Raw genomic sequence first — 44,823 nt, forward strand, 5'->3', positions numbered from 1 at the left:
ACGTTTTAGAGAAACTCAGGTTGGCACCTCCTGTGAATTTATCCGAAAAGTTGTGGCTCACGTTTATTCGTGAAGTGAGTCTTTCCAGTTCATTGCCCCTTATAATACCCTTTGTACCGTTGTAAGCTCCCGAAAGAAAATACGTGGTTTTATCATTTCCACCGGACATCGAAAGGTCAGCATCGGTGAGATACCCATCCTGAAAAGCCAAATCCTGCCAATCAGTATCCACTTCACCATTCCGCCAGTCCGTACCCGCTGAATAGTTGTCCATAAACGATTCAAACCTTTGCGTACCACTTTCTGTCCCGTAGCGGTTTATCAACGATTCCTGCAGCAATTCCTTATACTCGGCAGCGTTCAACCATTCTCGCTTATTCGCCGGGCCACTCCAACCATGGGACACATTTGCGGAAATGGAACTCCGGCCGCTTTGTCCTTTCTTAGTCGTGATCACGACCACACCATTCGCTCCGCGCGAACCATAGATCGCTGTCGCCGATGCGTCTTTTAAAATGTCTATCGACGCTATTTCATTTGGACTTAAGGTAAGTAACGGGTTTTGTGGTGCCGAATTGTTCGATTCATTTTGATTAATTAACGGCATACCATCCAATACATAAAGAGGTTGGGATCCCGCACCAATACTCGCAACTCCACGGATACGCATGCTGATACCAGCTTCAACCTTACCGTTCGTTTGCATTACCTGTACTCCTGCAGCCTTCCCTGACAACAAACTTTGAAACCCAGGCGACGGAATCTGAGAAATATCGGAAGACGTCAGCTTCGCGACGTTGTCTGTGAGTTTACGCTTGCTTTGCGTGCCATACCCCACAACGATCACCTCGTCTAAATCGGAGGCAGCATTCAACAAATTGACATTAATGAAGTTATTGTTCGCCACCGGCACTTCTTGCGTTTGAAATCCGACATATGAAATCACCAACGTCTGATCTAACTCCGCCACAATCGTATAACGGCCATATTCGTCGGTCAATGTACTTATGTTTGTCCCTTTGACAACAATACTTGCTCCGGAAAGCGGTTGCCCACCCTCACTATTAACCGTCCCTGCAATTGTTTTTTGCTGAGCATAACCAAAAATAGTTACACACACAAACAAAATAATCAAAAAATAATGTATTTTTAATTTCATACCGTGTGTTTGTTATTTTTTTATTAAAAAATTTCAAACAAATATAAAATATATTGCAAACAAACGAAGATCATACTTATTTTTTATACAAAAAAATAAAAAACAATAACATTTATACACACAAAACAACTTAAATCACATATACAAAACAAAAAAATCCGGTATTCCTACCGGATTTAACCAAAAATCACCAACTAAATTCAAAAAACACAACATTAATTACGTTCCATAACCAGGATTTTGCTCCAACAATGGATTAGCGTCAATTTCCCGTTGTGGTATCGGGTATGTCAAGCGGTTGTCGTTGTATGGTATCGGCACTTCGGTGGATTCACCGCCTACGCTTTCGACAATGACAATCGTTTCCCGCGTGCGTTTAACATCGTGTATCAAAAACCCTTCGAAAGCAAGCTCCAATTGCCGTTCCAAGAGCACATCCTCCAACGTTACCGCTGGCTTCAGTGCGGCGTTGGCACGGGCTCGCAGCACATTGATGTCATCGGCAGGAGTCGCCCCCACGGCAGTACCCAGCCGTAGATTCGCCTCTGCACGGATAAGATACATTTCAGCCAACCGAATCATCGCAATATTCCCGAATTGATTGGTATACTTGGAAGAGAGCAATCCACGACTGCTTTCATAAAAAAACATGCTCCTATCATCGGTGTCCGAATCAAAAAGCGCCAGGTACGCCGGCTGAACAACGATGTCACCACCCCGTCCGCCCAAATCCTGCGTGGCGTAGTGTACAACCAGTTGGTTGGTACCGCTTTGATTGGTCACCTGAAAGGCAAACAAATCTTCAACCGAATTCGCTTCGTTGTTGAATGCCTCCTGATATGTGGGCGTAAGTACCCGGCCGCTGTTTTGGATCACGTCATTTGCTGCATCTCGCGCCGCTGTGTAATTTCCCTGTTGGAGGTATACCCGTGCCAGAAGCGCCTGCGCCGAATAGCGGTCGGCATAGTATCCATTCGACTCGGGTAGCAGGGAATACGCATCATTCAAGTCGGCCAGCACTTGGGTATACACTTCGTCCACCGTATTACGTGGCACGGCCAAGTCTCCATCATAATCCAGTATTCCGGTCAAGCTGAGCGGCACCCCAGGTTGATTGTTAGCTTCCCCTGACACATATGGCCTCCCAAACGATCGCACAAGATCAAAGTATACCAACGCCCGTAGAAATTTCGCTTCGCCCGCTACCCGGTCTCGCTCAGCTTCGTCTACCACGTGCAAGTGGTCCACAATCAAGTTTGTAGCGTTGACAACCTGATAAGCGTTTATCCAATGATCACGCACAAACGAGTTGTCTACCCGTATCCGTTTGTTAAACACCTCACGGGGCTGAGTAAACGTACCTACCCATGACGCCTGTCCAGAAAAACCATATAAATCGGCCAGCATTTGCAAGAATCCCCCATAAAGGTCGTCCGTGCCAGCTTGATCATAAGTACCGATAAGGAGACTTTGGATGTTTTGCGAGGTAGACAAGGCTTGCTCCGCTGGAATAGACTGCTCGGGGTCGATATCCAATTTTCGCTCACAGGCCGAAAGCCCTACCAAGAGCGCTAATATGCTATAGCGATAAACTATTTTTTTCATTTGTTAAAAATTAAAATTGACCCCCAATGAATATGTCATTGCTGCCGGTGCAGAGTAAAAATCTATTCCCCTACTTGCCTCTGTCGAGCTTGCATCGCTCCGTGCTTCAGGGTCATACCCCTTATAATTCGTGATGGTTAACAAGTTGAACGCCGCAAAGTATACACGTAGTCGATTAATTCCCACCTGCTGGGTGATTCGGCTGGGTAGCGTATACCCAACGTTCAAATTGCGGAGCCTTACGAAACTCGCGCCGTCGAGATAGCGCGAAGACTGTGCCGTGCCGTTGGCCCCATATAGGCGGGCCTGCGGCACATCGGTGATGTCCCCCGGTTGCCGCCATCGCCGCAGTTGGTCCCGGGTCTGGTTGTCGTAGTAATCGCCATTAGCCGACTGATATGTACCACCTAAGTTGTAAATACTTGCGCCCCACTCACCTTGGAACGTAAAGCTGAAGTCAAAATCGCGGTAAACCAGGTTACTGGTAAACCCTCCAATCCAGTTGGGCAGCGGAGCGCCCAAAACCACACGGTTTGCCGCATTGGGGTCATTGGTTGTCTCCCGGTTGAGTGTACCGTCCGGATTGCGGCTGTTTACATAGTAGAGCGCATCACCATTGTCGACGTCCACACCAGCATACTCCAGCAGGTAGAAAGCATTAATAGGCTCCCCCTCACGGAGGATATTCTGCCCAATGACGACATCCTGCCCATTCGGCAATTCCTTCACCGTATTTTTATTATAGGCAATGTTCAGCGACGTGTTCCATGTGAAGCGATCCTTTTGGACATTCTGGGTATTGAGTACGAATTCGACGCCCCTATTCTCCAGTAGCCCGACATTCCGCAGTACGGTCGGGAATCCCGAAGTTGCCGGTAGCGGCACGTCAAACAGCAGCCCATCGGAGCGTTTGACGTAATAGTCCAGTTCACCCGAAATCCGATTGTCAAGAAAACCGTAGTCGATACCAATATCGGTCTGCTCGACACTCTCCCACGTCAGGAACGGGTTAGCCGCCTGTGTTGGAAATATTCCCGCTCGCTGCCGGTAGCTTACCGCGCCAAACAAGCCGAGCGAAGCAAAATCGCCTATCTCAGCATTTCCGGATTGCCCCCAACTGCCCCGTATCTTCAAGAACGACAGCACGTCGGAGTCACTCAGGAAATCCTCTTCAGACAGCACCCAACCCGCAGACACGGCAGCAAAAGTGCCGTAGCGGTTGTCCCGGCCAAATCGCGACGAGCCATCACGCCGGATACTCGCCTTGAAGAGATACCGATCCATCAATGAATAATTCGCCCGAGCGAAGTAAGAAAGAAATGCATACGAAGTAAAGGTGCTGCTACCCGCTGTAATCTGTGCAGCGCTCCCTATCGACTGGAAATCATCCGACGGAAATTCAATGCCCGTGACGCTTTGAAACCGTCGCCGCGCATGATTGTATTCCATACCAACCACTACGTCTACATCATGGATATCATTAAGCGCTTGTTCATAGGTAAAATAATTGCTCGTGATGTAGGATTCTGTACCTACACTGGTTGCAAACCCCTCCCCGTTGGTCGATTGGAACGGCGCTAACCTTCCCGTATAACTATCTTCCGTTTGATAATACAAGTCATACCCAAAATCGGTATTGAATTTCAGGTTAGGTAAAAAACGGTATTCAGCAAATGCCTTACCACTTACCCGGCGCACAATGGTATTAAAGAACGCATGCCTGTCCTGCAGCAGGAAGTTAGCATATAGCGTATTGGGATTGGGCTCTCCGTTATCCAGAAAGGCCGCACTCAACGCAGGCTGGGCAATCGCCTGCAGGGGCGTCACAAAAGCATTGTCGTTTGAGATGCGATCGATGGTGGTCCGGGAGAAGCTCAGGTTTGCGCCCGCCGAAAACCGGTCGTTAAACTCGTGGGTCACGTTCACCCGTGAATTGATCCGCTCCATGGCATTGCCCCTTACAATCCCATCTGTATTGTTATACGCGCCCGAGAAGAAGTATGTTGTATTTTCATTTCCACCTGATATCGAGAGATCCGCATCACTCACATGCCCCCTCACCAGCGCCAGCCCCTGCCAGTCCGTATTATGGTACTGTCCGTTGCGCCAGTCTGCGCCATCAGACAGAAAACCAAACAACCATTCCGCTTCGGCTCGGCCATCTTCTTCTCCGTAGCTATTGATGGCCGCCTCAGTGAGCAACTCCATATATTCCTCCGCACTAAGCCATTCGCGCAACCGGGTAGGTTCGCTGATGCCATGCGATACGTTGGCAGAGATACTGGCCCGCCCCCGTTTGCCGCGCTTCGTGGTAATGATCACCACACCGTTAGCGCCTCTCGAGCCGTAGATAGCTGACGCAGACGCATCCTTCAGGATGTCGATAGACTCAATTTCATTCGGGCTAATTGTCAGCAAGGGATTTTGCGGCGCATCGCTGGATTCATCGCGGTTAATCAGAGGCATCCCATCCAGCACATACAACGGATCCGAGCCAGCTCCTACACTCGCTACGCCGCGCACGCGGATACTGATCCCCCCTTCTACCTTACCGTTTGTCTGCATTACCTGCACCCCCGCCGCTTTACCCGCCAACGTATTCTGGAATCCCGGAGACGGGATTTCAGCAATATCCGATGATGTCAGCTTCGCTACGTTATCCGTAAGCAACCGCTTACTTTGTGTACCATAGCCCACAATGACCACCTCATCCAAACTGGAGGTCGATGTGACCATATTTACGTCAATCACTGCACGCTGTCCCACCTCCCGTTCCTCGGTCTGCAAACCGATATACGTAAAAACCAAGGTTTGGCCCACTTGTGCATTGATCGTATATTGGCCCTCAGCATTGGTCAAGGTGCTTACATTAGTTCCCCGCACAGCGACACTCACACCCGGAAGCCTATTGCCTTCCGCGTCATAAACACTACCGGTAATGGTCGTTTGCTGTGCAAAACCCAATGCCATCCAACATACGAACAGCAAGGTCAGCATGTGTTGTATCTTTGCTTTCATTTAAGTCCGTTTTTTAAACTGTTCCATAGGTCTGCACACCGAAGCGAATGCGCATTCGAAAGAAAAACAATAACCTAAAAGGAAAGTTTTGGGAAAAGTAAATCGGACCGCGACAGGACTTTACATTTCCTCAAGGCGATAAAGCGATATTTTCCGATGTAAAAATGCCCCCGGGGTATGTCACTAGCATGGCGACCATCCTCAGTGCGTCCCGGCGTGGTTAATCTGTAACTTATTCTTCCGAAAGCGGTTAACACAAAGTGGTATTTTTTCGCCTTTAACGTTCTCAGTGGCAGCGGGGAGACCGACGAAGTGCTTTTATATATAATGCGATGATATTGCATATAAAAAGCAATTTATCTAAGTTTACACCGCGAAACAAGCAACAGGTTTAAATGAGCGACGAAACGAATCCGACACCCGAAGAAAACCAAGGAAGTACTTCTGAAGACAATCAACCAGGTGGCAGCCAGACCATACCGTTATCGGGCTTGTATGAAAACTGGTTTCTCGATTACGCATCGTACGTCATTCTCGATCGCGCTGTACCGCACATCAACGATGGTTTTAAGCCCGTACAACGCCGTATTCTGCATTCGTTGAAGGAGATGGACGACGGGCGGTTCAACAAGGCCGCCAATGTGATTGGCAATACCATGAAATACCATCCACATGGGGATGCCTCTATTGGCGATGCCATGGTGCAACTGGGCCAGAAAAACCTGCTTATTGATTGCCAGGGCAACTGGGGTGACCCCGTCACGGGCGATTCAGCCGCGGCGCCCCGTTATATCGAAGGTCGCCTGTCCAAGTTTGCCAACGAAGTGGTCTTCAATCCGGACACTACGGAATGGCAACTCAGCTACGACGGCCGCAACCGCGAGCCCGTTACACTGCCAGTCAAGTTTCCGCTGCTTTTGGCGCAAGGGGCCGAAGGTATCGCCGTAGGCCTCGCCACCAAGATTATGCCGCACAACTTCATCGAACTTATCGACAGTTCCATCGAAGTATTGCGAGGCGGACGGCCAAATCTATTGCCAGATTTTCCCACCGGCGGGTTAGCGGACTGCTCGGCATACAACGAAGGGCAACGGGGCGGCAAAATACGCGTGCGCGCCAAGATTGAGGAGCGCGACAAAAAAACACTCGCTATCACTGAAATCCCCTATGGCACCACCACTGGCGGCCTCATCGACAGTGTAGTTGCAGCCAATGAAAAAGGCAAGATCAAAATCAAGAAAATCGAAGACAATACAGCGCAAAACGTCGAAATCATTATCCACCTGGCCCCTGGCATTTCGCCCGATGTTACCATTGATGCGCTTTATGCCTTTACTGCCTGCGAAGTATCCATTTCACCCAATACGTGTGTCATCCGGGACGACAAGCCCCATTTCATGAGCGTCAACGATGTGCTCATCGAAAACACTCAGCAAACCAAGCGTCTGCTCAAGCAGGAACTTGAAATCCGCCTCAGCGAGTTGCAGGAAAAGATTTTTTTCAGCAGCCTGCTCAAGATTTTTATCCAAGAAGGGATGTACAAACACCCTGACTACGAAAACGCCGGAGACTTCGACACCGTCGTACAGGTGCTTACCCATCTTTTTACGCCCTTTTTCGACCAATTTTACCGCGAGATACTGCCTGAAGATTACAAAAAGCTAATCGAAAAACCAATGAGCAGTATTACCCGCTTTGACGTTAAGAAGGCGGATGAACAGATGGCTGCCCTTGAAGAAGAAATCAAAAAGGTGCGCCATCACCTGCGCCACCTCACTGATTATGCGATTGCCTGGTTTGAACGGCTTAAAGAAAAATATGGCAAAGGCCGGGAGCGCCGCACCGAGCTTCGGGCGTTTGATCGTGTAGAGGCCGCGCAAGTAGCGTTGGCGAATGCCAAGCTTTATGTCAACCGCACTGAAGGCTTTATCGGCACGGGGATGCGTAAAGATGAATATGTCACGGATTGTTCTGATTTAGACGACATTATCATCTTCCGATCCGATGGAAAATGTTTAGTGACCAAAATACAGGACAAGGTGTTCGTCGGGAAGGACATCATCCACGTAGCCGTATTTAAAAAGGGGGATGACCGTACCGTATACAACCTCATCTACCGTGACGGCAAGTCCGGGATATCCTACGTCAAGCGCTTTTCGGTCGTAGGCGTCACGCGCGATAAGGAATACGATCTTACCAAGGGCGAGAAAGGCTCCAAGGTATTGTATTTTACAGCTAATCCAAATGGGGAGGCGGAGGTGGTCAATATCCAACTCAAGCCACATTCCAAGCTTCGCAAGCTCCAGTTTGACTTGGATTTTGCCGAGGTAGCTATCAAGGGTCGCGGCTCACAGGGTAACATCGTCACCAAGTATCCCATCAAGAAGGTTAACCTCAAAAGCAAAGGAGTATCTACGCTTTCCGGCCGCAAAATTTGGTTTGATGATGTACTCAAACGACTCAATGCCGACGGTCGCGGCACCTACCTGGGAGAATTTGATGGCGATGATAAAATCCTAACGGTCATGGCCGATGGCACCTATGAACTGACCAGCTTCGACCTTAGCAACCATTTTGACGACAAGCTGGTCCGCATCGAAAAATACAACCCGCAGCAGGTGTACAGCGTTGTTCACCGCGATGGCAAATCGGGCGTATGCTACGTCAAGCGTTTTCTGTTTGAAGACACGCCGATCGGCAAACGTACATCCATTATCAATGATGAACCGGGCTCCAAGCTTGTGCTTATCACCGCCGCCGCTGCACCCGTTGTGCGGGTGGATGTACTTAAAGGCAAATCGCAAACTGCCGACACCATTGAGCAAGACCTCACTGCCATCATCGACGTCAAGGGCATGAAAGCACAGGGCAACCGCCTTACACCCCATGACGTCCAGCACGTCACCTTACTCACGGAAGAGATACCGGAGGCCCCATCACCATCCATGGAGGCACCGCCACATACTGCATCCATAGCTGCCGCTGCTACCACCACCCCATCTCCGGCAAATCCGGAAACAACGGCAAGTCCAGCGACAGCAGACACGCCACAGGACGCAAAACCACCTGTAGATTTTGAGATCACCAATCCGGATGACATCCAAATTGATGATAACGGCCAAATGGGGCTATTTTAAAGGGAATCCACCGTCAGGAAGGCGCATATCTCGATAAAGGTGTTTTTGAACATGGGTCCCGGATTGGTATCCATTGTTTCAAAAAAATATGTACCTTTGCCCCCGTGCAAGAAGATTACGGTGACACGTTAGTTGGAATTAACTAATTTAGCGTAATTATTACATCAACTTATGAACCATTATTATCATCCGCAGCCCCAATGCACTTGTTTTGCCTATGACGGCATGATCTCGTGTACAGTTCCCGGCTCCTCACCGCAGCCCGCCAACTCGCTTTGTTTCTCGAAATCAAAAGGTTCAAATTTTTCAAACAAATCACCCTTTTAGGGGTAAATGTAAGTGTAGTTCTGCCTGAATCTATCGATTCATGCCTTATCGACCGCGAAAGCAATGGAGAACCCATGAAAATAACAAATAAAAAAACCAACATACCTTAACTCATCTTTCCATTTAATGCTGACCTATGAAAAAAAAGATTACGTTGCTCATTGCAGGCCTGATAGGCCTGCTATCAGCCCATGCCCAAGACCAGAACCCTTTCAATGTCATCCGTGAAAATCCAGCCTACCAATGGTCGTTTGGCCCTTTGTTGAGCAGTGCAGGCTTGGGGCTTGCTATCTATCGTCCCCTCGGCAATCCATTTGGCGTACAGCTCGGTGTCAATCTCATGCCGTTTGACACCCAGATCATCGCGCATTACGGCGATCATGAGACGCGTTCAAAAGCCAGGGCCCGGCTGCATAATGCCCATCTGCTATTTGGCTGGGCACCCTTTTACCGCGCGCAAAACGGCTTCCGCCACTTCACTATCCAGCTTGGTGGCGGCTATTTCTTTCAGGCCAAGGGCACCATCCATACTGAGTTGAATGAAAACTACTCCTATGGCGATATTATCGTACGTCCAGTGGATGTAGGGTTGATGACCACCACGGTCAGCTGGGCAAAGACCGTCGCGCCATACGCCGGCATCGCCTTCGGCAATATCCGCATTGACGATCGGTTTTCGTTCAACCTCACAGCGGGCGCCTATCGGCTTTCCAGCCCGCGGGTTGACATCGTGGCTACCGAACTATTGCAGGGCAACGAGGCCAACGGTCCCATCATCGAACGCAACGTGCGTAACTACCGTTACCTGCCCAACATCCAGTTTGGGCTCAATTACAATTTCTTCATCCGCTAACGATTAGTCAATCCATTCGATAATCCATTTCCTATGAAACCTACAAAATACCTTCTATATAGCCTCGGTTGGACCGTTTTGCTCTGTATCCAAAGTTGCCAGCATCCGTTGAAAGACATCCGAGTCGTCGTCAGTTCGGCCATTTTGGAATACACCACCGTGCTTCAAATCACCGATGGCCAAGGCAATGCGGTAAACAACGTGTCTGTGACTCTCAGCGGCCCTGATGCTGAATACATTTACAACCTTGAAGGACGCCGGCAATTCCAGCTTCGCGATGGTCTGCTTGGTTTGGGCGTGCACCCGCAACATGAACCCACTGAAGACAACCCCGTCACATTTTATGTAGAATTAAGCGGCGAAGATTACCTTACCCAGGTCATTCCCGTCATCATTACCAGCGAGCTGCGGTCTAGTCTTAATGCCGTGAGCGTACTGCGACTAAGCGATGCGCCGCCGGGCGTGGCGGTATACCGTCCGACAGTGAGTCTGGTTGACGGCCGCATTGGCGAAACCCTTATGCTCACCACGCCTTTAAGCGAGACATCCGAACAAACCACCCGCATCACGCTGCGGGCCGGCACCCAATTCTTGGATGCCGACGGTAATATCATCACCGGCAACACGCTCTCCGGCCTTATCGTCAATACCGACACGGACAAAGAGACCTCCTTAGACATTATTCCCGGTGGGAGCTTAGCAACTTCCAACGTCTACACAAACGGCAATAACAGCCCCGTGGGCGGCGCATTCAACCCCGCAGCACTCACCAACATCAACTTTTTTGTAGATGGCGCTCCGGTCAGCTATTTTAGCCAGCCCATTGAGATCGCCCAGCAAATAGACGACGGCTTTTACAATCTTGGCACCAATACCCAAGTGCAAGCGGGCGACGCCCTTTCGGTATATAGCCATACCGCAGCTGACTTCCGGTGGACCTACGAGCAAGAAACCGTCGTTACACAGACGGACGAACTGCTTTTTGCCAGCTATGAGACCGACCACCTGACATGGTTTATGAGCGGCAACTTTGCACCGGGCTGCCCGCAGCCAGCCAATATTACACTCAACGCATCGTGGTTTGAGGCCGGCATTACTTACCCGCTTACCATTGAAGCCGTGATGGCAGGTAAGGTTGTGCGCCGGTTTGTCGCATCTGTCAATGCCACGTACAACAGCGTACAGCTCACCTACCTGCCCACGGCGGGCGTATCCATCCGCATCAAAGACGACAGAGAAGCCATACTCGGCGAAGAAATGCTCAATAGTACCTGCGGTGGCACCACGAGCATCACGCTGGCCGACCCATCGACCGTGAATGACCCGCGAGTTACGCTTCAACTCTATGTGCGCTGTCCCGGCCAAACCGAAGTCGTGGATGTACTGCCTACTTTTTACCTCTATTACCGCGAGCGCGGTACAGGTTCGCAAGAATTTAAATTTCTCGGTGTCGTCGTCAATGGCTTTATCTCCACCACGCTGCTGACACCGGAGACTGTACGGTATGACTTTAAAGCCATTTGGGGAGATCAGGTCAAAATCGTGGGAGACCATGTAGTCCATGAAGACAATAGCGGTACGGTAGGCACCGCGCCGGGTGATATCATCGGCGAACATGCGGGCGCAACCAACTTGGCTATCCTCACGCAGAAATGCGATGAGCTGCTACCTACGCAATAATTTTTTTAAGAAACCATAAATTACTCTCCCGCTGGCAATTGCCAGCGGGAATTGACATAAAAATAACGCATGATTCATCCGTTTTTAACAAACAACCAGCAATTAGGCATAGCATTTGATATATTTTCAATGATTGATAACAATATTTTAGGCGTTCTAAGCGAAAAACAGTTATTATTCGTAAATTCGCAATGTAATCGCCACGATTTTCGTTCTCTACCTTACAAATTTATTTAAAAGACATGCAAACGCGTTATATTTATCTCTTGAAGTTTGTATTGGCCTTTTCCGACTTTTTATTACTAAATGGCGCCTTTATGGTGGCCTGTATGCTCACCGAGCATCACTACTTTCTCAACGAATCGGTGGTTTTCCGGTTTTACCTCCCCATCGCCAATCTGCTGTGGCTATTTTCGAGCGGGGTGTTCAGGATGTATGGCAGTGGTACAGTCGTCAGCCTGGACAATATCTATCGTGCTACGTGGCGCAGCGCCATTATCCACGCTGGTCTGTTCGGGATTTACCTACTGCTTGCCGATACCGGGGCCACCCATACCGCCGTTTTCCTGACCGTCTTCCATCTGGGCTTCATGGTGCTACTTGTCATTAGCCGCCTCGTCGGCACCTATTTCCAGGGCATGCTTATCCGGTATTTCCATATCCGCAAGACCGTGGCCATTATGGGCAAAAATGACGGCGGACGCCAATTGGCAAGATATTTCCGTGCGCATGAAAAATTGTTTGATTTCGAAGGCTACCTTGCCGAGAGCGATGCACAGCTTATCAACGACCGCGGAGAAGTGATGCCAACCGCTCGAACACAGTTCGCGCGCGCGGTAGCCTTGGGTATTCAAGAAGTCTACATCTCGCTTCCCCCCCAACGCATCGCTCAAGCCGCAACACTGCTGGAAGAAGCCGAGCGGCTGTGTCTGCGGGTCAAGCTCGTCCCCGACTTAAAACGGGAGGATAGCCTGCCCTATGAAGTGAGCCTGTTGGGCTCCGTACCGGTGGTGAGCATCCGGCATGAGCCGGCATACGAGGTCGAAGCCCGATTCAAAAAACGCCTCTTTGACCTGCTGTTTAGCTCCCTGGTCATCGTCTTTATCCTCAGCTGGCTTTATCCGCTAATCGGGCTTCTCATCAAGTTGGAAAGCCCGGGGCCGGTGCTGTTCAAGCAACTGCGCAGCGGACGTGACAATAAGCCGTTCTGGTGCTACAAATTCCGGAGTATGCGTGTCAATGCCGAAAGCGATAGCAAGCAAGCCACACGCGGCGATAGCCGCATCACCCGTATCGGGGCTTTCCTGCGCCGCACCAGCCTGGACGAACTGCCGCAGTTTTTCAACGTGTGGCTCGGCCACATGAGTGTGGTGGGCCCACGGCCACATATGATTAAACACACCGAGCAGTACAGCGCACTGATTGACAAGTACATGCTACGGCAGTTTCTCAAACCGGGCATTACCGGGTGGGCCCAGGTCAACGGCTACCGGGGAGAGACCACCAACCCCGCCATGATGGAACGCCGCGTGGCGCACGACATCTGGTACCTTGAAAATTGGACCACTATGCTTGACGTACGGATTATCTTTCTTACCGTCATCAATATACTGGTCGGCGAAGAAAACGCACATTAATTCAATCAACGATACGTATCCTGTTTATGGGGGTATTCACATTCCTGAATAAGACAAAAAATGACACTAGCCTCGGTTGGATGGGTGTGGATATCCACTCGCACCTCCTGCCCGGCATTGATGATGGCAGCCCCGATGTCGCGACCTCTGTGGGCTACGTTGAACGCCTGCAAACCTTGGGTTTATCGCAGTTTTACGCGACACCACACATCTTCAACGATGTCTATCCCAATACGCTCGCAACCATCCGTGCCGCACTTGACCAACTGAAGCCGTCCCTTCCGGAGGACGTCGCTATGGAGATCGCTGCTGAGTACATGGTAGACGATACATTCGGGGCCACATGGTCACGAAGCTATTTACTTACATTGCCCGATGATCACCTGCTTATTGAAATGTCTTATATGGTTGAAAACCCACAGATTGATCGCCATATTTTTGACTTACAGGTGAAGGGTTACAAGGTTATCCTGGCTCATCCCGAACGGTATCTTTTTTACCACCAGCGCCCCGAACGTTACCAGCGGCTCAAGGAGCTCGGTTGCTTATTTCAAATGAACCTGCTTTCACCTACAGGGTACTACAACGCGCAGGTTCAGAAAGCCGCTCAGCACCTGCTCAAGCGTGGTATGATTGATTTGGTCGGCACTGACCTGCATCACTTGAAGCACCTTGCCGCGATAGAAAAATTCGTACTCAGCGGCGACGCTCATGGTTTATTCAAAAAGAATCCCATCAAAAATTTAGAACTATTCGCAATATGGTGAAACATCCGGGTATTGCCTTGTTTTTATATTTAATTGGTGCCGCGCAAGTCACGTTGTCTGCCGAGAAGCTCTATGTTGCACCGCACGGCGATGACGGAAATCCGGGAACATATGCTAAACCATTGGCGTCATTGGCAGGTGCTCAGTATCGCATTAGGCAAATCAGCGTACAAAACAGCAAAAAAGACACCATTTATGTGCATATGCTGCCAGGAACGTACTATTTATCCAACCCATTGGTAGTTACGCCAACCGATGGTGGGACGATTGATGCTCCTGTTATCTATACCGCTGCCGATGAAACAAGTAAGCCCCGATTACACGGAGGCATTAAACTCGATCGTTTCGAAGCAATTTCGCCCACGCTTTGGCGGGTACATATTCCCCAGGTCACACAGCTTGGTTTGCGGTTCGAGCAACTATACATCAACGGACAACGGCGCGTACGGGCAAGAACTCCAAACGAGGGGTATTTTTTCAAGGTAGACAGCGTAAAGCAAATAGCGTTTTCCGGGCGCAGCCAGGCAGGCTTATTTGTAAATAAGCGTATTGTGCCAAGCCCATCCGCTCAAAATACCATAAAACAACTGCTCAATGACACGGTGGACGGTGCATTAGCCGTATTCCACCAGAAGTGGACAATAGCCAAGGAGTTTGTTCATTATGCAGATCCCCATGGAAATATCCATGTCATCGGAAAAGAGATGCCATCTTGGAATACAATGGATAGCAAAACGCGGTTTTACATCGAAAATCATCCACATGCATTGGACGCACCGGGGGAGTGGTTTCTGGCGAATGACGGCTACCTTTATTACATACCGATGCCAGGGGAATCGGTAACACACACCGAGGCAGTAGTTCCGACGATAGATAAGTTTATTATCATTCAGGGCGAAAAGCAAAATCCCGTCAAACATCTGATATTCAAAAGCCTTATATTCAGCGTAAGCGGCTCTCATACCCCCAAAGAAGGCATACCCCTCGGGCAGGCAGCGAATGCAGTAGACGCCGCGATCACAGTAGAACATGCCAACAACATTACGTTCACAAACTGTGAAATATCTAATACCGCAACTTATGCCCTGTGGTTCAAAGCGGGCAGCCACAAGAATGTCGTATCGCAATGCCATTTCCACGACCTCGGTGCAGGCGGCATCAAAATAGGCACAACCAACTTACCGGCAGATACGGTGGAACTTGTTCGCCACATAACAGTAGATAACAACATTATTCAACATGGCGGATACACGTATGCTGATGGCGTAGGCATTGCTATTTTCCATGCCAGCGACAATAAGATCAGCCATAACGATATAGCAGATTTTCGATATTCCGGCATATCCGTAGGTTGGACTTGGGGATATGGCGAGAGCCCCGCCAAACGCAATCAGATTGTGCACAACCATATCCATCATCTGGGATGGGCCGAACTGAGCGACATGGGAGGAATCTATACGTTGGGACCTTCCGAAGGGACTGTAATCGCCAACAACGTCATCCATCATGTATTTGCTTTTGACTATGGCGGTTGGGGTATTTATACGGATGAAGGAACCTCCCATATCCTGATTGAAAACAATTTGGTATATCGATGCAGCAATGCAGGATATATGCACCATTATGGACGAGATAACACGATTCGGAATAACATTTTCGCATTGAATATCGAATCACAGCTTCAGTTAGGCAAAGCCGAGGATCATCGATCATTTACGTTTACCGGCAACATTGTGTATGTAGATAGTGGATTTGTATTCAACAGCACATGGCATTCCGATGAAGGCCTAAAAGCAGTCACTACCTTCGATCGAAATTGTTATTGGGGGATCAGCTCGCTTGAGAACGCATATCACGGTATGGATTTTGCGGCATGGAATGCTCGAGGGCAAGACAGAAGTTCGGTAATAGCTGACCCAATGTTTAGCGATCCGAAGCAGGGCAATTTTCATTTGAAAAGCGCGCAAGTGGCGAGAAGAATAGGCTTCGAATGGTTCGATTATACGCAATCCGGCGTATATGGCGAGCCCAGTTGGATATCCAAAGCCCAGTTCAGTAAACAAATGACAGATCAATTTGAGCAATATGTGCGAAAAAATGATGAATTCTTTGCTTATTTTTAACAAAAATTCAACAATTAGGCACAACATTTGATACATTTTTAAAAGTTAATGTTATTTTTTTTGTCAATCCCATTAAAAATTAACTATTATTTGTAACTTCACAACGCAATCAGCAACGATTTCGTTCGACAGTTTACATTATCATCCAAAAAGACATGCAAACACGCTACATTTATCTCCTTAAGTTTGTATTGGCCTTTTCCGACTTTTTATTACTCAATGGCGCTTTTATATTGGCCTGTATGTTCACTGAGCACCATTACTTTCTCAATGAATCGGTGGTCTTCCGGTTTTATTTACCAATTGCCAATCTGCTATGGTTGTTTTCCACCGGTGTTTTCAAGATGTATGGCAACAACACCGTGATCAGTTTGGACTGCATCTACCGGGCTACCTGGCGCAGCGCCATTATCCACGCTGGTCTGTTCGGGATTTACCTACTGCTTGCCGATACCGGGGCTACCCATACTGCCTTGTTCCTGACCGTCTTCCACCTGAGCTTCATGCTGTCGCTGGTCATCAGCCGCCTTATTGGCACCTATTTCCAGGGCATGCTTATCCGGTATTTCCATATCCGCAAGACCGTGGCCATTATGGGCAAAAATGACGGTGGACGCCGGCTGGCCCGTTATTTTTGGGCCCATGAAAAGCTATTCCGTTTTGAAGGCTACCTTGCCGAGAGCGATGCACAGCTTATCAATGATCGCGGCGATATCTTGCCAGCTGCCCTTACCCAATTTAAGCGTGCGGTCGCGTTAGGTATTCAAGAGGTATATGTTTCACTCTCGCCCCACCGCATTGCACAAGCCACAGCGCTGCTGGAAGAAGCCGAGCGGCTGTGTCTGCGGGTCAAGCTCGTCCCCGACTTAAAACGGGAGGATAGCCTGCCCTATGAAGTGAGCCTGTTGGGCTCCGTACCGGTGGTGAGCATCCGGCATGAGCCGGCATACGAGGTCGAAGCCCGATTCAAAAAACGCCTCTTTGACCTGCTGTTTAGCTCCCTGGTCATCGTCTTTATCCTCAGCTGGCTTTATCCGCTAATCGGGCTTCTCATCAAGTTGGAAAGCCCGGGGCCGGTGCTGTTCAAGCAACTGCGCAGCGGACGTGACAATAAGCCGTTCTGGTGCTACAAATTCCGGAGTATGCGTGTCAATGCCGAAAGCGATAGCAAGCAAGCCACACGCGGCGATAGCCGCATCACCCGTATCGGGGCTTTCCTGCGCCGCACCAGCCTGGACGAACTGCCGCAGTTTTTCAACGTGTGGCTCGGCCACATGAGTGTGGTGGGCCCACGGCCACATATGATTAAACACACCGAGCAGTACAGCGCACTGATTGACAAGTACATGCTACGGCAGTTTCTCAAACCGGGCATTACCGGGTGGGCCCAGGTCAACGGCTACCGGGGAGAGACCACCAACCCCGCCATGATGGAACGCCGCGTGGCGCACGACATCTGGTACCTTGAAAACTGGACCACTATGCTTGACGTACGGATAATTTACCTTACCGTCATCAATATACTGGTCGGCGAAGAAAACGCACATTAATTTACGGAGTCTCCTTTTGGACACTTCCGCATACCGTTCAATAAATACGTATCCTGTTTATGGGGGTATTCACATTCTTAAATAAGGCTAAAAACGATACCGGTCTCGGTTGGATGGGCGTGGATATCCACTCGCACCTCCTGCCCGGCATTGATGATGGCAGCCCCGATGCCGCCACATCCGTGGGTTATATCAAGCGTCTGCAGGCCTTGGGCTTATCGCAATTTTACGCTACACCACACGTCCTTAACGATCTTTACCCCAACACGCGGGCCACGATCAACGCAGCGCTCGACCAACTGAAGCCAGTATTGCCTCCAGACGTTGCCATGGAAGCAGCAGCCGAATACATGATAGATGACATTTTCGGAACGATGTGGCCGCCGCATTTCTTGCTAACCCTACCGGATAACTATTTACTTATTGAGATGTCCTACGTGGTCGAGAATCCCCAGATAGACCAATATATTGTCGATTTACAAGCAGAGGGATATAAAATTATCTTTGCCCATCCGGAGCGCTACCCTTTTTACCATCAACGGCCCGAGCGTTACGAGCAATTCAAAGAACTCGGCTGTTTGTTTCAGATGAACCTGCTTTCGCCAACTGGTTATTACAACAGCCAAATCCAACGAGCGGCCCAATATTTGCTCAAACGAGGCATGATTGATTTGGTTGGTACCGACCTGCATCACCGCAAACACCTCGCCGCCATTGAAAAGTTTGTACTCAGCGGCGATGCACATGGCTTATTTAAAAAGAATCCCATCAAAAATTTAGAACTATTCGCAATATGGTGAAACATAGGTTGAAGATTGGTTTATTGTATTTCTGTTTACTGGCAGGGCTCAGTTCCTGCATATCCCGCAAAGACCTGGTCTATTTCGGCGATGTTCCTACCGATAACCCGAGGGTAAAGCTGCCGGATTATCAGGAGCCCATCGTCCAAGTCGATGATATCCTGCACGTCACCATCCAGACCGTCGATGGTGGCTTGGCCATGGCCGCTGGGCAACTCTCGGGTGGTATTGCCGATGCAAGCGCCAATGCGGAGCGCACCTCCAGCACGGCACCGGCTGGTTACTTGGTAGACAAAGATGGGCGAATCACCATGCCCATGCTGGGCACGTTTAGTGTTGGGGGGCTGACGACTTCAGAAGTCCGCAAACAGGTTACTGAAGCCGCTTCCAAATACTTCAAGGAACCTACCGTACAAGTACGGTTTGCGAATTTTAAGGTTACGGTCATAGGCGAAGTCAATAGGCCAGCTACCTACACGGTGCCTAGCGAAAAAATAACGTTACTCGATGCCTTGGGGATGGCAGGCGATCTGACGATCTACGGAAAACGGGACAACATACTGCTTATCCGTGACAATGAAGGACAGAAAGAATTTGTACGCCTAAATCTTATGAGTTACGAATCATTCAACTCTCCGTATTTTTACCTCAAACAAAATGACGTCATTTATGTCGAACCCGGGAAAGGGCGGCTTGCCGCGCTTAATAACACCACAAGACAAGCCGTTGCCATCGCAGCATCTGTCGTATCCGTTATATCACTTTTAATTGTTAGATTTTTTTAAGCAACTACTTATAATCCCATGAAGGATTGGCAAGATGATGTGTTCGAATCCCAAGGTACCAACAACCGTCAAGGGATTTTTGATTTGACAAGGAAGCTACTTAGCAATTGGTATTGGTTTGTTCTGTGTGGTATCATCGGGTTTGTTGTCGCCAATACCCATCTCCGGTACAGCACGCCGATTTACCGCATCAGTGCGCGCGTGTTAGTGACCAACCAACAAGGCGGCAGCGTGATAGGCCAAGGTGCCTTTGGCGGCAGTAACATCAATAGTCCATTCGGCGGAAGCAATTCTGTGGACAATGAGGCCGAAGTGTTCAAAACACGTTACCTCATGCAACAGGTTGTGCGGAAGCTGAATGCGCAAGTAAACTACTTCCATCCAGGCCGCGTGCGTGACATCGAAATACATCGCCCTCCTTTTCAAATGACGTTATTAGGCCCCGATTCCGTGCGTGGCGGCACCTTTTTGTTGGAAGCTATCAGTGATCGCCAGGTACGGATCCAACAAGAGGGTGGTAACTTTTCGGTTGATATCGCCTATGGAGAAACAACAAACTTGCCGGGTGTCGGCGAGGTATTGCTTTCACAACAACCGGAGAACGGCAAGGTAGCGGGTCCATATAAGCTCACAATTACTTCCTTTGACGGTAAAGTAGGTGAATATATGGGACGATTGTCTGTGGCCATTAGCAATAAGCAGGTATCTATTATTAATCTTGGATTCAGCTATCCTTTAAAACGCAAGGGGGAGGAAATTCTAAATGCCATCATCCAGCAATACATGGACAACAACCTGCAAGATCGGAATACGATAGCAGACAGTACCATTGCGTTTATTGAAAATCGATTGCTTTATGTTGGTCAGGAGCTAGGGGATGTAGAAGGCAATATTCAAGAGTTCAGGCAAAACCGCCAACTGGCCGATATGTCTGCGCAATCCCAAATGCTACTGCAAAACTCCAACGAATATGTCAAGCAGTTGACCGAGCTGGAAGTTCAACTCGATATCCTGGATACCGTTTCTGCAATTTTGACAAACGGGGCCAATGAGCGTGTCCTGCCTAACGCCATTATACCAGACGACGCTGTATTTGGCGGACAAGTTACGCGTTACAACAGCTTATTACTGGAACGCGACAAACGGCTATTAAGTGCCACACCAGACAACCCCGCGGTTATCAACCTCAATCAGCAACTCAATACACTGCGACAGGATATGCTGGCCAACCTCAACAATACGCGTAGTCGACTAATCATTACACGAAACAACCTGCGACAGAAAACCGGCCAGCTCGACCGTCAAGTACGGGAAGTTCCCGCCATTGAACGCACCTATTTGAATCTAGCCAGACAACAGCAAATCAGGCAACAGCTCTACATCTTTCTTTTACAACGGCGGGAAGAAACGGCTATCAGTAAAACAGCGACCATTTCCAACAGCCGGGTAATTGACCCACCCAAAGCGGCAGGGGCCCCCTTTAGCCCTAAACGTAATATGGTCTTACTTACCGGTATTCTCATAGGCCTCGCCATTCCTTTTGCGACCATCTATATCCTTGATCTTACTAACACCCGCATTGAAAGCCGGGAGGACATTTCAAAGCAGACACAAGTATCCATCATCGGCGAAATCGCGCATAGCAGCACCAAGGAGACACTTGTCGTTACTCCCAGCTCGCGTACAGCTATTGCAGAGCAATTCCGGGCACTACGTACGAATCTTACCTTTTACCTAAAGGATCCGGATGCCAAGGCCATACTCCTTACCTCCAGCATGAGCGGTGAGGGCAAGTCTTTTGTAGCGCTCAACATGGCGATGGTTTTTGCATTATCCGGTAAACGCGTAGTGGTGATGGAGATGGACTTGCGCAAACCTAACCTTTCGGCTAAACTCGATTTTTCTAATCAAATCGGATTCACCAACTATGTTATTGATCCGACACTTGCCCCTATGGACATCGTCGCACCTTCAGGCGCACACAAAAATCTGTTCCTCATTGGGTCGGGCCCAATACCCCCTAACCCGGCGGAAACCCTCCTTAGTGAACGCCTTGGGGAATTGATGACTGCCCTGCGCGCATCGTTTGACTTTATTATTATCGATACGCCACCTATCGGGCTTGTCACCGATGCCCAGTTACTCAGCCATCATGCAGACCTATCCATTTACGTGGTTCGCCAAGGCCGCACCTTTAAAAACCAGTTGCAAATTACGGAAGATTTGTACCGCAGCGGTAAGATGAAAAACCTGGCGATTTTAATTAACGACGTTGGGACACGAGGAGGACGCTATGGATACGGATACGGGTATGGTCATGGATATGGCTATTACGACAACGGACGAAAAGACAGGCCGTGGTGGAAATTTTGGACAAGAAGTTAAATAAAAAAGATAGGCAGAATCTCAGGCCATCTATCAACAGGCAGGGGATGTTTGAACTTAAAAAGCAACAAATATGGTTCTCGAAACCAGTAAGCAGCAACTACAATTGCTCTGTAATATGAAAGCAACCAGCAACATTTACATCGCAGGCCACCGGGGTATGGTCGGCGGTGCCATTAAACGACACCTGGAGAAAACGGGCTATACCAAGCTGGTTTACCGTACATCCGTCGAACTCGATCTGCGCAATCAACAAGCTGTGGATGATTTTTTTGCCACTGAACGCCCAGAATATGTATTTCTCGCCGCGGCCAAGGTAGGCGGTATCTTGGCCAACAACACCTATCGAGCCGACTTTCTTTACGAAAATCTCATTATGGAGGCAAATATCATCCATGCAGCTTATCGATATGGCGTTAAAAAACTGTTATTCCTTGGCAGCAGTTGCATCTACCCGAAGCTGGCTCCCCAACCCCTTAAAGAAGAATACCTCCTCACAGGGCCGTTGGAGTCGACGAATGAGCCCTATGCAATCGCCAAAATTGCTGGCGTTAAATTGTGTGAGGCTTATCGCGACCAATATGGCTGTGATTTTATCAGTGCAATGCCAACGAATCTGTATGGTATCGGAGACAACTATCATCCGGAAAATTCCCACGTGTTGCCGGCCCTCATCCGCCGCTTCCATGAAGCGAAAGAAACCGGGCAGCCCAGCGTAACCATTTGGGGTAGCGGCACTCCCCGGCGGGAATTTTTGTATGCCGATGATGTAGCTGAAGCCTGTGTACACCTCATGAATACATACAGTGGACGAGAACTAGTCAATATCGGCACCGGCGAAGACCTTGCTATTCGGGAGTTAGCCGAGCTCATTAAGGAAGTTGTAGGTTATGAAGGCACATTGGTTTTTGATACAACCAAACCCGACGGTACGCCCCGCAAGCTTATGGATGTAACCAAGCTTCATAACCTTGGGTGGAAGCATAAAACCGACCTAAAAACGGGTATCTCGTTGGCCTATCAGGATTTTTTAAAAAATGAATTTGCAATGCGGTAAGGACGTGCCGCAAATCGTAACACATAATGAAAACAATGAAAACAGCTCTCATCACGGGTGTCAATGGCCAGGACGGTGCTTATCTCGCCGAGTTATTGCTTGAAAAAGGATATATCGTACACGGCGTAAAGCGTCGTTCCTCGCTCATCAACACCAACCGTATCGACCACTTGTATCAAGACCCGCATGACGAAAATGTCCGGTTCAAGCTGCACTACGGTGACATGACCGATAGTACGAATTTGATTCGTATCATCCAGGAGACACAGCCTGACGAGATCTACAATCTCGCGGCTATGAGCCACGTGAAGGTGAGTTTTGATACACCAGAATATACAGCCAATGCGGACGGCATCGGCACACTTCGGCTACTGGAAGCCGTCCGGATATTAGGATTGGAAAAGAAAACACGTATCTATCAAGCCTCCACCTCGGAACTGTACGGGCTGGTCCAGGAAGTGCCTCAAAGCGAGAAAACACCATTCTACCCACGCAGCCCCTATGCTGTAGCCAAGCTCTATGCTTATTGGATCACGGTCAATTACCGGGAGGCCTACAACCTCTATGCTTGCAACGGCATCCTGTTCAATCACGAAAGCCCGCTGCGCGGCGAAACGTTCGTTACTCGTAAGATTACACGCGCCGTGGCGGCTATCGCCTTGGGCCTTCAGCAAAAAATGTATTTGGGAAACTTAGATGCCCGTCGGGATTGGGGCCACGCGAAGGACTATGTACGCGCCATGTGGCTGATATTACAACAGGAGCAGCCAGAAGACTATGTTATTGCTACCGGCATCACTACACCTGTGCGTGACTTTGTAAAAATGGCGTTTGCCGAGGTTGGCGCTGAAATTGAGTTCAGGGGCGAAGGCGTTAATGAAAAAGGATTTATTAAATCGATAGCGGGTACAGAGTTTTCACTAAAAGTTGGTCAGGAAGTCGTGAATGTCGACCCTGCCTATTTCCGCCCCACTGAAGTGGATTTACTAATCGGCGATCCTACCAAGGCGAAAACCAAACTTGGATGGCAACCCGAATATGATCTTTCAGGATTGTGTAAGGAGATGGTTGCTTCTGACCTGACCATATTCAGGAAAGATGACAAAACGCAATGGGAACATTTAATAGGGTAGCACGACTCTATTTTTATAGAAATCAAGTGCTGTTCGCTTCCATAGCGTTCCTATTTTTATCTTGTGGTATAGACAGCGTTTTTCATTGACATCTACCGACTAAGTTTTTTAAATGAAATCAGGCTTGAAACATACACCGTTGGGCTACTTTTCCTTCTTCTACAAGTCGATGGGCAACAAGCTCGTTTTTAACATCCTATTAGCCACGACATTAGGCCTTCTTGACGGTGTCGGCTTGGCATTGTTTATACCGTTACTTCAATTCGTTAATGATTCCTCCGGTGTCGCAACCGGCGAAAGCATGGGCGGGCTACGTTTTATCCTAAACGGATTTGAAAATTTAGGCGTTCCTGTCAACCTCTTCAGTGTATTGAGTTTAATGGTGATTATTTTCTCGGCAAAAGGTGCACTTAACTATTGGTTAAGCATGGAACAGGTCGATTTAAGGCAGAAGTACATGGTCAAGCTACGTTTAGGCCAGATTAAACAATTGGGACAATTAAGTTATCGAGGCTTCCTTACATTAGACGCAGGAAAGATCCAAAATGCGATCACGGCGGAGGTGGGAAAGAACCTGCAAGCTATGATCCAATTCTTAGCTGCAACTAAAGCGGCCATCGTTTTAGTCGCCTATGTGGTGTTAGCTTTTTTAGCCAACTGGCAGTTTGCTTTATTTATCATGTTAGGTGGCTTTTTATCAAGTTTCATTTATCGTAGGATTATCGAATCTGTTAAAACATCATCGATTGAGATTTCCCGTCGAGGGAATCTATTTAACAACTTTATGATCCAATGCATACATCATTTCAAGTATTTGAAAGCAACCGATCATTTTAAGTTGTATGCGGTAAAGCTCCAAGATGTAATCAATGAAGTAGAAAAGTTAAACCGAAAAATAGGAAAAAATCAAGCCATAACGGCTAGCACCCGAGAACCCATAATCATTTTTATTGTTGCGATCGTCATACTGGTACAAACGAACTATCTGGGAGCAAGCCTGGGCTCTATCCTACTCAGTCTATTACTTTTCTATCGTGCATTAAATGGATTAGTGTTATTGCAAAACACTTGGCAAAGCTTTATGCAAAATGTGGGAGGATTACAAGCTGTCTCTGATCTTTCAACTTCGATGCAGCAATTCCAAGAACAAGAAGCCGCAACGCCAATACCTAAATTTCGTTCACAGATTACCCTGAGGGAGCTCTATTTTGCTTATGGCGAAAAACTCGTGCTGAAAGGAGTCGACTTAAACATACAGAGAAACGAAACAATTGCTCTTGTTGGGGAAAGCGGATCTGGAAAATCCACTTTGGTCAATATCATATGTGCTTTGATGGCCCCCACAAAAGGCCAACTCTTAGTGGATGGTCATTCGCCTTATGCTTACAATATTGATTCATACAGAGCACAAATAGGCTACATCACGCAAGAGCCGATCATTTTTAACGATAGTGTATTCAATAATGTCACTTTTTGGGCGCCTCCCACAACCGAGAACGTTGCCCGGTTTTGGGAGGTGATAGAAAAAGTGGCATTGAAGGATACCGTTAACAACATGGGGCAAAAAGAGGACACGCTACTGGGCGACAATGGCATGCTGATTTCAGGCGGACAAAAACAACGCATTTCGATTGCCCGAGAGCTGTACAAGGACGTGGAGTTATTAATTATGGATGAAGCGACCTCAGCGCTGGACTCCGAGACAGAAGGCTTTGTTCAAGAAAGCATCAATCAGTTAAAGGGTGCTTACACAATGATAATTATTGCTCATCGCTTGTCAACAATCAAGCATGCCGACAGAATCTATTTGCTGGAAGACGGCAAAATAAGCGGACAGGGTAGGTTCGAAGAATTAATAAAAAATTCAAGCCGATTTTACCGAATGGCATCATTGCAAAACATACATTAAAGCGCTAATTGCATAATCATGAAAAAGAACGTCACAGCTAAAATTCAAGGCGGGCAAATCCCCAAGGGAAAAGTAAGAGTAAGTGGAGCAAAAAACGCTAGCACGCGACTACTTGCTGCAGCGTTGATTGCCGACGAGACCGTTATATTAACGAATTTTCCCACCGAACTAGTGGATGCCCAATATAAGATTGACTTCATTCGCAAAAACGGCGGAAATGTGAGCGTAGATGTTGCGAGTGAAACGGTAGAAATTGATGCCAAATTACTAGACAACCGCTCGTTAGACAGTTATGATTTTCCGATTCGGACCACTTACCTGTTAGTGCCGGGACTGATTAAGCGTTCTGGCGTTGCCCGTATACCCTACCCAGGAGGATGTAAGATTGGTGATCGTGGTTATGATTTACACCTAATGGTCTGGAGAACGTTAGGGGCTGAGGTAGAAGAAAAACCGGAATACATTGAGGTCCGAGCTCCTAAAGGATTCCGTTCTGGCGAAATCAATTTTCCGATCTCTACTATTGGGGGTACAGAAAACGCGTTAATTTCAGCTTCTATCATTCCTGAGGCGACCATTATAAAAAACGCCTATATCAGTCCCGAAATAGAAAGCTTAATAGCTTTCTTAAGAACGCTTGGTGTAAAGATAGAAGTAGTTGGAAACAGTTTTATCAAAGTAGAGGGCTCGAACTATCTACGTGGTTCGTTATTTCAAGTAATGCCTGACCGTATTGAGGCCATCACTTGGATTGTTTATGGTATTATCTCCGGAGGGAATATCACTGTTGAAGATGTACCATTTGATACGATGGAGATTCCATTAATCCATTTGCAGCACGCCGGTATAGATTTATACCGTAATGCTAAGAATGTCATCGTATCCCCTGAATGCTTGGTAAACGGGCGTATACAACCTTTCGAACTGGCATGTGGTACACATCCGGGTATCATCTCAGATATGCAGCCTTTCTACACATTATTGGGCCTTCACGCAGACGGCATCAGCCGGATTTTCGATTATCGCTATCCGGAACGGTTGAAATATTGTGAAGAGCTCAACAAATTTTACGATGGGGCGCTTTCATGCAAACCCGGGGCAATTACAATAAATGGCGGCAAGCCTGCAAGACCATCTGAAGCAAACTCAACAGATTTGAGAGGCAGCATGGCTGTGGTTATCGCTGCTTTATTGTCCAACGGGCAATCCACTATCCATAATATCGAAATGGCATTACGAGGATATAACAACCTCGAACACAAGTTGAGCGATCTAGGCATACACATTGAAGTAGAGGAGGCGGTAACCGCATAAACTACAGACAGCATGAAAGTTGTAGAGCATTTGGATTTAACCCTTTACAATTCTTATCGAATAAAGGCTATCTGTAAAAGAGCTTATTTTCCGGATTCTGAAAATGATATCCAAACGATATATACGAGCGATGACGATGTTCGGAAAATCGTGCTGGGAAGTGGGCACAATATTATTCTGTCCAAATCCACTTACGATGATTACTTCATCATTTTCTCCGGAAATTTTAATCGCGTAACAATCACCGGAACGGAAGTAGTAGCCGAGGCAGGCATCTCTATGTATGACCTTAGCTTACATGCGTTAGCACATGAGTTATCTGGGCTGGAATTGTTTTATGATATTCCCAGTTCGCTCGGCGGAGCAGTTGTTATGAATGCCGGTGCTAGCGGAGAAGAAATAAAAGATCTGTTGACCAAGGTACGTTATTATAACCCCTCGTCCAACCAGTTTGCGGATATCCAACAAGACGAAATGGCATTTGAATACCGCAATAGTTTTTTCCAACGCAATCCTCACCTGATCATCACAAAAGCTTGGCTTAGCCTGAAAAAAGGAAATAAAGTGGCCATCAACGAAAAAATGGAACAAAATAAAGCAGTACGATGGGCCAAACAGCCAAAAGAATACCCCAACGCCGGCAGTGTCTTCAAAAGGCCAAAAGGATTCTATGTCGGTGCCTTGATGGATGAACTGCAGCTGAAGGGATATAGCATTGGCGGGGCAAAGATTTCGGAAAAGCATGGTGGCTTTATTGTAAACGTTAACAATGCCACCGGGGATGACATTTTAAGAATCATCAAACATGCACAAGACAAAGTGCATGAACGCTATGGAATAACATTGGAAGTGGAGCAACGCATCATATAACGGAACAAATATGACCTCGACGCCCTTAGTAAGCATCGTTTGCGGATACTATAATAGAGAAAATTATGTCGATGAGTCGGTAACTTCACTCATCAATCAAACTTACCCAAATTTAGAGATTCTCATATTCGACGACTGTTCTACGGACAACACGTACGAAAAGCTAAAAGCGTTTGAGAACAAAGACACAAGAGTCCGTATAATTAAACATGACGAGAATAAGGGATTTGTCAGGGGATTAAGAGCTGCAATCGCAATGTCAAATGGAAAATACATTGCTATACACGGGTCGGGCGATGTGTCTTATCCGACACGCATTGAAGAGCAGGTGCACGTATTGGAAACTCGTAAAGAAATTGGTGTGGTGGGCTGCTTCGTTGAAAACATCTATTCATCCAATGGCGCCAATGAAATACGGTTGTGGAAAAAGGCTGTAAACGGGGATGCGCGAGAACTGTTGCTCGAAGATAATCCCTTTACACATGGCGAAGTCATGTATCGGAGGTCAATATATAATCAGGTCGGCGGGTACAGCGACCTATTTATTTTTTCACAAGATTTTGATTTGTGGTGCCGAATGAGTTTATACTGCCACTTTTACACAATTAACCACGTGCTTTACCGAAGGTATCTACTTGCGGATGGCGCATCAGTAAAGCTTGACAAAAAGATCCTCCAGCAGACATTAAAGGAATTTGGAATACAAAACCATGAGCTAAGACTACAAGGCAAACCAGATCTTATTGAGCGTTATGGATATCAATCCATGCTATTCTTTCAATTCACAAAACGATATCTCCTCCGAATAAAACCTATCTTGTTCCAGGCACTGAAACAACCCGGCATTCCCGATAACACGATTGAAAAAGTTAACTTTTTTGTTGACAATATCTATCAAAAAAACTCTCATAAAATTGGCATTAAATTACTATATGCTTTGTATTTCGTTTTTCCAAGAAAAGTGTCTCGCCTATTGATCAGCAAAAGACCTTTCTACATGCTGATAGACAAACTACTTAAATGAGGATAAATCCCAATAGCATGAAAATTCTAATTGTAAAAGAGACTTCAATCAAAATCAGCGAAAGCTTTATTATCGGCCATTCGACAACCGATTTGTATGAGTCAATGTTGATACATAAACAAGTCCCTGTCGAATTTGGCAAAGCCCAAAGTAAACGATACATATACTACTCAAAAATACTGAATCAAATCGGGAAGCTAATAGGTGACCCAACGTACACCTATAAGACGCTTTTAAAGCGGATTATCACCAAATTCAAACCTGATGTAATGCTCGCGGAATATGGCGTAACCGGCGTGCAAGTCTTTGAACTTTGCAAGCAACTAAAGATTCCTTTAGTCATACATTTCCATGGTTTTGACGCCCACATGACGAATGTTTTGGCCAAGTACCAACTTGCTTATAGAAGAATGTTTCATGTAGCCAGCGCAATCATAAGTGTCTCAGATGCTATGACAACGAATTTAATCAACGCTGGTGCTAGCCAGGAAAAATTGTTCTTAAATCCATACGGTATTGATTTACGGCGATTCTCCAAAACAAATGAAACTGGCGACTATTTTCTTGCGGTTGGCCGTTTTGTAGAAAAAAAAGCGCCGAATCTTACTGTAAAAGCGTTCTCTCAAGCGCTACAAATAACCCCTCATATAAAACTAATTATGATTGGCGATGGCGAGCTGTTAGCGGAATGTAAGACTCTTGCGGAAGAGCTGGGCAGCGCGGATCACATTAAGTTTTTGGGCGCTTTGGAGCATAATCAGGTAAGGAAATACATGGAAAATGCCTACGCCTTCATCCAGCATTCCGTTGTCTCTTCTGATGGCGACTCCGAGGGCTCTCCTGTGGCAATAACGGAGGCCGGTGCTATGCAACTTCCTGTAATTTCTACTAGACACGCTGGTATTCCTAGAATCGTCATTGATAATGTGACCGGAATACTAGTTGAAGAAAGAGACGTGGATGGTATGGCTTCTGCAATCGCAAAATTAGCAAAAGACAACAAGTTGGCTTTAAAAATGGGGCAGGCCGCTCGACAACATATCGAAAAGAATTTTTCAAAAGAACTATCCATGGAACGGTTAAGAGACATTTTTTCTTGGGTCATCACCAAAAAAAACAAACCAGCAGCCAATCCACCGATGGCTCTAATTGATGAAGTAAAATAAATAATGGATACCTCTCGTACCGAACATCCTTTTGTTTCTATTATCATCCCAACGTATGATGATTGGGATAGATTGAGAATCTGCTTAAATGCGTTAAGTGCCCAAACATATGACAAAAATCATTTTGAAGTGATCGTTGTAAACAACAAACCGCAAGATAGCGGTTTATCTTTTTCGACCGATTTTCCTTGGGTTAAGCTAATCACTGAACACAAGCCGGGCTCTTACGCGGCACGTAATGCAGGTGTTCGAATCGCAAAGGGTGAGATACTTGGATTTACTGATTCAGATTGTGTGCCCGACACTAGCTGGATAAAAGAAGCTGTCGAATTTCTAAAAAAAGAAGCCCACTATGACAGAGTCTCGGGCCCCATTGTGATATTTACAAAGGATGAAGCCTCGTGGATAGAGTTTTATGATATCTTTTTTGCTTTCGACCAAGAGACATGTGTTTCCAAGGGGTATGCGGTTACGGCCCACATGTTTTCAAAGAAAAAAGTTTTTGAGACAGTCGGTCTTTATGACGACTCACTACAATCTGGTGGTGACGCTGCTTGGGGCAAACTAGCCGATCAAAATGGATTTAAAATTGGATTTTGTAAAACCAGTATCATGCGTCACCCGGCAAGAGATTCATTAGCCGAGTTGGTCAAGAAAGAAAGACGGGTGGGTCTGGGACTAAGCAAAGTTAACAAGTCTAGTTCATCGGTAAAGCATAAACTCCGTCTACTGTGGTATGCATTAAAACCAAAGTGGGATGTTATCAAATATATTTTTAATAAAGAATCCGATGCAACCTTTATTAATAGATTGGTTTTATGTTTTTTGAGATATTATTTAGTGATCATACGAACATTTTCTATTATAAAAAATTCATAGATGAAAATCGCCTTTTTTTCACCAATACCTTTTTCTAAAAAGCTCGGAGCCACAAAAAATCGCTTAGAATTGGCGGAAGCGTTGAGAGAACTGGGTTGGAGCACCGATTTAATAGATAGTAAAATGCTTGGTCTTACTGACAATGCAAGTCAAATAAAAAATGAATATAGAATTCGTTTGAAAGAGTATTTAATTGAAGGCGCTTCCCGCTATGACGTAATTCTATATGAATATGACACTTTGCCCTTTGAAAGATCACTATTTAGCGAATCAACATTGCTGGTTGCCAGACCAGCTCTAGTAGATTTTCATCATCTCAAAATAAAGATTCCTTATGATTTAAAAACCCATTTATCAAACATTGTCAGAAAAACGTTGCAGCTTACCGACCGGCGTAAATACATGCTTCGCCAAAAAGAAAAATTCGCAAGAGAAGAAAGCTTGCGGAACTGCGACCTTATACAAGTGCAAAATTCCATCGATTCAGAGCTGATGGCTTCGAAATACCCACAAAAACAAATCCTGCTAATTCCAAATGGGATTGCAAAAGATCGATTCACGAAATTTCAGTCCATTCAACGGAACTATCAAAACTTACACGACAAACCCGTAATAGCTTTTGTAGGTACCTTTGATTATCGAAAAGGTGCAATGGACTTCCTGTACATCATTGCGAAAATACAAAATAGATTTCGGGGCGTCACATTCAAGTTTATTGGAGCTCGAGGACTGTTTAGGTCTACCCAGTCAATTTTGAATTTTTTCCCCTATAAACTACGCAAACATATCGAGATCGTTCTCGAGTTTGAACCTGATGATTTGCCGCTGTTATTAGCCGATTGCCATATAGGTGTGTTCCCTTCATATTTTGAGAGCTTTGGATTTGGCGCTTTGGAAATGATGTGCTCCGGACTACCTGTAGTCGGATATAAAAGTCCCGGACCCAACGACTTTTTATTGCGCAGTCTACAAGTTGATGTTGGAGATAAATCTGAGTTGGTAAAAAAAATTCTTGATTTGTTGGATAACCCTAACTTCCTTTCCGAAAAGTCCGCCGAGGCAAGGAAGGCCACCGAAAAATATCAATGGCACCTTATCGCAAAAGAAGCTGATAGCGCTTACAAAAAAATACTATACGCAAAAAGAAATTAACGCAAGAGTGTAATCGAAATGCAACATTTCCTTACCAGCAATTAACACCAACATAAAATGTCGACAAAAGGGATGAAGATACTTTTTATTTGCGGCTCGCTGGAGCCTGGCAAAGACGGCGTAGGTGACTACACGCGCCGGCTTTCAGCAGAGCTGATTCGCCAAGGTCATTCAGCTAGCATCATGTCGATACACGATAAATATGTAAGTCAGACGTCTAGCACTCATCAGCAGGACAGTAGAATTCAGGCATTAACCATTCGGATACCTAGAAAAATGACTTGGAAGCAACGAGCTATGGAAGCAGCCAAATTCGTAGCAGACATAGACCCTGATTGGATAAGTCTACAATACGTACCGTATTCCTTTCATAGCAAAGGGCTGCCTTTTGGCATGTTAAGGTTTGTAAAAAAACTAAGTAAGCGACCGAGCTGGCATATTATGTTTCATGAACTCTGGGTAGAACCAAAGACGACCAAGTCAAAACTGATCTGCTTTTTTCAAGCTTCCATCATCCGGCTCTTAGTCCACACCATAAAACCAAAGGTCGTTCATACCCACCTCCCCCTTTATGAAAGCCGGCTTAGATCAATTGGTTGTGAAGCTCTTCCGCTTCCTCTTTTTTCCAATATCAAAAAGAATACTACAAAAAAAAGGCATTTATCGTCCAATCGATTCCGGATTATATTCTTTAGCCAGATATCAAGTAATAAATTGGTTTTTGACTTCTTAAAATCAATAGCTAACGAAATTCTTGACTCCGGCTTGTCATTGGAAATCATTTATGTTGGTAACGGGACCAGACTTAAACCGGAAATCAAGGCAGCCTTTTCGACCTATCAATTGACCAGTTATACTCGGTTTTCCGGCTTCTTATCTGAATCCGAAGTTTCTAGTCTATTGTTAGAAAGCAATTTAGCAATCACTCCTTTACCTACCCAATATCTTGGGAAAAGTGGCACCATAGCAGCTTATATCGAACACAATCTGCCTATTGCAGCTCCAATAATCTCAACTATGAACGAAAAACCTGTTTTAGGCATTTACGGAGAACAGGCTAAAAAATTCATTCTACTACAGCCTTCCTTAAAGGCCATTCGCGAAATGGAGGAAGAAGGCCTGGTGAATTGTTTAAGTATATCAGAAATTACCTCCAAGTTTATCACAGATTTAGCCAGTAGAAAAATGACAATCAAATGAAATCGCTAAAAATATTACTTATTACTTATCGATTTTACCCTGACGTAGGAGGAATTGAAGTTAACTCGGAAGTCCTGGCTAACCAGTTCCTCACGTTCGGTGCCGACGTCCGCTTGGTAACGAACACCATAGCAAACGGAGACAAAAAGTTTCATTTTCCGGTCATTAGAAAACCTCCAATAAAACAGTTAATCGAGCTACATAAATGGGCAGATGTTGTTTTCGAAAATAACCCGACCTTACGCCTTTCGTGGCTCAACATTTTTATTAAAAAGCCCTTAGTAATAGCAATACGAACATGGATTAATCGCGCCGATGGTAATGAAGAATGGCAAGACAAGATAAAGCAATGGTGGATACGACGAGCTGCCTACACGATAGCCGTAAGTAAAGCAGTTCAGTATGAACAGTATGTTGCCAATACAATCGTGATTGGGAATCCATATCGTGAAGAACTTTTTCGAATAATCCATGGTATAAAAAGGGATAAAGCGTTTGTTTTTATGGGCAGATTAGTATCTGATAAGGGGGCTGACATGGCGGTCCGTTTATTACATTCTTTATTACAGCATAAGCAATTGTTGTCCGATTTCGGTTCCACAGAGTTTCCAAAATTGACGTTGACAATTATAGGCGACGGACCTGAAAAGAGCAAATTGCAACAATTGGCACGCGAACTGAATATTGAGAATCACGTAAAATTTACAGGCACATTAAAAGGTGCCCCGTTAGTTCAGGCGCTGAACGAACATCGTTATATACTTGTCCCCTCTCGATGGTCGGAGCCTTTTGGAAATGTAGCTTTGGAAGGAATGGCCTGTGGTTGCATCCCAATCGTGTCTGATGGCGGAGGTCTACCGGACGCAGTTGGTGCTGCAGGCGTGACTTTTAAAAGAAATGATCTTGACGACCTTATTATGAAAACGATGGCATTAATCCAAAATCCAAATCAAGATTTGAAACTCAGAGAAAAAAGCCGAGAACACTTGGAAAACCATCGCCCTAACGTGGTTGCAAAGAAATATTTAAAGGTGTTAGAGAGCGCACTTAATCAAAAATGATATCAATTCAAGCATTGTATTATGGTATTCTTAACTCATCCAACCGGAAATCAATTTGTTAAAAGTGCATTGAGGGGTTTGAAAGACCATGAATCATTACTGGCCTTTCATACCGCTGTGGCCTCATTTCCTGGTTCAATGCTTCACCGTATTGGGCAAATCAATGCGTTTAAAGAAATCAACAGAAGGGAATTCGATGCAGACCTAAAAAGCCTAACATACACATCGCCCTCGATGGAAATAGGCCGGCTTGCGGCCAGCAAGTTCAAATGGAATTCTTTAATTGCCCATGAACATGGCCGGTTTAGTGTGGATAACGTTTTCCAACATATTGACCGTATTTCAGCAAAGATGTTAATCGATAAAAAACTAACTGGGCTAAAAGCTGTATATAGTTATGAAGATGGAGCTCTTTATACGTTTAGACAAGCCTTAAATTTGAATTTGGTTAGACTATATGACCTACCTATTGGCTATTGGCGGGCTATGCGACAACTGTTAGGAGCAGAACGTGAATGCCGACCCGATTGGGCGACAACGTTAAAGGGGTTTAAGGACTCAGAGGCAAAGCTACAGCGCAAAGACGAGGAGCTTCGTTTAGCACAGCACATTTTTGTCGCCAGTAGCTTTACCAAGAAAACGCTCGAATTATACCCTGGCACGTTGGCTCCTATCCATGTCATCCCTTATGCATTCCCAGAGGTAGCGATTGGCAAGACCTATTCATCGGCGTCTCGCGCCAAATTACGGCTGCTGTTTGTCGGTGGACTGTCGCAACGAAAAGGTATTGCGAATGTCTTGGAAGCCGTAGAAGGCTTAGGGAATCACGTGGAACTAACCATCGTTGGAAGAAAAGCAGTAGAAGGATGTATCCCGTTGGATGCAGGCTTACGAAAGCACCGCTGGATACCTACGTTGTCCCATCAGGACATCCTCAAATTAATGCGCGAGCAGGACGTGCTATTATTTCCTTCATTATTTGAGGGGTTTGGCTTGGTAATTACGGAAGCCATGTCCCAGGGGACACCAGTAATAACCACCGACCGAACTGCTGGGCCAGATTTGATCGTGCATGATGAAAACGGCTGGTTAGTCCAAGCAGGGAACACTGATGGACTGAAACGGCAAATTGAAGCATTGTTATCCAAGCCGGCACTTATTAAAGCTAATGGATTAGCCGCTATCGAAACAGCAAAAAAAAGACCTTGGGAAAAATACGGAACAGAATTAGCGCTTAAAATAAAAGAGGTCATAGCGAATGACTGACAATAGAACGGTGATGAATAGCCACGTACATACCATCCAACAAGCCTGGGCGACTAAGCGCGCAGCAAAAGACTTGGAACGAACCGTGTTACTGCTCAAACGAGGTATATGGTTATATTTCTTGTTACTGATTTTTGAGGGAGCGCTTCGAAAATGGTTTCTACCCGCGCTGGCTACCCCACTGCTGGTTGTCCGGGATCCTATCGCATTGGCACTATTAGCTATCGCTTACCACAAAGGACTCTTCCCAAGGAATGGTTTGATGGTGGCGTTCATAGTCGCAGCACTTATTTCATTTTTTTTGACGCTCCTAGTTGGTCATGGGAATTTGTTTGTCGCCGTATACGGAATAAGGATTTTGATTATACATGTCCCTTTTATGTTTCTTATCGGGAAAGTGTTTCGGCAACAAGATGTGGTGGAAATCGGGAAGGCGATACTTTGGATCGCTATCCCCATGACGGTCCTTGTTGCACTTCAATTCTATAGCCCGCAATCCGCCTGGGTCAATCGTGGCGTAGGTGGCGACATGGAAGGCGCCGGGTTTAGCGGTGCGTTGGGTTATGCCCGCCCGCCAGGAACGTTTTCGTTTACAACCGGGACGACGTTATTTTATAGCATGTTAGCCCCTTTTGTCCTTTATTTCTGGCTACAAAAAAACAAGGCGTTATCGCTTTGGATTCTCGTCGCCGCAAGCATGGGATTACTGGCAGCCATTCCGCTTTCAATAAGCAGGGGCTTATTCTTTCAAATTGGGGTATCTACGCTCTTTGCTACATTCATTGTTATTAAACGCCCAGCGTTACTTAAATCACTAATCGCCGGTCTTGTCTCCTTTGCTTTATTACTTGTTGCGCTAAGTAACTTACCTTTTTTCCAAACAGCGATTGAAGTGTTCATGACACGGTTTGAACGAGCTAATGAGTCCGAAGGGGGGTTGGAAGGCGTATTAATAGACCGTTTTCTGGGTGGCATGTATGGCGCGGTGTTTGGAGACAGGGAGATTCCACTTTGGGGATTCGGGTTAGGTATGGGTACCAACGTGGGCGCCATGTTACTTGCAGGAAGGCTCACATTTCTTATCTCCGAAGGTGAGTGGGGAAGACTAATTGGCGAAATGGGATTTCTTTTAGGACTGACTATAATTGTTTTACGCATTTTGGCTACCATTAAAATAGGCCTAAAAAGTTACCAAGGTCTAGCGAACAACAATATTTTACCTTGGCTTTTGTTCAGCTTCGCAGCATTGAACCTTTTACAGGGGCAGTGGGCACAACCAACGAGCTTGGGGTTTACCGTTGTTGCTGGCGGACTAACTATCGCAGCATTAAAAAATAAAACGATTAAACATACGACTACCAATGTTCGATAGCCACTTCATACTGATTGGAAATTATGCACTCGATCATCAAGAGAGTATGAATCGCTATTTACTAAGCTTGAAAAAGGCGCTCGTGCAACAAGGGATTCGGGTAACTGTATGGAAACCTGTTATTTTTTTTGCTACAGGCCAACATTCGACTATTCATGGCTTCGGAAAATGGTTAGGCTATTTAGATAAATGGGTATTGTTCCCAATAATTGTGAAATTGAGAATGCTTAAGAGTGTTTATCGAAAGCAGGACACCTACTTCCACATTTGTGATCATTCGAACTCGCCATATCTCGCTGTTTTACCTAAAAGCAGAAGCGGAATTACCTGTCATGATGTACTTGCCATACGGGGGGCCTTCGGCTATGAAGACGCCCACTGTCCGGCCAGCAAAACCGGCATTTACTTACAAAAATGGATATTTAGGAGTCTTGTTAAGGCAAAGAAAATCGCCTGTGTTTCACAGCTTACCTTAAATCAGTTAAAAGACTTAGCCGGCGCACGTGCTATATCGTCTGATAAAAAATGGAAGGTCGTATATAATTCGTTTAACGCCCATTTCCGCCCAATGCCTGCCCCTGAACGCATAGCGATGATTAAGAAATACGGCTTGGAAGATTTAAACTACATCCTTCATGTTGGTTCGGCGTTACCCAGGAAAAACAGAAAGATGCTGATGGAGATGGTTGCACACCTCGACGAATGGAAAGGCAAGATCTGTTATGCAGGCCAACCCATTGACCCGGCCTTGCAAATCCTTATCAACGAACTTGTTATGGCTGACCGCGTAGTTTCTTTAGTTAAGCCATCACACGAGGAGTTAACCGCATTATATAGCGGCTGCGCTGCTTTTATTTTTCCATCATTTAGCGAGGGGTTTGGATGGCCAGTCATCGAAGCGCAGGCTTGCGGCGCACCTGTAATCGCCAGTAATATTGAACCCATGCCCGAGGTGTCGGGAGGAGCTGCCATACACGTTAGCCCTTATCATGCAAAGGAGTTTGCTTCAGCATTATCCGCCGTACTGCACAATCCTCAAGTAAAGGACGAATATATTCAAAAAGGGTTTGAAAACTGCCGACGGTTCGAGCAGGAGATATTCATCAATCAATTTTTAGCACTTTATGATTTAAAAAATGATTAAAAAGTTATTCGTTTTTTTATTGCCGTGGGCGCTTAGACGACGACTACTTAATGCTTGGTTTGGATATGAAATTCACCCGAAGGCCCGAATTGGCTTCGCCTGGATTTATCCCAAAAAACTGGTGATGAAAGAAAAAGCCAGGATAGCGCATTTTACCGTCGCGATTCATTTAGACTATGTTGAATTAGGATGCTACGCCTCTATCGGGAGGAAAAATTGGATAACCGGATTTCCGACCTCAGGTACGTCGCAACACTTTGCTCATCAACGAGGCAGCCGAAGATCGGAATTATTCCTGGGCGAACATTCAGCCATTACCAAAAACCACCATATTGATTGTACAAACCGTATTACAATAGGTAGGTTTGTAACAATAGCTGGTTATCAGTCACAATTACTGACTCATTCCATCAACATTGAGGAATGCAGACAAGACAGTTATCCGATTTATATTGGCGACTATTGTTTTATAGGTACCAATTCGGTAATTCTGGGTGGCGCCAAATTACCTCCCTATTCCGTATTAGGCGCAAAATCGCTACTTAACAAGGCCTTTGAGCAACAGTTTGCGTTGTACGCGGGGGTTCCAGCGGCTTTTGTTAAACCAGTCAATAGCGAAGCTAAGTTTTTTACACGGCAAACAGGTTACGTAATTTAATTTTATGAACATCTTACGCGTCATAACCAGCATGAATCCTGCAGACGGAGGTCCGGTTCAAGGTATACGGAACAGCATTCCGGCGCTGGAGGAGCTTGACGTGCATAATGAAGTGGTATGCTTTGATGCCCCTGACGCATCGTTTTTAAGGCGCGATTCGTTTACTATTCATGCGATAGGTCCTGCAAAGGGCCCCTATGGGTACTGCAAAGACTTAGCACCGTGGCTGCAGCGCCATTTTCATCGCTTTGATGCTGTCATCATCCATGGGATCTGGCTGCACAACAGCTATGGTACCTACCAAGCATTAAAACAGTATCGGAAGCAAAAGGGAGCCGCTCCTAAGCTCTTCGTTATGCCACACGGGATGCTTGACCCCTATTTTCAAAAGGCTCGTGGCCGACGATTGAAAGCGATCCGGAATTGGTTCTTCTGGAGTTTTATTGAACGGCATGTAGTCAACGGCGTCGATGGGCTGTTGTTTACCTGCGAACAAGAGTTGCTTTTGGCTCGTGAGACGTTCGATTCATACCACCCCAAAAGAGAATTAAATATTGGCTATGGTATCCAGCCACCTCCACCTTACACGACCAAGTTAACACATGCCTTCCATTCGGCTTGCGCAATAAAACTCGAACAACCATACTGGTTGTTCCTCAGCCGCATCCATGAAAAAAAGGGTGTAGATTTACTCGTCAACGCGTACCTCAAGCTGCTTAGTGAAAAAGGCGACTTACCCGCGCTGGTGATCGCCGGCCCCGGATTGGACACCGCCTATGGAAAGGAAATGATATCGCTTGCCCAATCTAACACCCAAATTCTATTTACCGGTATGCTTACCGGTGCGGCAAAATGGGGGGCGATTTATGGCTGTGAGGCATTTATACTGCCCAGCCATCAGGAAAATTTTGGCATCGCCATTGCAGAGGCAATGGCCTGCGAAAAACCCGTGCTCATCAGCAATAAAGTAAATATCTGGCGGGAAATTAAAGCTGGTGGTGGCGGACTGGTTGACACCGACACCGAAGAAGGTGTGTATACGATGTTAGCGCATTGGTTTCAATTGGCGCAACCCGAAAAAACAGCAATGGCGGCTTCGGCAAAACGCACGTATGAAGCTATCTTCACCATGGAGAAGGCCGCTATCCGAATGGTTAATGCATTAAAATCAATATAACGATGTCTTATAATACTGACACATACACAGGGCCATCGTTTTCCTTGCGCAACCGCATAAGCCGGGTGTTGTGGAATATCGTGTATTTGCTTTTCTTCCGCTATTCGCCCCGCCCCTTCCATATATGGCGGGCCTTTTTGCTCCGTCTATTTGGAGCAAAAATCGGCAGAGGCGTACATGTATATCCCCGGGCGAAAATCTGGGCGCCTTGGATGGTCAAGATTGGCGACGAAAGCGGCGTCGCCGACGATGTCACCCTATACAGCCAGGCGCCGATAAACATTGGCAATCGGGTAGTGATTTCACAAGGCACGTACGTCTGTACCGGAACGCACGATTACATGAAACGGGGCTTCCCCCTCGTTGCATTGCCAATTATTATTGAAGATTATGCGTGGGTGGCTACGCAAGTGTTTATCCACCCCGGTGTAACCATTGGCGAAGGATCCGTGGTAGGGGCCCGATCGGTGGTAACCAAAGATACGGGGCGTTGGATGGTTTGTTCGGGGTTTCCCTGCAAGCCGATAAAAGAGCGTGTTATGTTGGAATAGTAAAAAAATGCTTTTGTATGAAATTGGACTTGACCATCGTCATTCCTGCAAAAAATGAAGAGAAAAACCTTCCGGGCTGTCTTGAAGCCATTGGCCAAGATTTCGCGCAACAGGTTGTTCTCGTCGATTCGGGGAGTACCGACCGCACGAGGACAATCGCGGAGAACTATGGTGCCACTTACATCAACTTCCAGTGGGATGGACAATTCCCCAAAAAACGCAATTGGTACCTGCGCAACCATACACCCGCTACCGAATGGGTATTGTTTCTTGACGCGGATGAGTACCTCACACCAACCTTCAAGCGGGCTGTTGAAAAAGCACTTGCCGATACCACCAAAGTGGGTTATTGGCTAAATTATACCGTATACTTCATGGGCAAAAAGCTGAAAGGCGGCTACCCCTTGAAGAAGCTTGCCCTCTTCCGGGTCGGCACAGGCGAATATGAATATATCGACGAAAAACAATGGAGCCATCTCGATATGGAAATCCACGAACACCCCATACTCACCGGCGATGTCGGGATTATTAAAGCAAAAATTGACCACCGCGATTTTCGGGGCGTGGCGCACTATGTCAATAAGCATAACGAATATTCCAGCTGGGAGGCGGCGCGATACTTGAAAATGATGACCGCCGCGAATAAGGCCTTGCTAACTAAGAAACAACGTATTAAATATCGCTTGTTGCGAACACCACTGATAGGCCCCGCCTTCTTTTTCGGAAGTTTCTTTTTAATGGGCGGCTTCTTGGACGGTGCCCGCGGGTTTGCCTTTGCTGTGCTCAAAATGGCGTATTTCACAGAAATTTATTGTAAAATAAAGGAAAAGAGCTAATTAAATCGATGAGGGTATATGTAAACATATTTCTCAAATTGACAAGCATACTTTACACGCACTTGCTTGCCTATACGGTGTTCGGTGCGCGAAGAAGGTGGTATTATGACGCCAACGAAATACGTGAGATAGGAAATTGGATGCCTTTGTATGTTAAGGTAGAGAACTGGCCGAAGTGGGAGCCCTTTTCCCACAGTTTCAACGAATTTTACCTCGACCTGTTTGGCAATATCGTGCTGTTCATACCTTTTCCCTTTTTTTTGTTTTTTATCTTTCAAGTCAGTTCATGGAAAAAGTTGGTTGTGCTTTCGGCAGGTGCGAGTTTATGTATAGAAATCAATCAATACTACTGGGGCATCGGTGTTACCGACGTTGACGACTTTCTATTAAATACCTTTGGCGGACTGATTGGTGCCGGTTTGCTGCAAACACTATTGAACAATAAGCGTTTTCAAACATATGCGTATCCTGATTTTCGGCATTAATTATTCCCCTGAACTTACGGGCATCGGCAAATATACCGGTGAAATGGGTGCGTGGCTGGCTGCACGGGGGCACGAGGTGACCGTGGTCACCGCCAAGCCCTATTATCCAGCGTGGGAGGTCCCCGTACACTATAAAAAGCCGGCGTGGATAACCGAACGTATAGATGGGGCAACCGTACATCGGGTCCCCCTGTATGTGCCGAAAGAGGTGACCGCAAAAAAGCGCATTATCCATGAATTTTCTTTCCTGGGTGGCGTGTTTCCCAAATGGTTTGGTCTATTGATAAAAAAAAGATATGACTTAGTTATCAACATTACCCCTCCCTTTCATTTGGGCTTCTATGCCTTGTTTTACGCTAAGCTGAAGGGTGCCAAACTGATTACGCATATCCAAGATTTGCAAGTCGACGCAGCAAAAGAGCTTGGCATGATAACAAATAAACGCTTGCTCCGCCTCATGTTTAGGGCTGAAAAATACCTCTTAAATCGTAGCGATGCCGTTTCATCCATCAGCTTGGGCATGAAAAAAAAGATACTGGCCAAGGGGATATCGGAGAGCGACTACCTCATGTTTCCCAATTGGGTAGACGAACAAGCCATCCAACCGCTCCAAAAAACACAATCATTAAGGGGCGAGTGGGGAATACCATTAAATGACAAAGTGGTACTATATTCCGGCAATTTGGGTGAGAAACAGGGACTGGAAATCATCATCGATGCGGCCAAGCGATTCAGTGATAGGCCAGACGTGCATTTTATTATCTGCGGTTCAGGCGGTGCACGCGACCGGCTTAAAGCTATGGCCGAACAGGCCAGATTGAAGCAAATACGCTTCTACCCTTTGCAGCCATACGAAAAACTATCGGCCCTATTAGCCACGGCCGATGTGCACCTCGTATTACAAAAGAAATCGGCATCCGACTTGGTGATGCCCAGTAAACTTACCGGAATACTTGCCTCGGGCGGCTTCTCGCTCGTCTCCGCGGTACCCGGCACCTCACTGTATGAAATAGTAGACACCCATCAATTGGGTATCCTCATTGAGCCGGAATCCGCTGAGGCATTGGCGGACGGCTTACAGCAAGCGCTGAGTACTGACGTGACCTTGTACCGCGAACGTGCCCGGCAATATGCGGAACGCTTTTTGAGTAAAGAACAAGTATTACAGGAATTTGAACGAAACTTAGTTAGGTTGACCTCCCATGAAAAGCAAACTTAGTCTCTTCTTCCTAATCCTACCGACAATTGCGTTGTCTCAACGTACGGACTCCCTGAAACTTCGGGTAGGCACCACGGCCACCATAGCCGCTGAAGGCTTCCAACCGCTTTGGATAGAATCAAACCGGTTTGGGTTGCTCAGCGAAAAAGGTGAAGATGTCGCCACCTATATTGGCGCGTGGAATACCCATACCTTTTCCGGCGGCAAGCACACTTTCCGGCTGGAATATGGTGCAAACGTGGTCAATAATCACCATTTCGGCCATCTGGTCATCCAACAGGGTTATTTGAAAGCGCGATATGGTGTGCTGGAAGTCCGAGGTGGTCGCTATGAGGAGGTCATGGGAGAGGTAGATCCCCTGCTGTCTACCGGTTCATTGGGTATCAGTGGCAATGCGTTGCCTATTCCAAAAGTGGGCTTCGCTTTTCCCGACTATGTCCCTGTACCTTTCACCAATGACTGGCTGCAGGTCAAAGGGCTGATCAGTCACGGATGGATGGGAGACAACCAATCGATGAAAGACGCTTGGCTGCATGAAAAAACGTTATACCTGCGGCTTGGGCCAGGTCCGTTTAAGGTATATGGTGGTGTACAGCACTTTGCCGTGTGGGGGGGTAGACGTGGAAGCTGGGAACTGGACCGTTCATGGGGCGGTTTCTTTAATGTGCTCTTTGTGAAAGAAGCGAACGATGGCAGTGTACCGGAAGGAAGGCTGCCCAATAGAGCGGGAGACCACCGCGGACTGGTTGAATTCGGTGGCGATTTGGATACCGATGATGCATTGTTCCACATGTATTTCCAAGTCCCTTTTGAAAGCGGCATGGGTATCGACATCCGGAATATCGATCGTGTCGGTGGCCTCAATGTGACTCTTAAAAACCACGCTTGGCTGGATCGCCTGCTGTTTGAATTCATTTATACCAAGCAGATGGAGAGCTTCCAGGATGCTGAACTGCAAAGTTATTACAACAACGGTGTGTATGCCAATGGCTGGGAATATGATTTTCGTAGTGTTGGAACGCCGTTGTTTCTCAACCGATATCGCGGTTCGAATTTTTTACCTGTCAACCCGATTTATTGGCGCTATGATAATAACTTCTATTGGGGAAATCAAAATTTCATCAATAACCGTATTGTCGGCGGTCACATCGGTATGTTGCACCGTTATGCACCCGGTATTAGCGGAAGAACGATGCTGACCTATACCCGAAACTTTGGCACACATCGCAATTTTATTACCGCCTCACCTCAAAATCAGGTCTACACCTTACATGAAGTAGCCGCGGATATTGCACGCATCCCAGGTCTGCGCCTGTCAGCAGGTATTGCATACGACGCCGGTGGGTTTTACAACAATGTCGGTGGATTGTTTGGCATCCGGTATGAAATAAATAGAATAAAATAAATAAATAGGTTCATTTAAACTATCTTATCCCATGAAAGTTACTAAAATCTGCTGCCTCGGCAGCGGCTATGTAGGCGGCCCCACCATGTCTGTCATTGCCCAGAAATGCCCGCACATCT

General features: G+C 46.6%; 34 protein-coding genes (1 of these 34 running past the window's edge). 31 read left to right on the top strand and 3 right to left on the bottom strand.

Annotated elements, in window-relative coordinates; all coding sequences use genetic code 11:
• From JHJ32_RS16660 to JHJ32_RS16670, 3 genes are all read right to left on the bottom strand, one after another.
• Positions 1–1,159, bottom strand: partial view of a TonB-dependent receptor gene (locus JHJ32_RS16660; RefSeq protein ID WP_079718245.1) — the 5' end (the start) only. 1,856 nt of this gene lie to the left of the window's left edge; the window shows 1,159 of its 3,015 coding nt (coding positions 1–1,159); its start codon is at positions 1,157–1,159; its stop codon lies off the left edge, out of view.
• Between the two features lie 219 nt (positions 1,160–1,378).
• Positions 1,379–2,764: a RagB/SusD family nutrient uptake outer membrane protein gene (locus JHJ32_RS16665; protein ID WP_200121708.1), complete on the bottom strand. Its 1,386-nt coding sequence runs from the start codon at positions 2,762–2,764 to the stop codon at positions 1,379–1,381.
• Between the two features lie 3 nt (positions 2,765–2,767).
• Positions 2,768–5,782: a TonB-dependent receptor gene (locus JHJ32_RS16670; RefSeq protein WP_200121709.1), complete on the bottom strand. Its 3,015-nt coding sequence runs from the start codon at positions 5,780–5,782 to the stop codon at positions 2,768–2,770.
• Positions 5,783–6,177: 395 nt separating this feature from the next.
• Between JHJ32_RS16670 and JHJ32_RS16675 the strand changes: the two genes are divergently transcribed.
• From JHJ32_RS16675 to JHJ32_RS16825, 31 genes are all read left to right on the top strand, one after another.
• The gene (locus JHJ32_RS16675; protein ID WP_079718248.1) at positions 6,178–8,919 is read left to right on the top strand and encodes a DNA gyrase/topoisomerase IV subunit A; all 2,742 of its coding nucleotides are present in this window, start codon (positions 6,178–6,180) and stop codon (positions 8,917–8,919) included.
• Positions 8,920–9,382: 463 nt separating this feature from the next.
• Positions 9,383–10,099 (top strand): hypothetical protein, encoded by a 717-nt coding sequence (locus tag JHJ32_RS16680; RefSeq protein WP_079718249.1) that lies wholly within the window; start codon positions 9,383–9,385, stop codon positions 10,097–10,099.
• A gap of 33 nt (positions 10,100–10,132) precedes the next feature.
• Positions 10,133–11,779 (top strand): hypothetical protein, encoded by a 1,647-nt coding sequence (locus JHJ32_RS16685; RefSeq protein ID WP_200121710.1) that lies wholly within the window; start codon positions 10,133–10,135, stop codon positions 11,777–11,779.
• A 242-nt stretch (positions 11,780–12,021) separates the two neighbouring features.
• Positions 12,022–13,416 (top strand): undecaprenyl-phosphate glucose phosphotransferase, encoded by a 1,395-nt coding sequence (locus JHJ32_RS16690; RefSeq protein ID WP_200121711.1) that lies wholly within the window; start codon positions 12,022–12,024, stop codon positions 13,414–13,416.
• 26 nt (positions 13,417–13,442) lie between these two features.
• A complete protein-coding gene (locus JHJ32_RS16695) occupies positions 13,443–14,183 on the top strand; it encodes a tyrosine-protein phosphatase (RefSeq protein ID WP_200121712.1) in 741 nt (246 codons plus the stop codon).
• Complete coding sequence (locus JHJ32_RS16700) at positions 14,177–16,306, top strand: right-handed parallel beta-helix repeat-containing protein (RefSeq protein ID WP_200121713.1); 2,130 nt, start codon at positions 14,177–14,179, stop codon at positions 16,304–16,306. The genes JHJ32_RS16695 and JHJ32_RS16700 overlap by 7 nt, the downstream gene beginning before the upstream one ends.
• 155 nt (positions 16,307–16,461) lie before the next feature.
• The gene (locus JHJ32_RS16705) at positions 16,462–17,856 is read left to right on the top strand and encodes an undecaprenyl-phosphate glucose phosphotransferase (protein WP_200121714.1); all 1,395 of its coding nucleotides are present in this window, start codon (positions 16,462–16,464) and stop codon (positions 17,854–17,856) included.
• A gap of 59 nt (positions 17,857–17,915) precedes the next feature.
• On the top strand, positions 17,916–18,656 hold the full coding sequence (locus JHJ32_RS16710; protein ID WP_079718735.1) for a tyrosine-protein phosphatase: 741 nt from the start codon (positions 17,916–17,918) through the stop codon (positions 18,654–18,656).
• Positions 18,650–19,441, top strand: a complete 792-nt coding sequence (locus JHJ32_RS16715; RefSeq protein ID WP_200121715.1) for a polysaccharide biosynthesis/export family protein — start codon at positions 18,650–18,652, stop codon at positions 19,439–19,441. The genes JHJ32_RS16710 and JHJ32_RS16715 overlap by 7 nt, the downstream gene beginning before the upstream one ends.
• Before the next feature lie 18 nt (positions 19,442–19,459).
• Complete coding sequence (locus tag JHJ32_RS16720; RefSeq protein ID WP_200121716.1) at positions 19,460–21,826, top strand: tyrosine-protein kinase; 2,367 nt, start codon at positions 19,460–19,462, stop codon at positions 21,824–21,826.
• 118 nt (positions 21,827–21,944) lie between these two features.
• A complete protein-coding gene (locus JHJ32_RS16725) occupies positions 21,945–22,883 on the top strand; it encodes a GDP-L-fucose synthase (protein WP_200121717.1) in 939 nt (312 codons plus the stop codon).
• A 35-nt stretch (positions 22,884–22,918) separates the two neighbouring features.
• Positions 22,919–24,016, top strand: coding sequence for a GDP-mannose 4,6-dehydratase (gene gmd, locus JHJ32_RS16730; RefSeq protein WP_079718762.1), 1,098 nt, complete (start codon positions 22,919–22,921; stop codon positions 24,014–24,016).
• A 112-nt stretch (positions 24,017–24,128) separates the two neighbouring features.
• A complete protein-coding gene (locus tag JHJ32_RS16735; protein ID WP_200121718.1) occupies positions 24,129–25,925 on the top strand; it encodes an ABC transporter ATP-binding protein in 1,797 nt (598 codons plus the stop codon).
• A gap of 18 nt (positions 25,926–25,943) precedes the next feature.
• A complete protein-coding gene (locus JHJ32_RS16740) occupies positions 25,944–27,239 on the top strand; it encodes a UDP-N-acetylglucosamine 1-carboxyvinyltransferase (protein ID WP_079718740.1) in 1,296 nt (431 codons plus the stop codon).
• 12 nt (positions 27,240–27,251) lie between these two features.
• Positions 27,252–28,109 (top strand): UDP-N-acetylmuramate dehydrogenase, encoded by an 858-nt coding sequence (gene murB / locus JHJ32_RS16745; RefSeq protein ID WP_200121719.1) that lies wholly within the window; start codon positions 27,252–27,254, stop codon positions 28,107–28,109.
• A 10-nt stretch (positions 28,110–28,119) separates the two neighbouring features.
• Positions 28,120–29,133, top strand: a complete 1,014-nt coding sequence (locus JHJ32_RS16750) for a glycosyltransferase family 2 protein (protein WP_200121720.1) — start codon at positions 28,120–28,122, stop codon at positions 29,131–29,133.
• A gap of 17 nt (positions 29,134–29,150) precedes the next feature.
• On the top strand, positions 29,151–30,299 hold the full coding sequence (locus tag JHJ32_RS16755; protein WP_200121721.1) for a glycosyltransferase: 1,149 nt from the start codon (positions 29,151–29,153) through the stop codon (positions 30,297–30,299).
• 3 nt (positions 30,300–30,302) lie between these two features.
• The gene (locus JHJ32_RS16760) at positions 30,303–31,178 is read left to right on the top strand and encodes a glycosyltransferase family 2 protein (RefSeq protein WP_200121722.1); all 876 of its coding nucleotides are present in this window, start codon (positions 30,303–30,305) and stop codon (positions 31,176–31,178) included.
• Positions 31,179–32,330, top strand: coding sequence for a glycosyltransferase family 4 protein (locus JHJ32_RS16765; protein ID WP_200121723.1), 1,152 nt, complete (start codon positions 31,179–31,181; stop codon positions 32,328–32,330). It begins immediately after the preceding gene.
• A 72-nt stretch (positions 32,331–32,402) separates the two neighbouring features.
• Complete coding sequence (locus tag JHJ32_RS16770) at positions 32,403–33,530, top strand: glycosyltransferase (RefSeq protein WP_200121724.1); 1,128 nt, start codon at positions 32,403–32,405, stop codon at positions 33,528–33,530.
• Positions 33,527–34,591 (top strand): glycosyltransferase family 4 protein, encoded by a 1,065-nt coding sequence (locus tag JHJ32_RS16775; RefSeq protein ID WP_200121725.1) that lies wholly within the window; start codon positions 33,527–33,529, stop codon positions 34,589–34,591. The genes JHJ32_RS16770 and JHJ32_RS16775 overlap by 4 nt, the downstream gene beginning before the upstream one ends.
• 21 nt (positions 34,592–34,612) lie before the next feature.
• Positions 34,613–35,857: a glycosyltransferase family 4 protein gene (locus JHJ32_RS16780; protein WP_200121726.1), complete on the top strand. Its 1,245-nt coding sequence runs from the start codon at positions 34,613–34,615 to the stop codon at positions 35,855–35,857.
• An 85-nt stretch (positions 35,858–35,942) separates the two neighbouring features.
• A complete protein-coding gene (locus JHJ32_RS16785) occupies positions 35,943–37,229 on the top strand; it encodes a hypothetical protein (RefSeq protein WP_200121727.1) in 1,287 nt (428 codons plus the stop codon).
• Positions 37,219–38,373: a glycosyltransferase family 1 protein gene (locus JHJ32_RS16790; protein ID WP_200121728.1), complete on the top strand. Its 1,155-nt coding sequence runs from the start codon at positions 37,219–37,221 to the stop codon at positions 38,371–38,373. The genes JHJ32_RS16785 and JHJ32_RS16790 overlap by 11 nt, the downstream gene beginning before the upstream one ends.
• The gene (locus tag JHJ32_RS16795; RefSeq protein WP_200121729.1) at positions 38,366–39,031 is read left to right on the top strand and encodes a hypothetical protein; all 666 of its coding nucleotides are present in this window, start codon (positions 38,366–38,368) and stop codon (positions 39,029–39,031) included. The genes JHJ32_RS16790 and JHJ32_RS16795 overlap by 8 nt, the downstream gene beginning before the upstream one ends.
• Before the next feature lie 4 nt (positions 39,032–39,035).
• Positions 39,036–40,208 carry a glycosyltransferase gene (locus JHJ32_RS16800; protein ID WP_200121730.1) on the top strand — a complete coding sequence of 391 codons (1,173 nt, stop codon included), beginning with the start codon at positions 39,036–39,038 and terminating at the stop codon, positions 40,206–40,208.
• A 2-nt stretch (positions 40,209–40,210) separates the two neighbouring features.
• On the top strand, positions 40,211–40,759 hold the full coding sequence (locus JHJ32_RS16805) for a WcaF family extracellular polysaccharide biosynthesis acetyltransferase (protein ID WP_233632714.1): 549 nt from the start codon (positions 40,211–40,213) through the stop codon (positions 40,757–40,759).
• 17 nt (positions 40,760–40,776) lie between these two features.
• A complete protein-coding gene (locus JHJ32_RS16810) occupies positions 40,777–41,595 on the top strand; it encodes a glycosyltransferase family 2 protein (RefSeq protein ID WP_079718757.1) in 819 nt (272 codons plus the stop codon).
• 38 nt (positions 41,596–41,633) lie between these two features.
• A complete protein-coding gene (locus tag JHJ32_RS16815) occupies positions 41,634–42,080 on the top strand; it encodes a VanZ family protein (RefSeq protein WP_200121731.1) in 447 nt (148 codons plus the stop codon).
• Positions 42,055–43,299: a WcaI family glycosyltransferase gene (locus JHJ32_RS16820; protein WP_200121732.1), complete on the top strand. Its 1,245-nt coding sequence runs from the start codon at positions 42,055–42,057 to the stop codon at positions 43,297–43,299. Before JHJ32_RS16815 ends, JHJ32_RS16820 begins: the two co-directional genes overlap by 26 nt.
• Positions 43,283–44,704: a capsule assembly Wzi family protein gene (locus JHJ32_RS16825; RefSeq protein WP_200121733.1), complete on the top strand. Its 1,422-nt coding sequence runs from the start codon at positions 43,283–43,285 to the stop codon at positions 44,702–44,704. Before JHJ32_RS16820 ends, JHJ32_RS16825 begins: the two co-directional genes overlap by 17 nt.
• The last annotated feature ends 119 nt before the right edge of the window (positions 44,705–44,823 follow it).

It is taken from the genome of Parapedobacter sp. ISTM3 (assembly GCF_016533505.1).
In the GTDB taxonomy this organism is placed as follows: domain Bacteria; phylum Bacteroidota; class Bacteroidia; order Sphingobacteriales; family Sphingobacteriaceae; genus Parapedobacter; species Parapedobacter luteus.

What these genes read in the sequence shown, in the direction of transcription:
- JHJ32_RS16765 (WP_200121723.1), top strand. Translation starts at nt 31,179, where the DNA reads ATGAAAATCGCCTTTTTTTCACCAATACCTTTTTCTAAAAAGCTCGGA.
- JHJ32_RS16705 (WP_200121714.1), top strand. Translation starts at nt 16,462, where the DNA reads ATGCAAACACGCTACATTTATCTCCTTAAGTTTGTATTGGCCTTTTCC.
- JHJ32_RS16735 (WP_200121718.1), top strand. Translation starts at nt 24,129, where the DNA reads ATGAAATCAGGCTTGAAACATACACCGTTGGGCTACTTTTCCTTCTTC.
- JHJ32_RS16710 (WP_079718735.1), top strand. Translation starts at nt 17,916, where the DNA reads ATGGGGGTATTCACATTCTTAAATAAGGCTAAAAACGATACCGGTCTC.
- JHJ32_RS16720 (WP_200121716.1), top strand. Translation starts at nt 19,460, where the DNA reads ATGAAGGATTGGCAAGATGATGTGTTCGAATCCCAAGGTACCAACAAC.
- JHJ32_RS16755 (WP_200121721.1), top strand. Translation starts at nt 29,151, where the DNA reads ATGAAAATTCTAATTGTAAAAGAGACTTCAATCAAAATCAGCGAAAGC.
- JHJ32_RS16740 (WP_079718740.1), top strand. Translation starts at nt 25,944, where the DNA reads ATGAAAAAGAACGTCACAGCTAAAATTCAAGGCGGGCAAATCCCCAAG.
- JHJ32_RS16810 (WP_079718757.1), top strand. Translation starts at nt 40,777, where the DNA reads ATGAAATTGGACTTGACCATCGTCATTCCTGCAAAAAATGAAGAGAAA.
- JHJ32_RS16690 (WP_200121711.1), top strand. Translation starts at nt 12,022, where the DNA reads ATGCAAACGCGTTATATTTATCTCTTGAAGTTTGTATTGGCCTTTTCC.
- JHJ32_RS16780 (WP_200121726.1), top strand. Translation starts at nt 34,613, where the DNA reads ATGGTATTCTTAACTCATCCAACCGGAAATCAATTTGTTAAAAGTGCA.
- JHJ32_RS16770 (WP_200121724.1), top strand. Translation starts at nt 32,403, where the DNA reads ATGAAGATACTTTTTATTTGCGGCTCGCTGGAGCCTGGCAAAGACGGC.
- JHJ32_RS16795 (WP_200121729.1), top strand. Translation starts at nt 38,366, where the DNA reads ATGATTAAAAAGTTATTCGTTTTTTTATTGCCGTGGGCGCTTAGACGA.
- JHJ32_RS16700 (WP_200121713.1), top strand. Translation starts at nt 14,177, where the DNA reads ATGGTGAAACATCCGGGTATTGCCTTGTTTTTATATTTAATTGGTGCC.
- JHJ32_RS16715 (WP_200121715.1), top strand. Translation starts at nt 18,650, where the DNA reads ATGGTGAAACATAGGTTGAAGATTGGTTTATTGTATTTCTGTTTACTG.
- JHJ32_RS16680 (WP_079718249.1), top strand. Translation starts at nt 9,383, where the DNA reads ATGAAAAAAAAGATTACGTTGCTCATTGCAGGCCTGATAGGCCTGCTA.
- JHJ32_RS16800 (WP_200121730.1), top strand. Translation starts at nt 39,036, where the DNA reads ATGAACATCTTACGCGTCATAACCAGCATGAATCCTGCAGACGGAGGT.
- JHJ32_RS16825 (WP_200121733.1), top strand. Translation starts at nt 43,283, where the DNA reads ATGAAAAGCAAACTTAGTCTCTTCTTCCTAATCCTACCGACAATTGCG.
- JHJ32_RS16790 (WP_200121728.1), top strand. Translation starts at nt 37,219, where the DNA reads ATGTTCGATAGCCACTTCATACTGATTGGAAATTATGCACTCGATCAT.
- JHJ32_RS16685 (WP_200121710.1), top strand. Translation starts at nt 10,133, where the DNA reads ATGAAACCTACAAAATACCTTCTATATAGCCTCGGTTGGACCGTTTTG.
- murB (WP_200121719.1), top strand. Translation starts at nt 27,252, where the DNA reads ATGAAAGTTGTAGAGCATTTGGATTTAACCCTTTACAATTCTTATCGA.
- JHJ32_RS16760 (WP_200121722.1), top strand. Translation starts at nt 30,303, where the DNA reads ATGGATACCTCTCGTACCGAACATCCTTTTGTTTCTATTATCATCCCA.
- JHJ32_RS16695 (WP_200121712.1), top strand. Translation starts at nt 13,443, where the DNA reads ATGGGGGTATTCACATTCCTGAATAAGACAAAAAATGACACTAGCCTC.
- JHJ32_RS16775 (WP_200121725.1), top strand. Translation starts at nt 33,527, where the DNA reads ATGAAATCGCTAAAAATATTACTTATTACTTATCGATTTTACCCTGAC.
- JHJ32_RS16675 (WP_079718248.1), top strand. Translation starts at nt 6,178, where the DNA reads ATGAGCGACGAAACGAATCCGACACCCGAAGAAAACCAAGGAAGTACT.
- JHJ32_RS16665 (WP_200121708.1), bottom strand. Translation starts at nt 2,764, where the DNA reads ATGAAAAAAATAGTTTATCGCTATAGCATATTAGCGCTCTTGGTAGGG.
- JHJ32_RS16670 (WP_200121709.1), bottom strand. Translation starts at nt 5,782, where the DNA reads ATGAAAGCAAAGATACAACACATGCTGACCTTGCTGTTCGTATGTTGG.
- JHJ32_RS16725 (WP_200121717.1), top strand. Translation starts at nt 21,945, where the DNA reads ATGAAAGCAACCAGCAACATTTACATCGCAGGCCACCGGGGTATGGTC.
- JHJ32_RS16820 (WP_200121732.1), top strand. Translation starts at nt 42,055, where the DNA reads ATGCGTATCCTGATTTTCGGCATTAATTATTCCCCTGAACTTACGGGC.
- JHJ32_RS16805 (WP_233632714.1), top strand. Translation starts at nt 40,211, where the DNA reads ATGTCTTATAATACTGACACATACACAGGGCCATCGTTTTCCTTGCGC.
- JHJ32_RS16750 (WP_200121720.1), top strand. Translation starts at nt 28,120, where the DNA reads ATGACCTCGACGCCCTTAGTAAGCATCGTTTGCGGATACTATAATAGA.
- gmd (WP_079718762.1), top strand. Translation starts at nt 22,919, where the DNA reads ATGAAAACAGCTCTCATCACGGGTGTCAATGGCCAGGACGGTGCTTAT.